Annotated in this window: 57 protein-coding genes and 2 tRNA genes (1 of these 59 only partly in view); 24 read left to right on the forward strand and 35 right to left on the reverse strand. The window is 63.8% G+C overall.

Annotated features, from left to right (window positions below):
* Nucleotides 1–98 precede the first annotated feature (98 nt).
* Nucleotides 99–491, forward strand: coding sequence for a RidA family protein (locus V6590_RS18225; RefSeq protein WP_335425124.1), 393 nt, complete (start codon nucleotides 99–101; stop codon nucleotides 489–491).
* 11 nt (nucleotides 492–502) lie between these two features.
* Here the strand turns inward: V6590_RS18225 and V6590_RS18230 are convergent, their stop codons facing one another.
* The 4 genes from V6590_RS18230 to iolD are packed head-to-tail and all read right to left on the reverse strand — an operon-like array spanning nucleotide 503 to nucleotide 5,039.
* Nucleotides 503–1,342, reverse strand: coding sequence for a class II fructose-bisphosphate aldolase (locus V6590_RS18230; RefSeq protein ID WP_335425125.1), 840 nt, complete (start codon nucleotides 1,340–1,342; stop codon nucleotides 503–505).
* Complete coding sequence (locus V6590_RS18235; protein WP_335425126.1) at nucleotides 1,339–2,178, reverse strand: 5-deoxy-glucuronate isomerase; 840 nt, start codon at nucleotides 2,176–2,178, stop codon at nucleotides 1,339–1,341. The genes V6590_RS18230 and V6590_RS18235 overlap by 4 nt, the downstream gene beginning before the upstream one ends.
* Before the next feature lie 12 nt (nucleotides 2,179–2,190).
* A complete protein-coding gene (iolC, locus tag V6590_RS18240; protein WP_335425127.1) occupies nucleotides 2,191–3,168 on the reverse strand; it encodes a 5-dehydro-2-deoxygluconokinase in 978 nt (325 codons plus the stop codon).
* Complete coding sequence (gene iolD, locus V6590_RS18245; protein WP_335425128.1) at nucleotides 3,168–5,039, reverse strand: 3D-(3,5/4)-trihydroxycyclohexane-1,2-dione acylhydrolase (decyclizing); 1,872 nt, start codon at nucleotides 5,037–5,039, stop codon at nucleotides 3,168–3,170. The genes iolC and iolD overlap by 1 nt, the downstream gene beginning before the upstream one ends.
* A 105-nt stretch (nucleotides 5,040–5,144) precedes the next feature.
* Between iolD and V6590_RS18250 the strand changes: the two genes are divergently transcribed.
* From V6590_RS18250 to V6590_RS18260, 3 genes are read left to right on the forward strand one after another with little or no spacing between them, the layout of a single operon-like run.
* A complete protein-coding gene (locus V6590_RS18250) occupies nucleotides 5,145–6,260 on the forward strand; it encodes a Gfo/Idh/MocA family protein (RefSeq protein ID WP_335425129.1) in 1,116 nt (371 codons plus the stop codon).
* Between the two features lie 7 nt (nucleotides 6,261–6,267).
* A complete protein-coding gene (locus V6590_RS18255) occupies nucleotides 6,268–7,158 on the forward strand; it encodes a sugar phosphate isomerase/epimerase family protein (RefSeq protein WP_335425130.1) in 891 nt (296 codons plus the stop codon).
* 13 nt (nucleotides 7,159–7,171) lie between these two features.
* Complete coding sequence (locus tag V6590_RS18260; RefSeq protein ID WP_335425131.1) at nucleotides 7,172–8,314, forward strand: Gfo/Idh/MocA family protein; 1,143 nt, start codon at nucleotides 7,172–7,174, stop codon at nucleotides 8,312–8,314.
* A 414-nt stretch (nucleotides 8,315–8,728) separates the two neighbouring features.
* Here V6590_RS18260 and V6590_RS18265 read toward each other — a convergent pair.
* A tRNA-Ile gene (locus tag V6590_RS18265) sits at nucleotides 8,729–8,804 on the reverse strand.
* A 115-nt stretch (nucleotides 8,805–8,919) separates the two neighbouring features.
* Here V6590_RS18265 and trxA point away from each other — a divergent pair.
* From trxA to V6590_RS18280, 3 genes are read left to right on the forward strand one after another with little or no spacing between them, the layout of a single operon-like run.
* On the forward strand, nucleotides 8,920–9,831 hold the full coding sequence (gene trxA, locus V6590_RS18270) for a thioredoxin (protein WP_434063284.1): 912 nt from the start codon (nucleotides 8,920–8,922) through the stop codon (nucleotides 9,829–9,831).
* 27 nt (nucleotides 9,832–9,858) lie between these two features.
* Nucleotides 9,859–10,500, forward strand: coding sequence for an LON peptidase substrate-binding domain-containing protein (locus V6590_RS18275; protein ID WP_335425133.1), 642 nt, complete (start codon nucleotides 9,859–9,861; stop codon nucleotides 10,498–10,500).
* Entirely contained in the window at nucleotides 10,497–10,685 is a 189-nt protein-coding gene (locus tag V6590_RS18280) for a Trm112 family protein (RefSeq protein WP_335425134.1), read from the forward strand. The genes V6590_RS18275 and V6590_RS18280 overlap by 4 nt, the downstream gene beginning before the upstream one ends.
* Before the next feature lie 6 nt (nucleotides 10,686–10,691).
* Here the strand turns inward: V6590_RS18280 and V6590_RS18285 are convergent, their stop codons facing one another.
* The 3 genes from V6590_RS18285 to V6590_RS18295 all read right to left on the reverse strand — a co-directional run bounded on the left by V6590_RS18285 (nucleotide 10,692) and on the right by V6590_RS18295 (nucleotide 14,631).
* Nucleotides 10,692–12,374, reverse strand: coding sequence for an amidase (locus V6590_RS18285; protein WP_335425135.1), 1,683 nt, complete (start codon nucleotides 12,372–12,374; stop codon nucleotides 10,692–10,694).
* Complete coding sequence (locus V6590_RS18290) at nucleotides 12,371–13,405, reverse strand: agmatine deiminase family protein (RefSeq protein ID WP_335425136.1); 1,035 nt, start codon at nucleotides 13,403–13,405, stop codon at nucleotides 12,371–12,373. The genes V6590_RS18285 and V6590_RS18290 overlap by 4 nt, the downstream gene beginning before the upstream one ends.
* A 95-nt stretch (nucleotides 13,406–13,500) precedes the next feature.
* Entirely contained in the window at nucleotides 13,501–14,631 is a 1,131-nt protein-coding gene (locus V6590_RS18295; protein ID WP_335425137.1) for an S-(hydroxymethyl)glutathione dehydrogenase/class III alcohol dehydrogenase, read from the reverse strand.
* 73 nt (nucleotides 14,632–14,704) lie between these two features.
* On the opposite strand from V6590_RS18295, the gene V6590_RS18300 reads away from it, so the two are divergent.
* The 3 genes from V6590_RS18300 to V6590_RS18310 all read left to right on the forward strand — a co-directional run bounded on the left by V6590_RS18300 (nucleotide 14,705) and on the right by V6590_RS18310 (nucleotide 15,768).
* Nucleotides 14,705–15,070, forward strand: a complete 366-nt coding sequence (locus tag V6590_RS18300) for an I78 family peptidase inhibitor (protein WP_335425138.1) — start codon at nucleotides 14,705–14,707, stop codon at nucleotides 15,068–15,070.
* A 129-nt stretch (nucleotides 15,071–15,199) separates the two neighbouring features.
* Nucleotides 15,200–15,451: an I78 family peptidase inhibitor gene (locus V6590_RS18305; RefSeq protein WP_335425139.1), complete on the forward strand. Its 252-nt coding sequence runs from the start codon at nucleotides 15,200–15,202 to the stop codon at nucleotides 15,449–15,451.
* Nucleotides 15,452–15,465: 14 nt separating this feature from the next.
* Nucleotides 15,466–15,768, forward strand: a complete 303-nt coding sequence (locus tag V6590_RS18310) for an I78 family peptidase inhibitor (RefSeq protein ID WP_335425140.1) — start codon at nucleotides 15,466–15,468, stop codon at nucleotides 15,766–15,768.
* Nucleotides 15,769–15,839: 71 nt separating this feature from the next.
* Here V6590_RS18310 and V6590_RS18315 read toward each other — a convergent pair whose 3' ends face one another.
* On the reverse strand, nucleotides 15,840–16,274 hold the full coding sequence (locus tag V6590_RS18315; RefSeq protein WP_335425141.1) for a c-type cytochrome: 435 nt from the start codon (nucleotides 16,272–16,274) through the stop codon (nucleotides 15,840–15,842).
* A 112-nt stretch (nucleotides 16,275–16,386) separates the two neighbouring features.
* Nucleotides 16,387–16,806: a SufE family protein gene (locus V6590_RS18320; RefSeq protein ID WP_335425142.1), complete on the reverse strand. Its 420-nt coding sequence runs from the start codon at nucleotides 16,804–16,806 to the stop codon at nucleotides 16,387–16,389.
* A gap of 155 nt (nucleotides 16,807–16,961) precedes the next feature.
* On the opposite strand from V6590_RS18320, the gene V6590_RS18325 reads away from it, so the two are divergent.
* On the forward strand, nucleotides 16,962–17,417 hold the full coding sequence (locus tag V6590_RS18325; RefSeq protein WP_335425143.1) for a hypothetical protein: 456 nt from the start codon (nucleotides 16,962–16,964) through the stop codon (nucleotides 17,415–17,417).
* A gap of 6 nt (nucleotides 17,418–17,423) precedes the next feature.
* Here V6590_RS18325 and V6590_RS18330 read toward each other — a convergent pair whose 3' ends face one another.
* The 7 genes from V6590_RS18330 to pheT all read right to left on the reverse strand — a co-directional run bounded on the left by V6590_RS18330 (nucleotide 17,424) and on the right by pheT (nucleotide 26,610).
* Nucleotides 17,424–18,077, reverse strand: coding sequence for a DUF1523 family protein (locus tag V6590_RS18330; RefSeq protein ID WP_335425144.1), 654 nt, complete (start codon nucleotides 18,075–18,077; stop codon nucleotides 17,424–17,426).
* 15 nt (nucleotides 18,078–18,092) lie between these two features.
* Nucleotides 18,093–18,359, reverse strand: a complete 267-nt coding sequence (locus V6590_RS18335) for a hypothetical protein (protein WP_335425145.1) — start codon at nucleotides 18,357–18,359, stop codon at nucleotides 18,093–18,095.
* Nucleotides 18,356–19,720, reverse strand: a complete 1,365-nt coding sequence (locus tag V6590_RS18340; RefSeq protein ID WP_335425146.1) for a DUF6638 family protein — start codon at nucleotides 19,718–19,720, stop codon at nucleotides 18,356–18,358. The genes V6590_RS18335 and V6590_RS18340 overlap by 4 nt, the downstream gene beginning before the upstream one ends.
* A gap of 106 nt (nucleotides 19,721–19,826) precedes the next feature.
* A complete protein-coding gene (locus tag V6590_RS18345) occupies nucleotides 19,827–21,752 on the reverse strand; it encodes an AAA family ATPase (RefSeq protein ID WP_335425147.1) in 1,926 nt (641 codons plus the stop codon).
* 3 nt (nucleotides 21,753–21,755) lie between these two features.
* A complete protein-coding gene (locus V6590_RS18350; protein ID WP_335425148.1) occupies nucleotides 21,756–22,886 on the reverse strand; it encodes a hypothetical protein in 1,131 nt (376 codons plus the stop codon).
* A complete protein-coding gene (locus tag V6590_RS18355) occupies nucleotides 22,887–23,960 on the reverse strand; it encodes a coiled-coil domain-containing protein (RefSeq protein ID WP_335425149.1) in 1,074 nt (357 codons plus the stop codon).
* Nucleotides 23,961–24,192: 232 nt separating this feature from the next.
* A complete protein-coding gene (gene pheT / locus V6590_RS18360; RefSeq protein ID WP_335425150.1) occupies nucleotides 24,193–26,610 on the reverse strand; it encodes a phenylalanine--tRNA ligase subunit beta in 2,418 nt (805 codons plus the stop codon).
* A gap of 169 nt (nucleotides 26,611–26,779) precedes the next feature.
* Here pheT and V6590_RS18365 point away from each other — a divergent pair, with 169 nt between their 5' ends.
* Together V6590_RS18365 and V6590_RS18370 are read left to right on the forward strand one after the other, a co-directional pair.
* Nucleotides 26,780–26,902 carry a hypothetical protein gene (locus tag V6590_RS18365; protein WP_335425151.1) on the forward strand — a complete coding sequence of 41 codons (123 nt, stop codon included), beginning with the start codon at nucleotides 26,780–26,782 and terminating at the stop codon, nucleotides 26,900–26,902.
* A 27-nt stretch (nucleotides 26,903–26,929) separates the two neighbouring features.
* Nucleotides 26,930–27,955 carry an acyltransferase family protein gene (locus V6590_RS18370; RefSeq protein ID WP_335425152.1) on the forward strand — a complete coding sequence of 342 codons (1,026 nt, stop codon included), beginning with the start codon at nucleotides 26,930–26,932 and terminating at the stop codon, nucleotides 27,953–27,955.
* Between the two features lie 309 nt (nucleotides 27,956–28,264).
* Here the strand turns inward: V6590_RS18370 and V6590_RS18375 are convergent, their stop codons facing one another.
* The 3 genes from V6590_RS18375 to mobA are packed head-to-tail and all read right to left on the reverse strand — an operon-like array spanning nucleotide 28,265 to nucleotide 30,260.
* Entirely contained in the window at nucleotides 28,265–28,861 is a 597-nt protein-coding gene (locus V6590_RS18375; RefSeq protein ID WP_335425153.1) for a GNAT family N-acetyltransferase, read from the reverse strand.
* A complete protein-coding gene (locus V6590_RS18380) occupies nucleotides 28,858–29,691 on the reverse strand; it encodes a molybdopterin guanine dinucleotide synthesis (protein WP_335425154.1) in 834 nt (277 codons plus the stop codon). The genes V6590_RS18375 and V6590_RS18380 overlap by 4 nt, the downstream gene beginning before the upstream one ends.
* Nucleotides 29,688–30,260, reverse strand: a complete 573-nt coding sequence (gene mobA / locus V6590_RS18385) for a molybdenum cofactor guanylyltransferase MobA (RefSeq protein ID WP_335425155.1) — start codon at nucleotides 30,258–30,260, stop codon at nucleotides 29,688–29,690. Before mobA ends, V6590_RS18380 begins: the two co-directional genes overlap by 4 nt.
* A gap of 73 nt (nucleotides 30,261–30,333) precedes the next feature.
* Between mobA and V6590_RS18390 the strand changes: the two genes are divergently transcribed.
* The gene (locus V6590_RS18390) at nucleotides 30,334–31,047 is read left to right on the forward strand and encodes an AzlC family ABC transporter permease (protein WP_335425156.1); all 714 of its coding nucleotides are present in this window, start codon (nucleotides 30,334–30,336) and stop codon (nucleotides 31,045–31,047) included.
* Nucleotides 31,034–31,375: an AzlD domain-containing protein gene (locus tag V6590_RS18395; RefSeq protein ID WP_335425157.1), complete on the forward strand. Its 342-nt coding sequence runs from the start codon at nucleotides 31,034–31,036 to the stop codon at nucleotides 31,373–31,375. The genes V6590_RS18390 and V6590_RS18395 overlap by 14 nt, the downstream gene beginning before the upstream one ends.
* A gap of 34 nt (nucleotides 31,376–31,409) precedes the next feature.
* Here V6590_RS18395 and V6590_RS18400 read toward each other — a convergent pair whose 3' ends face one another.
* Genes V6590_RS18400 through V6590_RS18420 form a run of 5 tightly spaced genes read right to left on the reverse strand, consistent with a single transcriptional unit; the run spans nucleotide 31,410 to nucleotide 35,507 of the window.
* A complete protein-coding gene (locus V6590_RS18400; RefSeq protein ID WP_335425158.1) occupies nucleotides 31,410–32,060 on the reverse strand; it encodes a hypothetical protein in 651 nt (216 codons plus the stop codon).
* Between the two features lie 35 nt (nucleotides 32,061–32,095).
* The gene (locus V6590_RS18405; protein ID WP_335425159.1) at nucleotides 32,096–32,230 is read right to left on the reverse strand and encodes an aa3-type cytochrome c oxidase subunit IV; all 135 of its coding nucleotides are present in this window, start codon (nucleotides 32,228–32,230) and stop codon (nucleotides 32,096–32,098) included.
* Nucleotides 32,231–32,278: 48 nt separating this feature from the next.
* Nucleotides 32,279–32,791 carry a DUF6173 family protein gene (locus V6590_RS18410; RefSeq protein ID WP_335425160.1) on the reverse strand — a complete coding sequence of 171 codons (513 nt, stop codon included), beginning with the start codon at nucleotides 32,789–32,791 and terminating at the stop codon, nucleotides 32,279–32,281.
* Nucleotides 32,788–33,810 carry an MBL fold metallo-hydrolase gene (locus tag V6590_RS18415; RefSeq protein ID WP_335425161.1) on the reverse strand — a complete coding sequence of 341 codons (1,023 nt, stop codon included), beginning with the start codon at nucleotides 33,808–33,810 and terminating at the stop codon, nucleotides 32,788–32,790. Before V6590_RS18415 ends, V6590_RS18410 begins: the two co-directional genes overlap by 4 nt.
* Nucleotides 33,807–35,507, reverse strand: coding sequence for an acyl-CoA dehydrogenase (locus V6590_RS18420; RefSeq protein WP_335425162.1), 1,701 nt, complete (start codon nucleotides 35,505–35,507; stop codon nucleotides 33,807–33,809). The genes V6590_RS18415 and V6590_RS18420 overlap by 4 nt, the downstream gene beginning before the upstream one ends.
* Nucleotides 35,508–35,621: 114 nt before the next feature.
* Between V6590_RS18420 and V6590_RS18425 the strand changes: the two genes are divergently transcribed.
* On the forward strand, nucleotides 35,622–36,572 hold the full coding sequence (locus V6590_RS18425) for an L-threonylcarbamoyladenylate synthase (protein WP_335425163.1): 951 nt from the start codon (nucleotides 35,622–35,624) through the stop codon (nucleotides 36,570–36,572).
* 60 nt (nucleotides 36,573–36,632) lie between these two features.
* On the opposite strand, the gene yidD is transcribed toward V6590_RS18425, so the two are convergent.
* From yidD to rpmH, 3 genes are all read right to left on the reverse strand, one after another.
* A complete protein-coding gene (gene yidD / locus V6590_RS18430; RefSeq protein WP_335425164.1) occupies nucleotides 36,633–36,878 on the reverse strand; it encodes a membrane protein insertion efficiency factor YidD in 246 nt (81 codons plus the stop codon).
* Nucleotides 36,879–36,956: 78 nt separating this feature from the next.
* Complete coding sequence (gene rnpA, locus V6590_RS18435; RefSeq protein ID WP_335425165.1) at nucleotides 36,957–37,397, reverse strand: ribonuclease P protein component; 441 nt, start codon at nucleotides 37,395–37,397, stop codon at nucleotides 36,957–36,959.
* A gap of 38 nt (nucleotides 37,398–37,435) precedes the next feature.
* Nucleotides 37,436–37,570: a 50S ribosomal protein L34 gene (gene rpmH, locus V6590_RS18440; protein ID WP_149141565.1), complete on the reverse strand. Its 135-nt coding sequence runs from the start codon at nucleotides 37,568–37,570 to the stop codon at nucleotides 37,436–37,438.
* A gap of 320 nt (nucleotides 37,571–37,890) precedes the next feature.
* Between rpmH and V6590_RS18445 the strand changes: the two genes are divergently transcribed.
* Nucleotides 37,891–39,237, forward strand: coding sequence for a sensor histidine kinase (locus tag V6590_RS18445; protein WP_335425192.1), 1,347 nt, complete (start codon nucleotides 37,891–37,893; stop codon nucleotides 39,235–39,237).
* Here the strand turns inward: V6590_RS18445 and V6590_RS18450 are convergent.
* From V6590_RS18450 to dapF, 3 genes are read right to left on the reverse strand one after another with little or no spacing between them, the layout of a single operon-like run.
* On the reverse strand, nucleotides 39,234–41,108 hold the full coding sequence (locus V6590_RS18450; RefSeq protein WP_335425167.1) for a heavy metal translocating P-type ATPase: 1,875 nt from the start codon (nucleotides 41,106–41,108) through the stop codon (nucleotides 39,234–39,236). The two genes, V6590_RS18445 and V6590_RS18450, sit on opposite strands and share 4 nt — an antisense overlap.
* A gap of 25 nt (nucleotides 41,109–41,133) precedes the next feature.
* Nucleotides 41,134–42,387 (reverse strand): tRNA (N(6)-L-threonylcarbamoyladenosine(37)-C(2))-methylthiotransferase MtaB, encoded by a 1,254-nt coding sequence (gene mtaB / locus V6590_RS18455; RefSeq protein WP_335425168.1) that lies wholly within the window; start codon nucleotides 42,385–42,387, stop codon nucleotides 41,134–41,136.
* Nucleotides 42,384–43,220 carry a diaminopimelate epimerase gene (gene dapF / locus V6590_RS18460; protein ID WP_335425169.1) on the reverse strand — a complete coding sequence of 279 codons (837 nt, stop codon included), beginning with the start codon at nucleotides 43,218–43,220 and terminating at the stop codon, nucleotides 42,384–42,386. The genes mtaB and dapF overlap by 4 nt, the downstream gene beginning before the upstream one ends.
* Before the next feature lie 109 nt (nucleotides 43,221–43,329).
* Between dapF and V6590_RS18465 the strand changes: the two genes are divergently transcribed.
* Nucleotides 43,330–43,405: transfer RNA gene (locus tag V6590_RS18465), tRNA-Lys, on the forward strand.
* Between the two features lie 121 nt (nucleotides 43,406–43,526).
* Here V6590_RS18465 and dnaJ read toward each other — a convergent pair.
* From dnaJ to V6590_RS18485, 4 genes are all read right to left on the reverse strand, one after another.
* Entirely contained in the window at nucleotides 43,527–44,678 is a 1,152-nt protein-coding gene (gene dnaJ, locus V6590_RS18470; RefSeq protein WP_335425170.1) for a molecular chaperone DnaJ, read from the reverse strand.
* Nucleotides 44,679–44,749: 71 nt separating this feature from the next.
* The gene (dnaK, locus tag V6590_RS18475) at nucleotides 44,750–46,657 is read right to left on the reverse strand and encodes a molecular chaperone DnaK (protein WP_335425171.1); all 1,908 of its coding nucleotides are present in this window, start codon (nucleotides 46,655–46,657) and stop codon (nucleotides 44,750–44,752) included.
* Between the two features lie 184 nt (nucleotides 46,658–46,841).
* A complete protein-coding gene (locus tag V6590_RS18480; RefSeq protein ID WP_335425172.1) occupies nucleotides 46,842–47,450 on the reverse strand; it encodes an SH3 domain-containing protein in 609 nt (202 codons plus the stop codon).
* Nucleotides 47,447–48,220: an ABC transporter permease gene (locus V6590_RS18485; protein ID WP_335425173.1), complete on the reverse strand. Its 774-nt coding sequence runs from the start codon at nucleotides 48,218–48,220 to the stop codon at nucleotides 47,447–47,449. The genes V6590_RS18480 and V6590_RS18485 overlap by 4 nt, the downstream gene beginning before the upstream one ends.
* Before the next feature lie 184 nt (nucleotides 48,221–48,404).
* Between V6590_RS18485 and cysQ the strand changes: the two genes are divergently transcribed.
* The 6 genes from cysQ to V6590_RS18515 form a co-directional block, all read left to right on the forward strand.
* Complete coding sequence (gene cysQ / locus V6590_RS18490) at nucleotides 48,405–49,217, forward strand: 3'(2'),5'-bisphosphate nucleotidase CysQ (protein WP_335425174.1); 813 nt, start codon at nucleotides 48,405–48,407, stop codon at nucleotides 49,215–49,217.
* Entirely contained in the window at nucleotides 49,214–50,008 is a 795-nt protein-coding gene (locus V6590_RS18495) for a 3-deoxy-manno-octulosonate cytidylyltransferase (RefSeq protein WP_335425175.1), read from the forward strand. The genes cysQ and V6590_RS18495 overlap by 4 nt, the downstream gene beginning before the upstream one ends.
* Nucleotides 50,005–51,273 carry a glycosyltransferase family 2 protein gene (locus V6590_RS18500; RefSeq protein WP_335425176.1) on the forward strand — a complete coding sequence of 423 codons (1,269 nt, stop codon included), beginning with the start codon at nucleotides 50,005–50,007 and terminating at the stop codon, nucleotides 51,271–51,273. The genes V6590_RS18495 and V6590_RS18500 overlap by 4 nt, the downstream gene beginning before the upstream one ends.
* A 181-nt stretch (nucleotides 51,274–51,454) precedes the next feature.
* Complete coding sequence (gene galU / locus V6590_RS18505) at nucleotides 51,455–52,354, forward strand: UTP--glucose-1-phosphate uridylyltransferase GalU (protein ID WP_335425177.1); 900 nt, start codon at nucleotides 51,455–51,457, stop codon at nucleotides 52,352–52,354.
* A gap of 3 nt (nucleotides 52,355–52,357) precedes the next feature.
* Nucleotides 52,358–53,590, forward strand: a complete 1,233-nt coding sequence (locus V6590_RS18510) for a glycosyltransferase (RefSeq protein ID WP_335425178.1) — start codon at nucleotides 52,358–52,360, stop codon at nucleotides 53,588–53,590.
* A 41-nt stretch (nucleotides 53,591–53,631) separates the two neighbouring features.
* On the forward strand, nucleotides 53,632–54,213 hold the 5' portion of the coding sequence (locus tag V6590_RS18515) for a glycosyltransferase family 2 protein (protein WP_335425179.1). It continues 429 nt past the right edge of the window; 582 of the gene's 1,011 nt are visible here — the first part of the coding sequence; its start codon is at nucleotides 53,632–53,634; the stop codon falls past the right edge of the window.

Raw genomic sequence — 54,213 nt, forward strand, 5'->3', positions numbered from 1 at the left:
CTCAGCATCACAACAAAGGCCGCCTGACCATGACCTCAGGCCATCCAGTAATTTACACCAGATTGACGGACGTGACCCAATCACAACAGGACGCCGCAATGTCAAAACAGATCATTGGAGAGCCGCTTGTCATTCAGGGCCGCACCCTGAGCCTGAGCCGCGCTGTCCGGGCCGGGGACATGGTTTATCTGACAGGTCAGGTTCCGATGCGGGACGGGCAGGTGATGACCTGGGGCACGATCGAAGATCAGACCCGCGCGGTGCTGGACGAAATCACCGCAACGCTGGCTTTGGCCGGATGCAGCCGCGATGACGTGGTCAAGGCGATGGTCTGGCTGAAGGACCGCGCCGATTTTCCGGGTTTCAATGCAGTCTATGCCGAATACTTCCCGCAAGACCCGCCCGCCCGTTCTGCACTGATCAGCGACTTTCTGGTCGATGTGCGGGTCGAGGTGGAGGTGATCGCCTGGAGCCCGCAGCCGGGCATTTGACGGGTGCTTGCCTATCCGCGCCCCGCCGCACCAAGATTGCGCAGCACCCATTCGGCGCGATCCTGCAGCGCGGATTCGGTGGAACCCAGAATGGCGATCCGGTCAAAGAGGCGCGGGTCATTCGCCAGCGTTTCCCGCAAGGCTGCCCCAAAGCTCTGGCGCAATTCGGTGCCGATGTTGAACTTGCAGATCCGGCTGTTTGCAGCCAGCGAGGCACGCTGCGCCAAGGGTACCCCCGATCCACCATGAATGACCAGCGGCACCGCCGTAGCGGCCTCGATCGCGCGCAGCCGGTCCAGATCAAGCCCCGCACCTTCGTCGGTCTGCAGGTGCAGATTGCCGACCGATATGGCCAGCGCATCCACCGCGGTATCGGTCGCAAAACGGGCGGCCTCTGCCGGGTCGGTGCCTGCCGAAGCCGCGCCTCCGGCATAGCCGACAAAGCCGATTTCGCCTTCGCAGGAGGCCCCCGCCGCCCGGGCCAGCGCGACAACGGCGGCTGTGGCGTCAATATTGGCCTGAAGGGGCAGGGCCGATCCGTCGAACATCACCGAAGTGAACCCGGCATCCAGGGCTGCGCGGCACTCTTCCATCCTGTGGCCATGATCCAGATGCGCGACCACCGGCACATCGACACTGGCCGCAAGATGGCGGAACATCGCCCCCCAGACGGCCACAGGCATATGCGCCCGCGCGCCGGGACCAGCCTGCAGGATCACCGGGGCCTGCACAGCCTGCGCGGCAAGGGTGAAGGCGCGGGCATCCTCCCACCCCAGACAGACCAGCCCGGGAACGGCATAGCCATCGCGCAGGGCGGGTTGCAGAACCTGTGACAGGGTGGCCAGCGTCATTTGAACTTTGCCACCATGTCCATGATGCCGGGGATGGTGTGCAGTTGCGCCGCATGGGTGGGCTGGAAGTACTGTTTCAGGCTGCGCTGGCTTTGCCCGCCCAGAATGGTGAAGTAATACATCTCATAGCCTGGCAGCACGCAACAAGGGTGATAGCCCTTGTCGATCAGCACCGTGGAACGGTTCATGATGTGATAGGCCTCGCCCGGCTGGTTGTCCTCGCGCTGCAGCATCTGCAGGCCAGACCCGTAATCGGGGCGAAAGCGGAAGTTGTAGCATTCATCGTGTCGGGTTTCGTCGGGCAGGCGATCGGTGTCGTGCTTGTGGCTGGGAAACCCCGACCAGCCGCCCGCGCCGACGGTAAACAGTTCCGAAACCAGCAGCCGCCCGACCCGGTCATGATAGGCCGCGCCAAGGATATGCTTGATCTTGCGATGGGTTTTCGTGTCGTCGGACCCATATTGCACAAGGTCGATCTCGGACGTCCGTACGGCAAAGGGGCGCAGGGTTTCGGCAAATTGCGCGCCCGCGATGAACACCTCGGTTGCGGTTCGGGCCGTGATCCGCGCAGCGGCCCCGCTGGGCACATAGACCCCTTCCGGTTCGCCATCCCAGACATCCGTGCGGCGATGCCCGATATGGGCAAAGCTTTCGCCCATCGTTTCCACCGTAACCGTGCCGGTGGCGGGCACGACACAGGTTTCATAGCCGGGCACGCGATAGTCGAAATGCTGCCCCGCCTGCAGGGAAACGATGTTGAAATAGACCAAGGGCACAAGCGGATCGTTCGCATCGACGATGGGACGGTTCCGGTTGTCGTGGGGCGCGATATGCATGGTCTTGTGTCCTTATGGGGTCGGGCCGGGGTGGTGGGAAAGAAAGGTGTCCAGTTCGGCCCGGTCGGGCATGGCCGGGGCGCAGGCCACGCGGGCCACCACCATGGCGGCGGCGGCAGAGCCGCGCAGCACCGCCTTGCGCAGGGGCAGGCCATCGGCCAGCCCGGCGACGAAGGCACCCAGAAAGCTGTCTCCGGCGCCGGTGGGTTTCAGGGCCTGTGTCTGGTAGATGCCAGTCGCAAATTCGCCCTCTGCTGTGATGGTCACCGCACCTTTTTCGCCCATCTTGTACACCACGATCTGCGCGCCTTCCGCGATCAGGCTGCGGGCCTTGTCCAATCCACCGCCGCGATGGCCGGCCATGAAATCGAACTCGACATCATTGCCGATGATCACGTCGCACAGTGCTGCTGCGCGCGAATAGACATCGGCGGCGATGTCGGCAGAGGGCCAGGAATAGGGTCGGTAATCGACATCAAGGATCAGGGGCAGGCCAGCGGCGCGGGCCAGATCGAAGGCACGGAAGGTGGCACTGCGTGACGGTTCGGCCGCCAATACGGTGCCGGTGGTGATCAGCGCGGAAAACGTGGCATAGTCCACTGCCTCGACATCCGCGACGGTCATGGCGAAATCGGCGGCGTTGTTGCGGTAGATGACCGATTGGCAGTTGTCGATCCGGGTTTCCACGATTGCCAGGGAATTGCGGGGTTCGCCCGAAACGGTGCGGACATGGGCATGATCGATGCCATGGGCCTGCAAGCGCGACAGGCAGAACCGGCCCACTGCATCATCCGAAACGCAGGTGACCAACGATGCGCGGCAGCCCTGCCGGACAAGGGCCGCCGCGATATTGGCCGAAGACCCGCCAAGCGCCGTGGTGAAGCGCGTGGCCTCTTCGATCCGGGTGCCGGGGGGATCGGCGTAAAGATCCATCCCCGCCCGGCCGATCACCAGAAAGCTGCGGCCCCGCAGCGGTGCCAGCCCCGCCATCACAGGCCCCGCCGCTGCGCGGCCCGGCCAGCCTCGACCCCGGCGCGGCGGGCAAGAACGGTGTCGCTGTCGGATACTTCGGCTGTGCCGATTTCCCACCAGGCATGGCCTTGTGCCGTCCAGCCTTCATAGGGATCGACCTGCATCACGATGACGCTGGTTTTCGTGGCCGCCTTGGCTCGGCGGAAGGCATCGGCCAGCTCCGCGGGTGTGGCGACCGTTTCAGCAATGGCCCCCATCGCCCGGGCATGGGTCGCGAAATCCACCCGGAAGGGGTCGGGCACTGTCGGGCAATAGGCGATCAGATTGTTGAAGCTGGCCTGCCCGGTATTGTTCTGCAGCTTGTTGATGACGGCAAAGCCACCATTGTCCAGCACGACCACGATCAGCTTGTGCCCCGTCAGTACCGAGGAATAGATGTCGGAATTCATCAGCAGATAGCTGCCATCACCAACCATCACGATGGTATCGCGCTCGGGTTCGACGCCGGATTGGGCGATGCGGGCCCCCCAGCCCCCGGCGATTTCATAACCCATGCAGGAAAAGCCGAATTCCACATCCACGGTGCCGATGCCCTTGGTGCGCCAGTTCGCCGTCACCTCGGCGGGCAGGCCGCCTGCGGCCGTCACCACCCGGTCGCGCGGATCGCACAATGCGTTCACCACCCCGATGGCCTGCGCATAGGAATTGGGGCGGTTGCCGGGGGCGACATTCGCGGCGACATAGCTGTCCCATGTCTGCCGCTCTGCCTGGGCGCGGGCCAGCCAGCCCTGTGGGGCGCGATAATCCGTCAGGGCCGCATCCAGTGCCCGCAGCCCCAGCTTCGCATCGCCCACAACCGCCAGGGCCTGATGTTTGGCCGCGTCATGGCGCCCGGCATTCAGCGCGATCAGTCGCGCAGCAGGGGCAAAGACGGTCCAGGACCCGGTGGTGAAATCCTGCAGTCTGGTGCCGACTGCCAGAACCACATCGGCGGCCCCGGCGATGGCATTTGCGCTGTCCGATCCCGTAACCCCCAGCGGGCCGATGTTCAGCGGATGATCGGCCAGCAGATTGGCCCGCCCGGCGATGGTTTCCACTACCGGAATGCCATGCGCTTCGGCAAAGGCGGTCAGTTCGGCCACGGCGCCGGAATATTGCACGCCCCCCCCTGCAATGATGACAGGTGCCTTGGCCGCGCGCAGCAGGGCCGCCGCATCGGCGATTTCGGCGCTGTCGGGCGTCTGGCGGCGAATGCGATGGACCCGCCGGTCAAAGAAGGCGCGCGGATAGTCATACGCCCAGCCTTGAAGATCCTGCGGCAGGGCCAGAAAGGCCGGGCCGCAATCGGCGGGATCAAGCATCGTCGCAAGCGCCGCAGGCAGCGATTGCAGGATCTGTGCCGGATGGGTGATGCGGTCCCAATAGCGGCACACGGCCTTGAAGGCATCGGTCACACCCAGCCCCGGATTGCCGAAATGTTCCAGTTGTTGCAGCACGGGATCGGGCAGGCGGGTCAGGAAATTGTCACCGCACAGCATCAGCATCGGCAGGCGGTTGGCATGGGCCAGGGCCGCCGCAGTCAGCAGGTTGGCGGTGCCGGGGCCTGCGCTGGCCGTGCAGAACATGAAGCGGCGGCGCAAGTGGTATTTGGCATAGGCCGCAGCGGCAAAGCCCATGCTTTGTTCGTTCTGCCCGCGATACAGCGGCAGGTCATCGCGCAGCGGATAGAGCGCCTCGCCCAGACAGGGCACATTGCCATGGCCGAAAATGCCGAACCCGCCGCCGCAGATGCGGGTTTCGATCCCGTCAATGTCGATGAACTGGGCCGCCAGCCAGCGTGCGATGGCCTGTGCGACAGTCAGCCGGATGCTGCCCTTGGTCTCTGTCATTTTCTGTTCCCCGAAACCGCGTCCCGAACGGGACTTGCGCGGCATGTCGGGGCAGGATACAAGATTTGCAACCGGTTGCAATAGGGGCGGCGCAGGGGGGGGATGATGGCAGAAATCGGGATCGGGCTGATCGGCGGCGGCTATATGGGCAAGGCACATGCCGTGGCGCTGGCCGCAGTGGGTGCGGTTTTCGACACCCCGCTGCGGCCAAGGCTGGAAATGATCGCAGCCTCCAGCCCCGCCAGCGCCGAAACCTATCGCCGGGCCTATGGCTTTGCCCGCGCCACGGCCGATTGGCGCGCACTGGTGGCTGACCCGAAGGTGGAAGCGGTGGTCATCGCCTCGCCGCAATCCACCCATCGCGCGATTGCCGAGGCGGCCTTTGCCGCAGGCAAGCCGGTCTTCTGCGAAAAGCCGCTTGGCGCCTCGTTGGAGGATGCGCGGGCGATGGTGGCAGCGGCAGAGGCATCGGGGCTGCCCAACATGATCGGCTTCAATTATGTCCGCACGCCTGCGACCCAATTCGTGCGAAAATTGCTGGCCGATGGCGCGATCGGCAAGGTGACATGGATCCGCGCCGAACATACCGAGGATTTTCTGGCCGATCCGATGTTGCCCGCCACATGGCGCTGCACAGGTCGCGCCAACGGCTGCATGGGCGATCTGGCACCGCATCCGATCAATTGCCTGCTGGCGCTGATGGGGCCGGTGGCCGAGCTTTCTGCCCGCATCGAAACGATCCACAGCACGCGGCCCGGACCGAATGGCCCGGTTGCCGTGGACAATGACGATCAGGCGCAACTGATGCTGCGCTTTGCCAATGGGGTAATGGGGCATCTGTTCACCAGCCGGATCGCCACAGGCCGCAAGATGGGATATGCCTATGAAATTCATGGCGTTTCCGGGGCGATCCGCTTTGATCAGGAAGATCAGAACGCGGTATGGCTGTATCGGGCCGATGGCCCGTCAGCAACGCGCGGCTTTACCCGTATCCTGACCGGGCCGCAGCATCCCGACTATGCCGCCTTTTGTCAGGGTCCGGGCCATGGCACCGGCTATCAGGATCAGATCATCATCGAGGCGCGGGATTTTCTGCAGGCCATCGCGAAGGGCCGATCCGTCTGGCCAACGTTCCGCGATGGGCTGGCCGTCAGCCAGATCATCGACACCGCCTTCACGGCATCCGAAGACGGCCAGTGGCACGCCGTTCCGCAAGCATGAGGACCAAATGACCCTTCGTATCGGCAATGCCCCCTGTTCCTGGGGTGTGGAATTCGCAGATGATCCGCGCAACCCGTCCTGGCGGCAGGTGCTGGCCGATTGTGCCGCTGCCGGGTATCGCGGGATCGAGCTTGGCCCGGTCGGCTTCATGCCGGAAGACCCGGCGATTCTGGGCGATGCGCTGGCCGAAAATGGGCTGTCGCTGATCGGTGGGGTGGTGTTCCGCCCTTTCCATGATCCCGCCAAATGGGACGAAGTGCTGGATGCCGCCCGCCGCACTTGTGCCGCGCTGACCGCGCATGGCGCGGGCCATCTGGTGCTGATCGACAGCATCTCGCCCCGCCGCGCGCCGACGGCCGGGCGGGCCGAGGCGGCCGAGCAGATGGGCGCTGACGAATGGCGGGCCTTCCGCGACCGGATTGCCACCATCGCCCGGATGGGGGCCGAGGATTACGGTCTGACCGTGGGCATCCATGCCCATGCTGCCGGCTTCATCGATTTTGAACCGGAACTGGAACGGCTGCTGGACGAGGTGGATGACCGTATTCTGAAAATCTGCTTCGATACCGGACATCATGCCTATGCGGGCTTTGATCCCGTGGCCTTCATGCGGCGCCATATCGGGCGGATTTCCTACATGCATTTCAAGGATATCGACCCGCTGGTGAAGGCAGATGTGATCGCAAAGGGAACCGGGTTCTACGAGGCCTGCGGTCAGGGCATTTTCTGCAATCTGGGCAAGGGCTGCGTGGATTTTCCGGCGGTGCGGCAAATCCTGCTGGATGCGGGGTTCGAAGGCTGGTGCACGGTGGAACAGGATTGCGACCCCACGCTGGATGTCAGTCCGATCGACGATGCCCGCCGCAACCGCGACTATCTGTCTTCCATCGGGTTCTGAAAGGGGGCTTGGCATGGTAAAACTGAACTGGGGCATGATCGGCGGCGGCGCGGGCAGCCAGATCGGGCCGGCCCATCGGCTGGGCGCACTGGCTGACGGCCATTTCGCGATGGTCGCGGGCGCGCTGGATCACCGGCCCGAAGAAGGGCGCGCCTATGCGCGGGAATTAGGTATCGCGGCAGATCGGGCCTATGGCGACTGGCAGGAGATGCTGGAAGGCGAACGCAACCGCCCGGACCGGGTTGATCTGGTCACCGTGGCGACGCCAAATTCCACCCATTTCGAGATCACCCGGGCCTTTCTGGAGGCCGGTTTCCATGTGCTGTGCGAAAAGCCGATGACCATGACGGTGGAGGAAGGCGAAGAGATCGTGCGCATCGCCGCCCGCACTGGCCGGATCTGCGCCGTGAATTATTGCTATTCCGCCTATCCGATGGTGCGGCAGGCCCGGGCAATGGTGCGCAACGGCGATATCGGCAAGGTGCGGCTGGTGGTGACCAGCTTCAGCCATGGCCATCATGGCGATGCGACGGATGCCGAAAATCCGCGGGTGCGCTGGCGCTATGATCCGGCGATGGCAGGTGTGTCGGGCCAGTTTGCCGATTGCGGTATCCACGCGCTGCATATGGCCAGCTTCATCTGCGATGACGAGGTGGAGAAGCTGTCGGCCGATTTTGCATCGACCATTCCCAGCAGAGAGCTGGAGGATGACGCGATGGTCAATTTCCGCATGTCGCGGGGCACGGTGGGGCGGCTGTGGACATCGTCGGTCGCCATCGGGCGTCAGCATGGGTTCGACATTCAGGTCTTTGGTGAAACCGGCGGGTTCCGCTGGGCCTCCGAACAGCCGAACCAACTGATCTATACCCCGGTCGGCGGGCGCACCCAGATCATCGAAAAGGGTGAGGCCGGGCTATATGACGACGCGCGACGGCTGAGCCGGGTGGCGATTGCCCATCCCGAAGGGTTCCCGCTGGCGGTGGCGAATATCTATTGCGATCTGGCTGATGCCATCCGGGGCACCACGCGCGACGGCTTGCCCGGGGCGGCGGCAGGCCTGCGGTCAATGGCGGCGGTGCATGCCGCAGTCGCCTCGGCCAGGGCCGGTGGAAGCTGGACCGATGCAAGGCCGCCCATGTTCCGCCATGGGGCCTGACCGCATCACTGCGGGGCACCCGTCGCGAGATGTGCCTTTTGTGTGGGGCAGCCAGAGCGCCGTCTTTGCCTGCCTGCCACCCTTGCCGGTTGGCCTTGGTCAACGATCACAGTGATTTTTCGCGGGCGTCTGCCAAGCCCGCGAAGAAGCACCAGCCCTGCTGCGTCCCGTTTAATCGCGTGGCGCAATCTACGCAGTGGGCAGATAGCTGCCACCAAAAAGCCGGAACAGATCGCCCACCATCACCCCCCTTCAGTTCGCGCGCATGACGCGCCAAAGACAGGTAACATGCCAGGATCGCTGATTGACGATGATCCTCCTGCACCCTGTGCGCCGCAACCGTTCCAGTTCTGCTACGCTTGGGAATAAGCAGAGCAGCTTCTGCCATGAAGATCCCGCGCAGAGAAATGAAAGTGGTAGGCCCGGAGGGACTCGAACCCCCAACCAAGGCGTTATGAGCGCCCTGCTCTGACCATTGAGCTACAGGCCCGGCCTGACCCAAGGCTTTACCAGAAGTCGGGCAAGGGTCAACCCGGCTGCGCAAAGGGTCTTGGCCTTTGTGGCCCGGCAGACCATATAGGGGCAAAGCCAATGCTCCGATGGAGATGACGATGTTCGGAATGGATGCCAATGCCACCGCGCCGAAGGGCGATCTCATCAAGGATACGACGGAGGCCAGTTTCATGGCCGATGTCATTGAGGCCAGCCGCGATGTGCCGGTGATCGTGGATTTCTGGGCGCCGTGGTGCGGGCCGTGCAAGACGCTTGGCCCGGCGCTGGAAGCGGCGGTCACGGCGGCCAAGGGCCGGGTGAAGATGGTCAAGATCAATGTGGACCAGAACCAGATGATCGCCGGTCAGCTGCGGATCCAGTCGATCCCGACGGTCTATGCTTTCTGGCAAGGCCAGCCGGTCGATGGATTTCAGGGCGCGCTGCCTGCGTCGGAACTGACCAAGTTCATTGACCGTGTTGCGGCCATCGCCGGGGATGGCGGACTGGCCGAGGCGCTCGACATGGCCGAACAATCGCTGGCCGAAGGCGATGTGATCGGCGCGACCGAGATCTTTGCGGCGATTCTGGGCGAAGAGCCGGAGAACCCCGCAGCCTTTGGCGGACTGGTGCGGGCGCATATCACCGCTGGAAATCTGGATCAGGCCGAGGCCTTTCTGGGCGGTGTGCCTGCCAAGATCGCCACAGCGAAAGAGGTGGAGGCCGCACGGGCGCAGCTGGAACTGGCCCGTCAGGCCGCCAATGCGGGACCCGAGGCCGAATTGCGCGCCGCCGTGGCTGCCAATCCCGACAATCATCAGGCCCGCTTTGATCTGGCGGTTGCCCTGAATGCGGCCGGCAAGGTGGACGAGGCGGTGGATGAACTGCTGGACCTGTTCCGCCGTGATCGTGAATGGAATGATGGCGCGGCCCGTGCCCAGCTGTTCACGATTTTCGATGCGCTTAAGCCGCAAGACCCGATTGTTCTGCGCGGGCGGCGCAAATTGTCGTCGATGATCTTTGCCTGATCGCGGCTTCGCCCTAGGTACAGACGCATGACACGTCTTGCCGACCTTCCCGAAGTGATTGCGGTATTCCCGCTGACCGGCGCGCTGCTGCTGCCGCGCGCTCGTTTGCCGCTGCATATCTTTGAACCCCGCTATCTGGCGATGATCAATGATTGCCTGAAAACCGATCACCGCATGATCGGCATGATCCAGCCACGCGCCGTGCCAGGCGGCGAGGCGCGGCTGCAGGCCATTGGCTGTGCTGGTCGGCTGACAGGGTTTTCCGAAACCGAAGATGGCCGCTACATGATCACCCTGTCGGGCGTGTCGCGTTTCCGGGTGAAGGATGACGTTCAGGGGTTTTCGCCCTATCGTCGCTGTCAGGTGGATTGGCAACCCTTCGCCCGCGATCTTGGTCCGGCGGAAGGCGATGGCGGGTTTGATCGGTCGGGGTTTCTGGCGCTGCTGGGGCGCTATTTTCAGGCCAATGGCCTGTCAACCGACTGGGGCAATCTGCGCGAGGCCGAGGAAGAGCTGCTGATCAACTCGCTGTCGATGCTTTGCCCGTTTGATGCCAATGACAAACAGGCCCTGCTGGAAGCGCCGTCGCTGGCCACGCGGCGCGAAACGCTGGTGGTGTTGATGGAGATTGCCCTGCGGGGCGGAACCGAAGGGGAAAAGCCGCAATGACGGATCAGGTCATCGTTGATCGCCGCATGCTCGAGGCGCTGGTCTGTCCGGTCACCCAGGCGGTGCTGACCTGGGATGGCGAGCGCCAGGAACTGGTCTCGCGGGCGGCAAATCTGGCCTTCCCGGTGCGGGACGGCATTCCGATCATGCTGGTTTCCGAGGCCAGATCGCTTGAACAGCCCTGATCCGGTTCAGGGACAGCGCGGTGGCGGCTGGCGATAGTGGCCTGTTCCTTCGAACGCCATGGCCAGTTGCAGCAGCGCCAGATCGTCCCAGCCGCGCCCGGCGAAAGTCAGTCCGGCGGGCATCCCGGTATCGGCCATGATCCCCATCGGCACGGTCACAGTGGGGATGCCCAGATGCCGGATCGCCAGATTGCCATTGGCGACCCAGACCCCGTTGCGCCAGGCCTGATCGGCAGAAGCAGGATTGATATCCGCATCAGTCGGGCCGATATCCGCCACGGCCGGAAAGACCACCGCATCCAGCCCCAACCTATCCATCCAGGCCTCCAGATCGGTCTGGCGTGTGGCCTCCAGCCCGCGGAAGCCGTCGGCCAGATGCGGGATGCTGCGGAAATCACGCACCGGATGCGCGGCGGCATGGGCGGGGTAATGCGCGATGTCATCATCAAAACCGGTATAGCGGTCGGGCAGGGCGCCGGGAGGGCGCGGAAAGATGCGGGCCCCATCCACCAGTGCCAGCCGGTCGAGCCCAGGCTGGCCATTGGCGGCCAGAAAATCATCCCAAGCCCAGACGGACAGATCGACAATCTCGCGCTTCAGATAGTCTGGGCTGACCAGGCCACGGGTGGCGATGGTGGGGCAGCCGGGGCGGTCGCCTTCGTAATTCGAAATCACCGGGAAATCGGTCAGCACCACTTCGGCCCCGGCAGCCTCCATCGCGGCGCGTGCGGCCTGCCACAGGGCGATGATGCTGGCCCGGGTTTCGATCCGCTGGCCGGTCGGGCCGCCGATGCCGGGATGCGGGGCGGTGCCCGCTTGGGGGTCGGCATTCAGATACATGGCAGGGGCAGCGATGCGCTTGCTCTTCAGGCTGGCCCCGTGGGCAAGGGCCGGATAGCTGGCAGGCCGGTGGTCTGACGCACGCGGGATCGCCACCCAATCCTGCAGGCGCCACAGATCGCCGCGTGGATCGGGGTCATCGGCCACAATCACATCCAGCACTTCCAGTAGGTCCGCCATGTTGCGGGTATGGGGCACCACCACATCCATGGTGGGCACCAGCGGCCAGTTGCCCCGAACAGAAATTACCCCCCGCGACGGCGTATAGGCGCAAAGCCCGTTATTGGCTGCGGGGGCCCGGCCTGATGACCATGTCTCTTCACCCAGACCGAAGGCTGCGAAACTGGCGGCAGTCGCGCTGCCTGACCCGTTGGAAGACCCCGAGGCGAAGGCCGCCGTCAGCCAATCGGCGCTGTAGGGGCTTTCTGCCCGGCCATACAGCCCGCGCTGCATGCCGCCATTGGCCATCGGGGGCATGTTGGTCAGGCCCAGAAGGACAGCCCCCGTCGCGCGCAACCGAGCGATGGTAAAGGCGTCATCAGTGGCTACCAGATCGGCAAAGGCGGGGGAGCCTGCGGTGGCCGACAGGCCCCGCACCTTGAAACTGGCCTTGGCAGTATACGGGATGCCATCCAGCGGACCCAGCACCGCCCCTGCGGCCCGGCGGGCGTCAGAGGCGCGCGCTTCCTCCAGCGCATCGGGGTTCAGCACCGGCACGGCGTTCAGACAGGGCCCGGCGCGATCATAGGCTGCGATCCGGGCCAGACAGTCCTGTGCCAGTGCCAGCGCGGTGATGCGCCCGTCCTGCAAGGCAGCGCGCAGATCGGCAATGCGGCTTTCGACGATCATCCCCGCCCCCCGGCTGCCGGTTGCTGTTGGGTGATGCAATGGACGCCGCCGCCACGCGCAAAGAGTTCGCGGGCATCAACCGTGACCACCCGCCGCCCGGGATAGGCCTCGGCCAGAATGTCGCGCGCCCGCGCATCGGCACGATCTTCGCCAAAGCCGCAGGCGATCACTCCGTCATTTACCACCAGATGGTTGATATAGCTCCAGTCCACCGGGCCATGGGCATCGGTCAGCGTGGCGGGGGCAGGCAGATCGATCAGCCGGAACGCCCGCCCCTGCGCATCGGTGGCCGCTGCCAGCAGGGCGCGGATTTCGCGCATCGTGGCATGGTCGGGGTGGGCCGGATCGGGTTGTTCATGCACAAGAATCGTGCCGGGGCTGGCAAAACAGGCGACGATATCGACATGGCCGCGCGTCCCGAAGGTTTCGTAGTCGCGGGCCAGACCGCGTGGCAGCCAGATCGTCTTGGTGCTGCCCAGGGTTCGGGCCATTTCGGCCTCGACCCGGGCCTTGTCGGCATGGGGGTTGCGGTCAGGGTCCAGCTGGACAGTTTCGGTCAGCAGGATCGTGCCCTTGCCATCGACATGCAATCCGCCCCCTTCGTTCACCAGCAGCGAGGGGATGAGTTCAGCCCCGGCAAGCCCGGCGATAAAGGTTGCCAGCCCGCGATCATGGCGGATATTCACCCAATCGCCGCCGCCCCAGCCGTTGAAGATCCAGTCCACCGCGCCCAGCCTGCCCTGCGCATCCAGAACGAAGGTGGGGCCGCTGTCGCGCAGCCAGAATTCATCCAGTTCGCGCACGACAATATCGATGCCGCTGCCCAACATGCGCCGGGCGCGGGCTTCCTCGGTCGGATCGACAATCATTGTGACGGGTTCAAACTCTGCGACCGCATGGGCGACGGCTGTCCATGCGGCATAGCCTGCCTCACGCGCGGTGCTGCTATCGCCCAGCGTTGCGCCTTCGCGGGGAAACCCCATCCAGATGCGTTCCTGGCGGGCGGTTTCGGCGGGCATTGTCCATGTCATGGTGGCCTCGGCTACTGCGGCGGTTGCGCCGCAGTCAAGGCCGCCCTGCGGCGCAGGTCAAGCCGAACCTGCAGGCAGGCCCGGCTTGCGCAGGATCAATACACCACGACGGCGCGGATGGATTTGCCCTGATGCATCAGGTCGAAGCCTTCGTTGATGCGCTCCAGCGGCAGGGTGTGGGTGATCATGCTGTCGATCTCCACCTTGCCATCCATGTACCAATCCACGATTTTCGGCACATCGGTCCGGCCGCGCGCGCCGCCGAAAGCGGTGCCTTTCCAGACGCGGCCTGTGACCAGCTGGAAGGGGCGGGTGCTGATCTCGGCCCCCGCCGGGGCCACCCCGATCACCACCGAAACGCCCCAGCCGCGATGGGTGCATTCCAGCGCGTCGCGCATCACCTTCACATTGCCGGTGCAATCGAAGCTGTAATCCGCGCCGCCGATCTGGTCGGCCTCGGTCTTGGTCAGGTTCACGATGGCCTGCACCACCGAACCTTCGATTTCAGTCGGGTTGATGAAATGGGTCATGCCGAACTTTTCGCCCCATTCCTTTTTGGCGTTGTTCAGATCGACGCCGATGATCATGTCGGCACCGGCCATTTTCAGGCCCTGAATGACGTTCAGGCCAATGCCGCCCAGACCAAAGACCACTGCCTTGGCACCGATCTCCACCTTGGCCGTATTGATCACTGCGCCGATGCCGGTGGTGACGCCGCAGCCGATATAGCAGATCTTGTCGAAGGGCGCGTCCTCGCGCACTTTCGCCAGCGCAATTTCCGGCACGACGGTGTGGTTGGCGAAGGTGGAGCAGCCCATATAGTGATGGATCGGCGTGCCATCCAGCATGGAAAAGCGCGTGGTGCCATCGGGCAGCAGGCCCTGGCCCTGGGTGGCGCGGATCGCGGTGCAAAGGTTGGTCTTCTGGCTGAGGCACGACGGGCATTGGCGGCATTCCGGGGTGTAAAGCGGAATGACGTGATCGCCGGGTTTCAATGTGGTGACACCGGGGCCGCATTCGATCACGACGCCCGCGCCCTCATGACCCAGGATCGCCGGGAACAGGCCTTCGGGGTCGGCACCCGACAGGGTGAATTCATCGGTGTGGCAAATGCCGGTGGCCTTGATCTCCACCAGAACCTCGCCCCATTTCGGGCCTTCGAGGTTCACCTCCATGATCTCAAGCGGTTTTCCGGGGGCAACAGCTACGGCGGCACGGGTGCGCATTTGGGTCTCCCTCTGTCAATTTGCGCCAAGCTGTGCGAAAGAACACTCAATTGCAACGCGGGAAACGCCACATATGAGTCGACTTGCGAAATCCTCCGGACTTTTTCTTTTGCTCGCGCTGGCTGCCTGCGCCTCTGCGCCCGAACCGCAGCCCGTTGCGCCGGTCAATCCGGCGGCCCCTGTCGGGATCGACCCGTTGACAGGTCAGAAGATCGACCTGACGCCGGGGCTGAATGACCGGGAACCGGATACCTGCAAGGCTGCCGACTATGCCTATCTGCGGGGGCAGAACCAGTCTGCGGTTGCCACTGCGGGCATTACCAAGCCAACGCGGCTGATCCCGCTGGGCAGTATCGTAAGCCAGGAGGAATACAACTCCTTCCGCATCAATTTCCATCTCGATGGTATGGGCAATATCGTGGCGCTGAGCTGCGGTTGAATGGCGCTAGATCGCCGGTTTAGGCCCGCAAGAGGCCCTGCCCCTTGTCGGGGGCGGGGCCTTCGCGCGTTCTGGGCCGGAAGCGGGCAATCAGGGGGGCATCAGGTGCGGCGGCGATGGAACAGGGCGATGCCGGGCTTGGTTCTGGGCCTGCTGGCGGCCTGCCAGGCGCAGGCCCCGGTGGCGTCGTCAGATGAGTGTGGCGCATCGCGGTTGCGGGGGTGGATTGGCCAGCCGGTCGGCACGTTGGATGAACAATATCTGCCCCAGACAGTGCGCCTGATCCGGCCTGACCAACCGGTGACCGAAGATTTCAGTGCAACCCGGCTGAATGTGACAGCGGATGATCGCGACCGCATCACCGGGTTTTGGTGCGGCTGACAATGGAGGTTCCGATGACCCGACTTGCCCCCCTTCTGTGCCTGTTGATGCCCCTTGCGGCCTGTGTCGGGGAAAGCACCGCACCGCCACCGGGCGTGGCGATCCAGCCATTGCATCCCGATGCCATGACCTGTGGCGACAAGGCGTTGCAGCCGCAGCTTCTGGGCAAACCCGAAAGCGCACTGGCCGACGTGAAGCTGCCCGCAAATCACCGGATCATCCACCCCGATACGGCGGTGACGCTGGATCTGCAGGGCGACCGGCTGAATGTTCAGATCAACAAGGCGGGGATCATCGACGGGGTTTACTGCGGCTAAGGCCCCGAGCAAAAAAGGCCCGCCGTCCATCGGCGGGCCTTGGTGGCGGGTACTGCGTATTGGCGCAAGCCTCAGATGCGATAGGCGGTATGGCAGGCCTTGCAAGCCCCGCCAACCCCGGCCATTCCGGCCTTGACGCCATCCAGAGATGTGGCGTCCAGCGCCTGTGCCGCCGAATTCAGCGCACCGGCCTTGGCCACGAAATCATCCCAGTTGGTCCAGATTTCCGGCTTTGCTTCGGTCGCCGGATCGGTGGCCTGCGGTTCGAACTTGGCTGCAATCTCTGCTGAGGCGGCGACCAAGGCAGCCTTGGCCGCTTCGGCGGCAGCGGCGTCAAAGGGGGCCTTGTCGCCCGCCATCTCGCCCAGAATCTTGGTATTGGCGCCCACGGTCTTCATCAGGTCTTGCCGGGCCTTGACGGTGGGGTCGGCAGCCTCGCCTTCGGCAAAGGCCATGGTGGCTGCAAAGGCAGAAGCAACGATCATCAGGCGGGAAAAGGTCTTCATCATCTGGCTCCCTGTGGCTGGAATGATCCGACTATAGGGGCAGGATGGAACACCGAGATACGGGCTAAGGTCTGAAACCCGCGGTTTCACGCGAAAGTGAGTAGCCCGAAGGTCAGCCCTCGGCCGCCACCTTACGGATGCGTTCCACCATGGCACGCACCCCGTTCGACCGCTGCGATGACAGATGTTCGTTCAATCCCAGCCGGGCCAGTTCTGCCACGGCATCGACACGGCCCACCTGTTCCAGCGTCAGCCCGTCATACAATGCGTGCAGCACGGCGATCAGGCCCCGCACGATCATGGCATCCGAGGTGCCCTGAAACCCGAAACGCGCGTCGGGGCCCGATCCATCGACCATGGGCCGCAGCCAGACCTGACTGGCGCATCCGTCCACCTTGAAGGCGGGCACCTGAAAGGCCGGATCAAGATCGGGAAACGCCTTGCCCAGATCGATGACATGGCGATAACGGTCTTCCCAATCCTCGAGAAATTCGAAGGTTTCGACGATTTCTTCAAAGGCGGGGCTGGCCATCGCTGTCTCCTTCCCGGCGGAATGGGCTACAGCTAGGCGCTTGGTGCGAAAAGGTCCAGAGGGGCGCTTTTCAAATGCGCCTGCATCGGCTAGCCAAGGAGGGCGATGCACGACAGCCGCGCGCAAAATCTGCGGGGCCAATAAGGGTGATGGGCATGAAGAAACCGCTGCTGGCCGCCTTGGGCATGGTGATGTTCGTATCCGCCTGCGGAACGATCCGGGACTCGCGGCTTAACCCGTTCAACTGGTTTGGCGGGCCCACGGAAACGGTGGTGGTGGCCGAAGATGCCGATCCGCTGGACCCGCGTCCGCTGGTGGCGCAGATCACCGATCTGAAGATCGAGCCGATCCCCGATGGCGCACTGGTTCGTGCAACCGGCCTGCCGCCGACGCAGGCCTGGTGGGACGCCGAACTGGTGGAAGGCGAGATCAGCGCCGAAGGTGTTCTGACCTATGAATTCCGCCTGCGCGCGCCGCTGCAGCCGACGGCTGTCGGCACGCCGCGCGCGCGCCAGATCGTCGTGGCCGCGCCGATCAGCCATTCCAAGCTGGCCGGAGTGCGGGCGATTACGGTGCAGGGCGCCAGCAACGCCCTGACCAGCCGACGCTGAGACCGCCTATTTGCGCCCGAACAGGCGCGACCAGAACCCGCGTGCCTTTTCGCGCGCGGCATCTGCCTGCTGATCCATCGCCTCAAGCGTATTGTTCAGGTCATCCACCGCCGGTTCGATCATGCGTTCCTTGAACTGCGCCCACATGCGCCACAGCATCAGCCACAGCCCGCCCAGCATCAGCAGGACCACGATATTGACCCAAGGGATCAGCCGCACATCTGGCCCTTCGACCGCGCGCAGCTTCACCGCATTGGGGTAGATCGAGAAGATCGGCATGCGCCAGCCGTAATGGGTGACAGCCACCCATTGCGGGGCGCTCGCCGGGCTGACAAGGTTTGATGCTTCGGCCTGCAGGTTGGAGCTGTCATATTTGAAATAGGGAGGCCAGATCCAGCCGGTATCCTCGTTGCGATAGACCATCACATCGCCATCGGGAAAGACGGCCTCGATAAAGCGGATATCGCGGCGTTCGACACTTGCCGTGGTCGAACCGCTGTCGGGCGAGGCATAGAAGATGGAATTCGCGCCCACTTCGGTCAGCCGGTTATAGGTTCCGGTGATGCGCACGACATCGCGATGCGGCAGGGTGTAATGCAGGAAAGCCCCCACCACCACGAGCAGGATCAGCCGGATGGCCCATTTCAACTTTGTCCACATGACCAGCACTCCCTGTCAGTCGTAATTCACGAAATAGACGGTTGCGGCAATCGCCGCCATGGGCAGGATATAGACCAGCCACAAAAGTTTCAGATGCAGGCTGCGCCCGTAATCCTTCATCTGGCTGTCCACCCAGGCATCGCGATCTCCGGTCATGCCTTCGGCATCGAAGCGTTTCTCCAGTGCCTCGCGGCGGGTTGACCGGAAATAGACCCGCAGCAGCCAGTAGAACAGCGTCAGTATGACAAGGCCAAATGCCCAAGCCCGCAGAATGGCGATCATCGTCTTACCGCTCCCCATGGTCCAACAGCGCGGATCAGCCCCGGCGCCGGTTTCGGTCCGTCGCGCATTTCCGGCCGGGCAGCATCATCCATGCCGGGTTCGGCGCCGAACAGCGCGGCACGCGCCCCTTGCCGGTCCACCAGATATTCCCGTTCCAGAAAATCCGCCACATATTGCCGCTTGCGATCAGACCAGCGGCGATAGCTGGCATAAAACAGCTCCTTGTGGGTGATATAAAGCTGCCGCACATCCAGCGGTGCCAGTTCGGCCAGCAGCATGTTCACCAGATCGCGGTCTTTTCCGGGGGCTGCGCGGAAAGCATAGAAAAAGGCCGGATGGTCTGCCGACAGGCGCGGCCAGTCGCCTGCCCCTTCGACCCAGGCCAGCATGGCAGCCAGCCCCTTGAATTCATCCGGCAGGGCCGCGCCGATCCGATGCGCGATCTTGCGCAGATCAGGCCGGGTGGCCTGCCCGAGATCAAGGTTCAGCGCATCCGCCGCATCGACAAGAATGAAATCCATCTTCTGCCGCAGGATCGCCGCCGAATCTGCGCCACGCGCCCGCACGATGGGTTCGATCAGCCCGTTGCGATCCAGCCAGTCGGCAATCGCCGTGCGGTCTGTCAGGTCCATCACCGGCGCGACGGGCACGGAACCAAGGCTGGCCTTCGGCAGGGCAGACACCACACCCGGAAAGCGCACATCGCGGAAAATGTAGATGCCGCCGAAATGCGAGGTCCAGAAATTCGGCTGCTCAAAGCTCATGGCGGGCAACGCGATCGGCACGCGCGTCACATCGCCGGTCTTTCGGGCCAGTTCGATCATGTCGGCAATCAGCAGATCGTCGCGCCAGCCATCGGGTTCGCGGCGGAACCGGTCGATCAGCCCGGCCAGCTTTTCCGCATCGCGCACATGCGACCCGATCGTATCGGCGCGCACGGTGACGCGGCGGATATCGAACAGTGCGGCGGGTGTGGGGGCGTCGTAGATCGTGTTTTCCAATTCGCCCGCCACGGCATCGCGGGCCGTCAGGGCGAACAACTGGGCCTCGTTCCTTTCGATGAACTGCTGAAGGATCCCGCGCGAGGTGGAGAATTTGATGTTCAAGAGCGGCGCCGTCTTTTGGGCCGTGGTCAGCAGGATGAACTGGCGGTTGCAGCCATTGGGGTTCAGGTAAAGATCATCGCCCAATTCATCGCCGATTTCGGGGGAATAGCCGGAAATGTCAATGTGAAAATCGGATAGCTGCGTATCCTTGCCCGTCAGATGCTTCATCGCGCGCCGATAGCGTTCCACCAGCGCGGGCGAGGAGACCTCTACCAGATTGCCGAACATCAGGCCCTTGGCGATAAGGCGTTTCATCGGGTGGCCTCATGGCCGCCCGATGCGTCAGGCAAGGACACCCAGCATACCCCAGCGTCGCTCCGATGATGAAGGGTGTTAGCGGTCTTCGCGAGCGTCTCCCCCGTCATCCCCGACCCTCCAGATACCTGCGCTTGGCTTCCTCGGCGCGGCCCATGTCGCGTATCATTCCGGCAATCGCCACCTCGTCGGATTTGTCGGCATAGCGGAATTCGCTATCGGCATAGCGGTTGATTTCCTGCAGCACCATCTCCACCGTGATCGGGGTCATCAGGTTGCGGATCATGTCCAGCTTGCGGTCATAGGGCTGGAACAGGAACAGTTCGGGATTGGCCATCCAGTCGTCGGGCAATTCGAAATCCATGGCCCGCACCTTCACCGCATCGGTGATGTTCTTCACCGCCCGGCCGGTGAACCGGTCATCCGCCTTCTGGATCGCCTTCAGATAGCTGCCCAATTTGGCGATGGTGTCGAGCGGGCCGATCTCGGCGGCCAGACGGTCGAATACCCGGATCAGCCCGTCTTCCTGCGGGCGGGAATGGCGATCAAAGCTGGCGGCCACGGCGCGCTTGATTTCCTGCGCGGCAAACAGATCATGATCCCCCAGCGGGATGGAGTGGTTCTTGCCCAGAAGCAGGCTGAGGATATCGATGTAATCCTCGCGGCTTTGCGGGCCATCGACCAGAAACCGCGCACCCGCCCGTTGGCGCAGCGCATCATCGACATTTTCGGGATAGTTGGAAAACATGCCAAAGGTGCAATTGCCGCGCACCACGGTATTGGCCCCGGCAAAGGCCTCCATGAACACCGCCGTCACCTCTTGCTGGCCCGCGCTGGATTGCCGGTCACCGCGTTTGCCGGCGATCTGGTCGATATCGTCGATGGTGCCAAAAGCGATCACCGCCGGGTCGATGATATTGGTGATGAAGGCCTTGGCGTTCTGGCCCGACTTGCCCTGATAGCTGTCGATCTGGTCGATGCTGAAATTCTGATAGCGGAAAGGATAGCCCGCCGCGGCGCAGTAATCGTTCAACAGCCCCGCCATCATCTGGATCAGCGTGGTCTTGCCGGTGCCGGGTTTGCCATCGCCCATGAAGGTGAAGATGAAGCCGCCCAGTTCCGCAAAGGGGTTCAGCTTGCGGGTGAAATCATAGGCCATCAGCATCTTGGCCAGCCGCATCGCTTGATACTTGGCGATGTGGTTGCCGATCACCTCGGTCGGCTTCTTGAATTGCATGGTCAGCGTGCTGCCCTTGGCGACCCGGGCGGGCGTAAAGCCTGCCAGGGTCAATCCGTCCGCCTCTATCCGCCAGCTGCCTGCGGCAAAGGCCGCGGTGGCGGGCGTGGTGTCGGCGCGGGCCGCGATGCGGGTCATCAGTGCCTCGGCAAAGGCGGCAAGGGTCGCGATCAGGCGCGGGTCATCGGTGGCATGGGCGGCGATATCCTGATCCAGTTCCCACAGCACGCCCTGCAGCGCCAGGGGGGCGTTGTCGGTCAGGATCTCCTCGACCGTGCCGATTTCCACCGTCACCTCGCCCTGATGGGGCGCCAGAACAAAGGCCAGCGTGTTGGCAAAGACATGCAGAACCACAAGCGATTCCGCGGCCAGAAGGGCAGAGAATTCGGCCCGGCGCGGGTCTGGCAGGCGGGCCTCCAGATTGGCGCGCTTCAGCTCGGTCAACGGCGTGGCCTGGGCAAAGGTTTCCCCCATCGCCAGCGCCACGGCCAGTGCCCGCCGCAAGGCGCCAAGCGCGGTGGCCTGCTGCGGGGTCACCAGCCCATCACCCAGGGCTTCGATCCGCTCCATCAGCCGCACACCGCCGGGCCGGGCCGTGGGGCGCGCGGCCATCCCCGGCACGGTCGATCGGAACCTTGGCCGGGCCGGGATGCCGGGCGCGGTTTCGCCCTGTGCAGTGGCCAAGGGGGTGGCAATGCGGGGGGCATGATCAAAACCTGCCAGCAGCGCCAGCGCCGCCGCATAATGGCTGCGGATGCTGTCCTCGGTCAGTTCCATCGTGTCGCGCGTGGTCATCGCTCACCTCACCGGCAAAAGGCGCCCGCCCGCGCCGACAACGAATTTCCGAAGATCGGCAAAGCCGGGCGGGTTCAGCTCTGCCATCGCCTGATAGGGGCGCTCGGGCAGCACGATCATGCGTTCGATGCGGCTGGTGCCGGTATCGGCCCCGATCATCGGGTGCAGCTGCCAGATCTGCCGCGCCACGGTGGAAAACCAGCCGTCCTTGACCGGTTCCTCACGCTCTGCGACCAGATCTTCGACCGTCCAGACCAGAGCCCAATCTTCGCCCGGTGGGGCCATGGCACTTTCCAGCACCTGCGCGATTGGCCCGGATTGCCGGGTGAAACTGTGCGAATGCATCGGCCCCAGCGTGATGCGGCGCAGCCGCTTGGGGTGCAGATCGGGGAAATCGATGTCAAACCCCTGCGCAATGGTCAGCAGCTTCAGTCCCGATACGGCCTGTGCCATCAGATGCGCGCGCACCTCGGGCCAGCGCCGGTCGTCGCTGGGCAGCGGGCGCTTGCCGCCATCTTCCACATCCATCAGATAGACGACCGGCAGATTGCTTTGCGTATCATAGACCGCCCAATGCAGCAGAAATTGCCGCCGGTCGCCCTTGTCGGCCACCCATTGCCCATCGACATCGTTGCGCGCCAGAAACTGCCCGCCCGCCAGCAAGGATTCGTAGTACAGCCGTTGTGACAGCGCGAATTGCAGCTTGGTCGGCACAGACAGATCACCGACGATCTGGCGGATCATGCGATCCTTCAACTCGGGCTCCGAGGCCATGCCCGCCAGATGCTTGTCGGCCTGCGCGGCATCGACGGCCATGACCATCAGTTCCTGTGCGACCGGAAAGCCGCTTTCGTGTCGGTCAAAGCTGGGCGCTCCGGGCAGCGTGCCATCGACCCGGCCGGTCATAAGATATTTGTGCGACAGGGCGCGGAAACTGGCCGCCAGTTTTTGCACATAACCTGCCAGCACCCGCGCCTCCAGCCGGGTCAGCCGTCCTTCGGATTCCAGTTCGGCGGCGACGCGGGCCAGATGCGGCAGGATCCTGTCGAACTTGGCAAAGTAGCGCCGGGCCAGCAGGCTTTCCGACAGGGTCGCATGATCGCTGACCAGCGCCTCTTTTACCGCGTCTGACACTTAGGCCCCGTACTGGTTCTTGTCATGCTTTTCGACAATCGCCGCAAAGCGCCGGGCAAAGCGTTCATCGGCCTTGGCCTTGGCTTCCAGAATCTGGCGGGCAAAGACCATATGGCCTTCATGGGCCTCCAGCATATCGGCCATTTTCTGGTTGGTGGCGGCCCCGATGGCGGCCATGGCGGCCTGCGCTTCCTGATCGGTTTTTACCCCGATTTCGTTGATCCGATGCGCCACATCCTGCTGCTGCGCGGTTTTCAGGCTGGAGGTCAGCGCATCATACAGGACCACGCGCTGCTTGGTATCGGTCTGCAGCTTGTTGATCAGCACCATCTGGGTTGCGGCCTGATTTTGCAGGCTGTCCACCCAGGTCTTGCCCTTTTCGATATAGCGTTCGAGGGTCTGGCTTTTGGCCAGCTTCACCTGTTCATCCTGTACCAGCGCGTTGTAGCGGGTGTTCAGCGTGGCCAGATCGGTTTCCAGCTTGGTGCGGGCGGCGGCGTCCTGTTCCACCGAAATGCGGTTTTCCAGATCGATGATCTGCGGGTCCATCCCGGCGATTTCCTTGCGCACGGCTTCCAGTGCGGCGACAGTGCCTTCGCGTTCGTCCAGCGTGGAGACAAGGTTCGCCTCGACTTTGGTCTTTTGCGCATTCAGCAGATCAAGCTGGCCCTGCAGCAGTTTCACGATCACATCCGATTTGGCGATCAGATCCTGCAGCTTGTCATCGATCGAGGCACCGCGCAGCCGTTCCTGCCGCATCGATTCCGATTTGGCCGAGGAAAAGAAGCCGATCACGCTTTCCATCGTGGTTTTTGACCGGAGTTCATTGAAATCTTCGGTAAAGCCCGCCGTTACATCATCCAGCCCCATGATGAGTTCCGCGATATTGGCGTTCATCACATCGGCATGGTTGCGCACATCTTCCAGCGTGGCATTTTCCACGTCGATGGCTGCCTCGCCCTGATCAAGCTTGTCGCGCGCCGCATCGATCCGGCTGGTGATCGCCGTGATCTTTTCCTGCGCCGCCGCTATCTGTTTCTGGCTTTCGGCAATCTGGCTGTCAAAGTCCGACATCGGGCCCTCCGGCAAAGTAATTCAGTTTTACATCTATGGGGTCACAGGCCTGTGACCAAGATCCCGCACGCGAAAATTGTGCGGTTCAGGCAACAACCTGCGACAGCGGACCATGAAATGCAACCGGCTTGCACAAAGGCGCACGCGCCCCGTTGGGGCGCGTGAACGTCGATTTTCGATGTGGCCCTTTCGGGGCAAAGGCGCAGACAGACCGGGGCATCCGGCCCCGATGTCATTTGCGCAGGGTGCCACCCGATGCCTTGGTGACCTTTTCGATGATCTTGGCGCTGACGGCCTCGATATCCTTGTCGGTCAGGGTGCTGTCTTGCGGCTGCAGTCGCACGGTCAGGGCAATGGATTTCTTGCCCGGACCCATCTGCGCCTCGGCCTTTTCGCCGGTGAACTGGTCGAACACACGCACACTGTCGATCAGGGCCTTGTCTGCGCCCTGCGCGGCATTGACGAGCGTCAGCGCCTCAACCCCGGTATCGACGACAAAGGCGAAATCGCGCTCCACAGCCTGAAGGTCAGACAGGGCCAGCGCCGGGCGCGTGGGGGTCTTCACCTTGGGCCAGGGGATATTGGTGAATTGCAGGGTAAAGGCCATGGCCGGCCCCTTGATGTCAAAAGCCTGCAGCAGGCGCGGGTGCAATTCACCGAAGGTGGCCATGGCATTGGGGCCAAGACCGATCACGCCCGCGCGGCCCGGATGCCACCAGCCCGGTAGCTTGCGGCTGATCTGTACCTTGGCAGGCGCACCAAGCGCTGCCAGAACCGCTTCGGCATCGGCCTTCACGTCAAAGACATCGACCGGACGGCGCGAACCATAGGGATCGCGGGCAGCAGAATTGCCGATCAGCAGGGCCGAGGCGACAGTCACCTGTTCGCCGGGCTCGCCGCCTGCAAAGACAGGACCGACCTCGAACAGGGCCAGATCCATGAAACCCCGCGCCTGATTGCGGGCCGCCGCGCGCAGCAGGCCGGGCAGCAGATCAGGCCGCAGATGCGACATTTCCGAAGAAATCGGGTTCTCCACCCGAACGGCTTCGGTCCCGCCGCCAAAGGCTTCGGCGGCGGCGCGGTCGATGAAGCTGTAGGTTACGCATTCATTGTAGCCAAGCGCCGCAATCTGGTGCCGGGCGGTCTTTTCGCGCACTTGCAGCGGGGTCAGGATCGGCTTGGGCACGCCGGGCAGGGCGCGCGCCAGCGGCTTGCCCACCAGATTGGACAGCGAGGCGATGCGCGCGACCTCTTCCACCAGATCGGCCTCGCCCTGCACATCGGGGCGCCAGCTGGGCACCTGCGCCTGATCGCCGGACAGGGTGAAGCCAAGGGCCGTCAGCGTTGCGCGCTGATCCGCCTCGGGGATTTCCATGCCGACCAGCCGTTCCACCCGGCCGGGATCAAAGCGATAGCTGCGGGCGGTATCCGGCACCGCGCCATCGACCACAATCTCGGAGGCCTCGCCGCCGCAAAGATCAAGGATCATCTGGGTGGCCAGTTCCAACCCTGGCAGGGTGAACGCCGGATCGACACCGCGTTCAAAGCGGTAGCGGGCATCGGAATGGATGCGCAGCGCCCGGCCGGTGGTCGCGATGGTGACCGGATCCCAATAGGCGCTTTCCAGAAAGACATCGGTCGTGGCTTCGGTGCAGCCCGACAATTCGCCCCCCATGATGCCCGCAAGGCTTTCGGGCTGGGCGTCATCGGAAATCAGCATCATGCCGGGTTTCAGCGTATAGGTCTTGCCATCCAGCGCCAGCAGCTGTTCGCCACCTTTGGCCGCATGGATGCGCAGATCGCCCTTTACCTTGGCGGCATCGAACACATGCAGCGGACGGTTCAGGCCGAAGGTGAAATAGTTGGTGATATCGACCAGCGCCGAAATCGGGCGCAGCCCGATGGCCTTCAGCCGCGCCTGCATCCAGGCGGGCGAGGGGCCGTTCTTCACACCGCGAATGGTGCGGCCTGCAAAGAGCGGGCAGCCCTTGGCCTTCAGCCCGTCTTCGATCCGCACTCCGATGGGCGAGGCGAAGCTGCCCTTGATGGCAGGGATTTCCAGCGCCTTCATCGTGCCAAGGCCGCGCGCGGCCAGATCGCGGGCAATGCCCCGCACGCCAAGCGCATCGGGGCGGTTGGCGGTGATCTTCACATAGATCATCGGATCGTTCATGCCGCGATAGTCAATGAATCGCACGCCCACCGGCGCATCTTCGGGCAGGTCGATGATGCCGTTGTGATCGTCCGACAGTTCCAACTCGCGTTCCGAACACAGCATGCCGTTGCTGTCCACGCCGCGAATATTGCCGGGCTTGAGGTCAACCCCGGTGCCGGGCACATGGGTGCCGGTGGGGGCGAACACGCCGACAAGGCCAGTGCGCGCATTCGGCGCACCGCACACCACCTGCACCTCCTCCATCGCGCCCTCGGGCCCGTTGGGCCAGGTGGCCACGCGGCAGACGCGCAGGCGATCGGCATTGGGGTGCTGCACCGCCTCGATCACGCGGCAAATGCGGAAGGCACCCAGCTTCACCTCCGGGTTCTCGACCTCTTCGACCTCATGGCCCAGATCGGTCAGCGCGGTCAGGATCTCGTCCAGCGTGGCACTGGTTTCCAGGTGATCCTTCAGCCAGGACAGGGTGAATTTCATGGCACGCCTCTTGGAATATCGCGCCATGGCCTTAGCGCATCGGCGGGCGAAGGGGAAGGGCGGGCTGTGGGCGGTTTCCGGGCTGGAAACGTGTTGTTCCTGTGCCTTCGGGTAAGTTGTTAACCAATCGGCCGGAATTGTGGTGTAAACGGGGCGCATGAGTGATTGGATGACTATTCCCCCTGATCGTCCACAACCGCGGCCCGTGCGGCTGGCGGTGTTGATCGGTCTGACGGCGCTGCTATTTCTGGGCGGCGGTATGGAGTTCGGTTTCAATTTCTGGTTTGACTGATCCCGGCGCTTCCTGACAGGGTCGGGCATGACATCGCAGATCGTTTCCCATACCGCATTGCGGGGTCTTGCGGCACTGGCGGTGTGTTGGGGGCATTACACCAATGTCTTTGCCCGCGATGTTGCTGGCCTGGATTTCTATCTGCCCCATACCCATCTGGGCGTTGACCTGTTCTTTCTCCTCAGCGGTTTCGTGATGGTCCATGTGTATGGAGCATGGTTCGCACCGGGCGTCAGCCCATCGGGCTGGGCGCGCTACATGGTCCGGCGCCTGTTGCGGCTCTATCCGCTGCATCTGGCCACCTTGCTGGCTGTGATCCTGTTGATGCGGCTGGAGGTCCCCGGCGACCAATTGGGCATACTGCTGCAGAACCTGACGCTGACCCATGCTTGGGGATTCAGTGACCAGTTCCTGTTCAATGCGCCATCCTGGTCCATCTCGGCGGAGTTTGCGGCCTATCTTCTGTTTCCGCTGCTGGCTTTCTGTCTGACTGCGGCATGGGCGCGCGTGATGTTGCTGGGAATGGCGGGCGCGGCCGCCGCGTGGCTTTGGCAACTGGGGGCGGGCAGTCTCGATCTGGATGCGATCGGTCGGGCGCATGTGCTGGGCCGGGTGGCTCTTGGTTTTACGCTGGGCATGCTGCTGGGCTGGGCTGTGCAGACGGGGTATGGCCCGGGCACGAGGGCCGGGCGATGGCAGATGCTGGCCCTTGCCGGGCTGGTGGGAGTTTTTGCCCTTGGCTTGCCCGAAATCATGGCGATCGGGCCTTTCGCAGTGTTGATCTGGGCCACTGCGGAGGATCATGGCTGGTTGGCCAAGACGCTGGCCAATCCTGTTCTGCGCGGGGTGGGCACAGTGTCTTATGGCATCTACATGCTGCAATGGCCGGTGATGATGGCCCTGTTCTATCTGCAACCGAAACTCGCCCCTTACCTGAGCGGTATTGCCATGGATCTGGCGCTGGTGGGGGTGTTCCTTGCGCTGTTGTTCGGTCTGGCGGCAGCGTCCTGGCATTGGCTGGAACGGCCCATGTTGCGCATGGCGCGTAACTAACTCATTGATTCAGCGCCTGCCTTATGATTGGCGCAACAGACGTTGATGTGATGCCATTCACGTTGCAGTATCGTGACTCTAGCCATAGCGATAGCGGCTTTTGTCCTTTGCTAGCGTTGCAGGCGCAGCAGCACAGTGCAACGTTGTTCTCTGTAACGAGGCTTAAATCGTTAACAATGTGCTCCCAAGAAGGAGAACTTTTACGATTTTCCCGAAATGAAGTGAAGGGCCGCCTACAATACACGCAAGTTTGATCACGGATTCGCACCAAAGCTTCTAGCGACGCCGGGATTTTCCAGCGGTTGGCCATCATCTGTCTCCTTTGTTTATAGCGCGCACCATCGCTATAGCCTCAGAAAAACCGAAGGCGTGTTGCAGAAAACCAAGTTTTTCGCGTCGCAGTACCTGAAACCCCAGCCGTTCATACAGGGCACGGGCACGCAGATTGGTGTCGATCACCTCCAGCCGCACCATTTCATATCCGCGGGATTGCGCCTCGGAGCACAACGCCGTGACCAACGCCGCGCCGATGCCCCGGCCGCGGCAATCGGGGGCCACGCAGATGCCGTCGATCAGGAAGTGATGATTGTCCACCTCGCGCATCAGCGCCATCATCAGCGCCATGCGCCAACCGGCCCCGATCCAGCCATAACAGGCGGCAAGGTCGCGCAGGCTGCCATCGGCCAGCGCACCGCTTGGGGATTTGAACCCGGCCAGCCCGACCAGCTTGCCATTCTCCTCGGCGTGAATGGCGTGATGAGGGTCGATCACCCGGGCCAGATAGGCCTCGGCCCGGGCATCGGGGCCCAGAACCCTGCCCAGCTTGCCGCCAAAGGCCTGCCAATACAGCGCGGCGGCAGCGGCGCGATGATGGCCGGGCAGGCCGCGATGCAGCGATACGGTCATGCGGCAGCCCTCTGCAGCAGGGCCGCATGCCCCGCGCCGATGATCCATCCTTCGGACTGTGCCGCAGCGGGCAGGTCTGTCATCAGCCCCTGCAATCTGCCTGTGTCCTGCAACCGCCACAGCGCGCGCGCCAGTAGACGCACCTGCGCCTGATCCTTGATGCCGCCCGCAGCCGTCACCAAAGGGGCAAGCAGCGACGGATAGATTTCGGCCAGCACCAATCGGGCGGGGCGCGGGTCAAACGGCCAGACGGCCACATCCGCGGCCCGCGTCAGCGGGGCCAGCCGCGCCAGCCCGGTGATCGCCTGCGATCCGACCGAGCCGGTCGTGAACAGCTTCCACACGGGTTGCGCCGAGGGCACCAGTGCTTCGACCGCCCGCCGTTCGGCCAGACCGCTGCCCGGATAATCGGCAATCTTGCGCGCCGGCAGATCGGGCAGATCAAGCCCGGAGGGGCGGCCCCAGAACAGGGGGGCGCCCAGCTTTCGGTTCATCTCGGCGGCCAGCTGAAAGCGGGTGTTGCGGTTGTCCGGCCCATCCTGCAACCGCGCTGCCAGCCAGTGCCAGACCGCCAGAGGGTCGCTGCTGCCAGTCAGCCGTGCGGCAAAGCCCGCCGGATACCCCATCGGAAAATCAAACCCGACCAGCCAATTTCCCTGCGCGGTCAGCTTCTGCAGATGATCCATCGCAGCGGCGCGGGTGCGGTGATAGCTCTGGCTTTCGCCCGCCGCTGTGCAGACCCCGATCCAGATGGCATCGGCCGAAGGCCGCGCGGGCGAGGGCACATTGGAGGCCGACCAATCCAACACGGCGACGGATCGCGCAGTCATGCCAGCAACGCCTCGGCGCTGATCAGATCGTCGGGGGTATTCAGGTTGCGGAAGGGATCACCCTGGGCATCCGGAAACCGCGCCTCTGCCGCAGCTTGGGCCGCGCAGAAATCCATGACCCGGGCATGGCCTGCCGCCAGATAGGCCTGCAATTCGGGCAGAATCGCGCGCGGCCAGAGCGCACAGGTCGGATGCAACCGTCCGCCCGAAGCCGCCACGGCCAGCCCGCCATCACTGGCCAGCCACAGGCGCGGCACCAGATCGCCGGGCAGAAAGGGGGTATCGACCGAGACAGAGACCACGGCATCCGCGCCTTCGGCCCATTGCAGCGCTGCCAGCACCCCGGCCAATGGTCCTGCGCCGATCCGGTCGGCCAGGACCGGCAGCCCGGTAAAGGCGAACCGCACCGGTTCGCCATTGGCCGATAGTGCCAACCGCTCCACCTGAGGTTCGAACCGGTCCTGCACATGGGTCACCAGCGGGTGCCCGGCCAGCGTCAGCAGCGCCTTGTCGGCCCCGCCCATCCGCCGCCCCGATCCCCCTGCAAGGATCACCCCGAAAATCCGCATCGCCCCCCCGTTGCATCTGCCTGTCTCGCCCCGTAAGCCTTGCACATCCCATCCCGCTACCGGAAGCCCCCAGATGTCTGCCGATCCGTCTGCCGCCTATCGGCGCGGCTTTCTTGCCTCGTTGCCTTTCATCGCGATGATCGCGCCCTTCGGCCTGTTGTTCGGGGTCGTCGCCACTGGGCAAGGCCTGTCCATGTTCGAAACCATGGCCTTTACGGTCATGGTGATTGCCGGGGCCGCGCAATTCGTTGCCCTGCAACTGATGCAGGAAGGTGCGCCGGTTCTGGTCACCATTCTGACTGCGGCGGCCGTCAATTTGCGGATGGCAATGTATTCGGTGTCGATCACCCCCTACCTTGGGGCAGCGAGCCTCTGGCAGCGGATGGCTATTGCCTATTGCCTTGTGGACCAAAGCTATGTGGTCGGGGTGGCGGAGTTTGCCCGCCAGCCCGGCTGGACCCTGAGGGAACGCATCGCCTTTTACTGGGGGGTCGTGTCGCCCATCGTGCCGGTCTGGTATGCCTCCACCTGGGGGGGGGCGGCCTTCGGCAAGGCGATCCCCAAGGATGTTCCGCTGGATTTCATTGTGCCGATCACCTTTCTGGCGATGATCGCGCCGCTCTTGCTGACCCGGGCGCAGATTGCGGCGGCGGCCGTGTCGGTGCTGGTGGCGCTTGTGCTGTGGTGGATGCCCTATTCCACCGGGCTTCTGGTGGCGGGCATTGCGGCCATGCTGACCGGCGCGCTGGTCGAAATGTGGGAGGAGCGTCGCCATGCTGCCAACTGATCTGCTGGGTGATCGCGGCGCGCTTTGGGCGGTGATTCTGGGCCTTGGCCTTGTCACCTTTCTTCTGCGCTTTTCGTTTCTGGGGGTGATCGGGAATCGTCCGCTGCCGCCATTCGTGCTGCGCCTGCTGCGCTATACACCGATGGCCGTGATCCCCGGGTTGGTGGCCCCGGCAACTCTATGGCCTGCCGCCACAGGGGGCGAAACCGATCCGGCCCGGCTGATTGCCGCGATGGTCACCATCGCTGTGGGCATCGCCACGCGCAACACGCTGGCCGCCATGGGTGCGGGGGCCGTGGCGCTGGCCGGGTTGCTCTGGCTGCTCTAGAAACCGAAAGGGCGCCAATCGGGCGCCCTGCAGGTCATTCCACCAGACCGGCGGCCTTGGCCGCCTCATATTCCTCGATCCGCGGATCGCCTTCCTGCACCATCAGGATCCCGTGATTGTCATCGGCATCGTCATCGGTGATCGTGCGGCTGGTGACACCCGGCAATGTGCCGAAGGCATCCATGAACTTTTTCGGGAAATAGGTGCGCGGCAGGCCTTCAAAGCCCGGCACGCCGGCCAGAATGGCCGAGATCGAGTTGGTACAATTGGCCTTGGGCACCGCCCCATAGGCCATGGCCCGCTGCATCACCAGTTCGGCGATCTGCGGCGATACGACCTTCGTCTGTTCGACCACATAGAAGGTCTCGCGCGCATGATAATCGATGTAGAAATTCACCATCTTGTCGTCGATGCCGAAATGCACATCGTTGCGTTCCGCCAGGCGCGGCAGCTTCCAGCTGCCTGCCGGATCGAACATGATCCGCTGCGATCCGTTGATCATCAGTCCCGAATGGGCCCCAGACCCGTTGCGGGTGCTGATCACGGTAAACAGCGTGATGGCCGGGGGGCCATCATGCACATAACGGGCGCTGGCCACCGCGCTGTCTGGCGCCCAGGTGGGTTCGGCTGCGCCGCAAGCGGCAAGCGCGCCCAGAAGCGCGAGACCAAGCAGATGACGACGCATGGGGTTTCCTTCGCGCTCGGGCGGTTCCGACGGGATCAGGCGTTGGCAAGTGCGAGGAAGATCAGCACACCGATGGAGAGGCCTGCCCCCCAGGTCACCATGCGCACGAAACCGGCAAAGGTCTTTTCCTGTTCGCGGATGTCCATGCTGCCATGCTTGTGTTCGGCCATGATCGTCTCCTGGGGCTCTTTGATCGCGTTTTCTGCCAGATAGCTGATTCAGGCCGGGCTGTCAGCCCCTTCCTGCAGCGGGTGGGGGCCTTCGTCCCAGTCTTTTGCCAGACGAAAGCCGATCCGCCGCGCAGGGCTTTCCTGCGTCTGATGGGGCACAGCGCGCAGCACCATGTTCAACTGGCTGACATGCTGGACCAGCTGCATCCGTGTGCCATCCTCATCCCGACCATAAAAGGTGATGAGATCAGGGTCGAAATAGCCCAGCCCCTCGATCCGCAGCACCCCGGCATCGCTGCCGGCAAAGCCCATTGCCACCTCGTGCGTGGCATCAAGCTGGCTTTCAAAATTGCGGATATAGAGGATCAGCCGTTCATAGGCCCATTGCGCCTCGCTTTTTTCCGCGGCCGGCTGACGCGACAGGGCGGCGGGCAGGGGTTGCTGTTCGGCAGTCGGGGCCGCATCGGGATCGGCATGGCTGACGCCTGCACAGGGCAGGGCACCACAGGGCAACACGGCGGCCTCCATGGCTTCGGCCGAAGTCTTGATCTCATCCGTCATGCGCGTTCCCAAAGCCAGACACCTTCCGGGGTCAGGACACGCCGGGCCAGGCCGCGATGCAAGAGGTAATTCAGATGGGCCACCGCCTCGACCATGGCGAGGCCATATTCGCCTGGGCCGATCTGGCGCTTGAACAGGGCAGGGAAGCAGTCGCAGGCGGGTTGCGGTGTTGCGATGTGATCCAGCAGCCGGGTTATGGCGGAATGGTGGTTTTCCTCCATCTGGCGCAGGCGCAGGGGCAGGCCGGTGAAGGGCAGCTTGTGGCCCGGCAGCACGAAATGGCGGTCTTCGGCCAGTGCGGCAAAACGCTGGCAAGAGGTGATCCAGTCGCCCAGCGGATCGGCCATCGGTTCGGTCGGGTACACCCCGATATTGGCCGAGATGCCGGGCAAAAGCTGGTCGCCGCCGATCACCAGATCATCGTCAAGGCTCCAGAACGTGGCGTGTTCGGGGGCGTGACCATCGCCCATATGCACCCGCCAGCGCCGCCCGCCCATGGTCAGCACGTCGCCTTCGGTCAGGCGGGTGAAGCCCAGGGGCAGTGGATACACCACATCGGCAAAGTTGAAGGGTCGCTCGCTGGCGCGCTTGGCAAGCAACTCGGGGTCCATGCCTGCGCCGCGCCAGAACGCCATTTGTTCAGGCGTGGCCGTGGCCTGCACATCCAGTGTCAGCATCCGGCCATAAAGCCAGGCGGTGCGTGTGGTCAGCAGTTCTGACCCTTGCGCCTGAAACCACCCGGCAAGTCCGATGTGATCAGGGTGATGATGCGTGACCACCACCCGCCGCACCGGGCGGCCCGCCAAGGGGCCTGCCAGCGCCGCCTGCCAGATCGTGCGGGTCTTGCCAGAGTTCATCCCGGTGTCGATCACCGTCCAGCCATCGCCGTCATCAAGGGCGAAGACATTGATGTGATCCAGCGCCATGGGCAAAGGCAGGCGCAGCCACAGCACACCCTGCGCCAGTTCGACCGCCGCGCCGGGGGCGGGCGGTTCGAAAGGGGTGCGGATCGTCGTCACGAGGCGAGCAGTTCGGGCGTCAGGTCATACAGCCCCGCCGCGCCTTCGCGCATCTGGGCGAGCAGCCCGATATGTTCCGGCAGCAACCGCTTGATCGCGACAGCGGCCAGTGGCAGGCGGGCCGGATCAGCCAGCGCGGCCTTGAGATGGTAATGCCCGCCAAGCACCCGCGCGAAGGCCCGCAGATAGCTGGTGGCCCCGGCGAACCGGTCGTTCAGGTCTTGCGCCAAAAGCCATTCGGTGGCCTCGCGCAGCGCCTCGGCGGCGTTCCATACCGCGCCGGCCAGATCGGGCTGGCTGGTGCGGGCTTCGGCGGCGTGATCCTGAACCTCTTGCAGCAGACGGAAGGCCGCCGCGCCGCCATCCATCATCTTGCGTGCCACAAGGTCCATCGCCTGAATCCCGTTGGTGCCTTCATAGATCGGCAGGATGCGGGCATCACGCAGATATTGCGCGGCGCCGGTTTCCTCGACAAAGCCCATGCCGCCATGCACCTGCACCCCTGCGCTGGCCACTTCATTGCCGACATCGGTGCCAAAGGCCTTGGCGATCGGGGTCAGCAGGGCGGCGCGCGCCTCCCATTCGGCACTGCCCGTGGCGCGCGCCATATCCAGCGCAACGGCGCAGGCCAGACCAATGGCGCGCGCGGTGAACAGGTCCGCCTTCATCGAGGCCAGCATGCGGCGCACATCGGCATGGTCGATGATGCCGGTATTGCCCAGCGGCGTCTTGCCCTGCTTGCGATCCTGCGCATAGGCCAAGGCGTGCTGATAGGCGGCTTCGGCCACCGCGACGCCCTGCATGCCTACGCCAAGACGCGCATTGTTCATCATGGTGAACATGGCGGCCATCCCGCCATGCGGCGCCCCCACCAGCCAGCCCTGTGCGCCATCAAACTGCATCACGCAGGTCGGGCTGCCATGGATGCCCAACTTGTGTTCGATGCTGACGACCTTCAGGCTGTTGGCCTGCCCCGGATTGCCGTTTTCATCGGGCAGGAATTTCGGCACCATGAACAGGCTGATGCCCTTGGTGCCCGGCGCGCCATCGGGCAGGCGGGCCAGAACCAGATGGCAGACATTTTCGACCAGATCGCTGTCGCCCCAGGTGATGAAGATCTTCTGGCCGGTCACCGCATAGCTGCCATCGCCATTCGGTTCGGCCTTCGACCGCAGCGCGCCGACATCCGATCCGGCATGGGGTTCGGTCAGGTTCATCGTGCCCGACCATTCGCCCGAGATCAGCTTGGGCAGATACAGCGCCTTCAACGCGTCGCTGGCGTGATGTTCCAGCGCCTCAATCTGGCCCTGGCTCAGCAGCGGTTTCAGTTGCAGTGCAAGGCAGCCTGCGGCGATCATCTCGTTGACCGCGGTGGACACGGTGAAGGGCAGACCCATCCCGCCATATTCGGGCGAGGAGGCGACGCCCACCCAGCCGCCATCGCGGATCGCGGCATAGGCGCGATCAAAGCCCGGTGCCGCGCGCACCTTGCCATTTTCCAACCGGCTGTGATGCTGATCGCTGCCCCGGTTCAGCGGCGCGATTTCGGTTTCCACCAGCTTGCCCGCTTCCAGCAGGATGGCCTCTACTGTGTCGGGGGTGGCATCGGCGAAAAGCTCGGTGCCGGCGACCTGATCGAAGCCCACGATGCGGTCGAGGACAAAGCGGATTTCGGACACAGGGGCGCGATAGGGCATCTTCTCTCCTTCGCCGCGCTTGGCAAGGGGGCCGCGCGGGTCTATCTGGGATCAATCTTTGTCCAGCAGATTAACGCAAGGTCAAAGCGCCTCAACCTCAACGCTGCGTCACGAATGCCCGAAACCCTGCACCTTGCCGCCACGTCCGATGGCATTGCCAAGGCCGCCTACCTGCTGCGGGCGGGGGGCTTGGTCGCCATGCCGACGGAAACGGTCTATGGGTTGGCTGCAGATGCCTGCGATGACCGGGCGGTGGCGCGGATTTATGCGGCGAAGAATCGGCCCAGTTTCAACCCCTTGATCGTGCATCTTCCAGATATGGCGCAGGTGGCGCGCTTTGCTCTTGTGCCGCCGGGGGCGGAGGCTTTGGCTGCCGCCTTCTGGCCCGGGCCGCTGACCATGGTGCTGCCCCTGCGCGAAGAGTGCGGCCTGTCGCCCCTGGTGACGGCCGGGCTGACCACGGTGGCGATCCGCCTGCCTGCGCATCCGGTGGCGCGTGCCTTGCTGCGCGCCTTTGGCGGGCCGGTGGCGGCACCTTCGGCCAATCCGTCGGGGCGGGTGTCGCCCACGCGGGCCGCGCATGTACTTGCGGGCCTGTCGGGCCGGATCGAGGCGGTGCTGGATGGCGGTGCCTGCGCCGTAGGGGTGGAAAGCACGATCATCGCCATGGATGGACCTGCCGCGCTCTTGCGCCCCGGTGGTGTGTCGGTCGAGGCGATCGAGGCGGTTCTGGGCGCGCAACTCGCGCTGCCGGGCGATCCGGCCACGCCCAAGGCTCCGGGGCAATTGGCCTCGCATTACGCGCCCGAGGCCGGGGTGCGACTGAACGCCGAGACGAAGCAGCCGGGCGAGGTTCTGGTGGGCTTCGGCACAGTGAAGGGCGACCTGACCCTGTCAGACAGCGGCGATCTGCTGGAGGCTGCGGCAAATCTGTTCCACCTGCTGCGCGAGGCGGATGCCTTGGCAGGACCGGGCGGGGCCATTGCCTTTGCCCCTGTGCCGGAAACCGGGCTTGGCCGGGCGATCAACGACCGGCTGCGCCGCGCGGCGGCACCACGATCCTGAAACGGGGGCCTTTCTCGGGGGCATCGAACCCCCGCGAAAGGCGCTGCCGCGGAAGGGGTGTCAGCCTTCCGATTTCTCGTGGTCGGTGCCTGGAACCGGATCATATCCCGATCCGCCCCAGGGGTGGCAGCGGCAGATGCGATGACCTGCCAGCCAACTGCCCCGGATCGCGCCATGGCGTTCCAAGGCCTCCAGCGCATAGGCCGAACAGGTGGGTTGAAAGCGGCAGCCATGGCCGACCCATGGCGAAAAGAGCAGCCGGTAGGCATGGACGGGCAGCGCGATCAGCCGGGCGAGCGGGCTCATGCGCGCCCCTGCTGGCATGGCGCGGTGGTCGGATGGGGAACGGAGCAGGAAACCAAAGCCATTGGCAAGACCCGGGGCTCAGTCCGCTGACGGCGGTTTTTGCGGGCGCGGCGCATGAACCTGCCGCAACGCGTTTGTCAGATCGTCCTTCAGCAAGGCGAAATCGCGGCTGATCGTTGCCCCGGGGCGGCCGACCAGCACATAATCCCAGCCGGGCTGCGCCAGACCCGGCAAAACGGCGCGGACAATTTCGCGCAACCGCCGCTTGGCACGGTTGCGGGCCACGGCGTTGCCGATCTTCTTGGAACAGGTGAAGCCGACACGGATTGCCGGAGTGTCATCATGCCTGTTGCGGGCCTGCAGCAGAAAGCCGCCTGTGCCCTGCCTGCGAGCCTGGGCTGCACGCAGGAAATCGGCGCGTTTGGCCAGAATGGCATAACCTGGGCATGACGAAACCGCCGCGAGACCTTCGGATTTATCCGCAGCGCGGATGGCATCCTCGGTCGGCGGCGGTGTCATGTCGGTCGCTCCGATTGCCCCGAAGGGCATGCAGGCGATCAGGCCGAAAGCTTCTTGCGGCCCACGCGGCGGCGGGCAGCCAGAACCAGACGGCCACCTTTGGTCGCCATACGGGCGCGGAACCCGTGGCGACGCTTGCGAACCAGGTTCGACGGTTGGTAAGTGCGCTTCATCGCGGCTCTCCATCAGACGTGCAGCCCGAAACCCACGGATTCGAAGGCCGCTGCAACTTGAAGCCCTGCCTTTACGGGGGGCTTTGGGGCAAGTCAATTCCGGTCGGGCGGATTTCCGCAAGAAATTGCCGGATTGTCGGGCTGCCAAGGGCATTGCCGCCGGGAAAGACTGTTTTTCGCCGCAGGGCTTTGATAGGCAGGGTGAAACTGCGCCAAAGCCGTGCGCAGGGCTGAGAGGGCAGGCGGACGTGCAGAAGCTGGCGCAGCGCATCCTGAACACGCTTTCCGGGCGCTTCCTGCTGCTGACCGTGGCGTTTGTGATGCTGGCCGAAGTGCTGATCTTCGTGCCCTCCATCGCGCGTTTCCGATATGACTATCTGCAGATGCGGCTGGAAAAGGCGCAGATCGCGTCGCTGGCGCTGGAGGCGGGGGGCATGGTTACCCCCGAGCTGGAGCGCGAATTGCTGGCCAATGCTGGTGTGTTCAACGTGGTGTTGCGGCGCGACGAGGTGCGCCAGCTGGTGCTGTCCTCCGAACTGCCGATGCCGGTGGCAGCGACCTATGATCTGCGCATGGCCAGCTCTTTCGATCTGATCCGCAATGCGCTGGCGGTGCTTGTCGATCCGCGCGAACAGGTGATGCGGGTGATCGGCCAACCGGTGCAGCAGGCAGGGCTGCTGATCGAAATCACCGTGCTGCAAGGCCCGCTCCGGCGCGAGATGCTGGATTACGGGCTGCGCATCCTGCTGTTGTCGGCATTGATTTCGGCCATCACGGCGGCGCTGCTGTTTCTGGCGGTCCGGCGGCTGATGGTGCTGCCGATCCGCCGGGTGGTGCGGCATATGCAGGCCTACGCAATGGCCCCCGAAGATGCGCGGCTCGTCATCACCCCCACGGCGCGGGTGGTGGAGTTGCGCGATGCCGAATCCGCATTGGCGCAGATGCAGACCGATCTGATCGGGGCGCTGCGGCAAAAGGCGCGGCTGGCCCAACTGGGCGGAGCGGTTGCCAAGATCAGCCACGACCTGCGTAATATCCTGACCTCGGCCCAGCTTTTTGCGGATCGGATCGAACAAAGCGCCGATCCGGTTGTGGCGCGTGCGGCGCCCAAGCTGGTGAATTCGATCAGCCGGGCAGTGTCGTTGTGCGAATCGACCCTTGCCTTTGGCAAGGCCGAGGAACATCCGCCGCGGTTGACCCGGCTGTCGCTGCGTCCGCTGGTCGAGGATGTGGCCGAAGGCGAAGGTCTGTCTTCTGACAGCGATCCGGCCTGCCTGATCGACGTGCCGCCGGGACTGATGATCCGTGCCGATGCCGAACAGGTGCAGCGGGTGCTGGCCAATCTGGTGCGCAATGCCCGCCAGGCGATCGAGGCAACCGGCCAGTCCGGTGGCACCATCGAACTCGCGGCGGGCGAAGACGAGCGGGATTGGTGGATCAAGGTGGGCGATACGGGCCCCGGTCTGCCGCCCAAGGCGCGCGACCATCTGTTCACCGCCTTTCAGGGCGGCGCGCGCAAGGGCGGCTCGGGCCTTGGGCTTGCCATTGCGGCGGAACTGGTGCGCGGCCATGGTGGCCGGATCGAATTGTTGCGCAGCGATGCCGAAGGGACCGAATTCCTGATCCATCTGCCGAAATCCGGCCCGGTGGATGACGAGACGGCCTAAGCCCTGCGGCAGATCGGATCGGCCAGCAGCCGCAGCCCGTTCAGCACCACCAGCACCGTGCCGCCCTCATGCCCCAGCACGGCCAAAGGCAGCGGCAGATCAAAGAACAGCCCGCCGATCACCAGCACCACCATCGCGCCAATGGCAAAGATCAGGTTCTGCCGGATGATCCGTGCCGTCCGCTGTGCCAGCGCATGGGCCTTGGCCAACTGTCCCATCTCATTCGACAAAAGCGCCACATCGGCAGCCTGCAAGGCCACCTCCGATCCGGCCACCCCCATGGCAATACCCACATCGGCCCGCGCCAGCGCGGCGGCGTCATTCACGCCATCGCCCACAAAGGCCACCTTGGCCTTGCCTGCCAGCGTGGCGACCAGCGCCACCTTATCTTCGGGCAAAAGGTCGGCGTGGATTTCGGGGCCGCTCAGCCCCAATTCGGTGCCGATTCGTTCGGCCACCGGGCGGCGGTCGCCGGTCATCAGCGCCAAAGCCATGCCGCGCGCCTTCAGCGCCGCCAGCGCCGCGCGCGAGCTTTCGCGCGGACGGTCGGCCACGGTCACGGCGCCCAGAACCTGCGCGCCGCGCCCCAGCCAGATCAGCGTCTCCGCTCCGTCTTGCGCCGCCAGATGGGGCAGGGGGGCGCCCATCCGCGCCGCCATGCGCGGATTACCCGCCCAGATCATGCCCACGCTATCGCGCCCGGTGATCCCCTCACTCGGATGGGCCTGCACCTCGGTCACCGACTCGGCCGCCAACCCCTGCTCGGACAACGCGCGGCGGATGGCCTCGGCAATGGGATGTTCTGATTGCGCCTCCAGCCCGCCCAGTTTGCGCAGGAAGGCCGCCTCATCCTCGGCATGAATCCCCGTCACCTCGGCCTTGCCGGTGGTCAGCGTGCCGGTCTTGTCAAAGGCGAAGGCGCGCACCTCGGCCAGCGTTTCCAGCGCCGCGCCGCCCTTGAACAGCACACCCCCGCGCGCTGCCGCCGACAGCGCCGAAAGGATCGCCGCAGGAACCGAGATCACCACAGCGCAAGGGCTTGCCGCCACCAGCACCGTCGCCGCCTTGTAAAGCGCCTCTTGCGGCGCATGACCCAGCAGCCAGAATCCGGCATAGGCCAAGCCCGCCCCGAGCAGCACCAGCACGGTGTAGCGCTGGCCAAACCATTCCGAAAAGCGTTCCGAGGGCGCGCGGGCCGCCTGCGCCTCGGTCACCAACGCCACCATGCGCGCCACGGTGCTCTCAGAGGCGCTCCGCGTCACCCGCACCTCCAGCACGCCATTCAGGTTCACCACAGCTTCAAAGACCGGCTCGCCAGGGCCGCGATGCACCGGCATTGATTCGCCGGTGAGGGTGGACAGGTCCATCGAGGCCTCGCCGCTCTCGATCACCCCATCCACTGGCACTCGCCCGCCGGGCCGCACGATCACCAGATCGCCGGGTCTCAGCTGGGCCGAGGGCACCTCGGTCACGCCATCTGCGGTTTTCAGCAGCGCCGTATCGGGGCGCAGCGCCATCAGCGCCTCCACAGCGCGGCGGGCGCGGCCCATGGCGCGATGTTCCAGCGCCTCGGACAGGGCGAACAGCGTCAGCAGCACCGCCCCTTCCAGCGCTGAACCCACCAGCGCCGCCGCCAGCGCGGCGAGGGCCATCAGCAGGTCGATATCCAGCCGGTGATGCTGCCAAAGCTCGCGCAGCGCGCCGATCAGCGTGGGCAGCCCTCCGGCGAGATAGACTGTTATCAGCCCGACAGGCCCCCAGGGGCCGGGAATCAGAAAGGCATCCAGCAGCGCCGCCGCCATCCCGGCCAGGGTGAAGCCGGTCAACAGCGTTTCAAAATGCGCTTCGGGCTGGCTGTGGTCATGTGCCATGGCGGGCCTCGCTTTCGCGAGAAGCTTAGGCGGTCAGTCGCCCTTCGGCAAAGCCCGTGATCCGTGCCGTGACAATCTGCCCCTCGGGCATATTCCGATCAAAGGCCACTTCGGTGAATTGTTCCGTGCGGCCCAAACGCGGTCCTTCCATCAGGATCTGGTGGGTGACACCGATCTGTGCACCCAGATGCTGGGCCAGGGCCGCATCCCCCACGGCGCGCAGCCGGGCGGCGCGTTCCTTGATGATCGGGCCTTTCACCTGCGGCATCCGCGCGGCGGGCGTGCCTTTGCGCGGGCTGAAGGGGAAGACATGCAGGAAGGTGAGGCCGCAATCTTCCACCAGCTTCACCGAATTGGCGAACATCTCCTCGGTTTCCGTCGGGAACCCGGCGATGATATCGGCGCCAAAGACGATCTCAGGCCGCAAGCGGCGCGCATCCTCGCAAAAGCGAATCGCATCGTCGCGCAGGTGGCGGCGCTTCATCCGTTTCAAGATCATGTCATCACCCGCCTGCAATGACAGGTGCAGATGCGGCATCAGGCGCGGCTCGGTCGCGATGGCCTGCATCAGCGCCTCATCCGCCTCGATACTGTCGATGCTGGAGATGCGCAGGCGCGGCAGATCGGGCACGAGCTTCAGGATGCGCATCACCAGATCGCCCAGGCGCGGCTCGGCCGGCAGATCGGCGCCCCAGGAGGTCAGATCAACGCCGGTCAGCACCACCTCGTTGAAGCCCTTGTCCACCAGGCGCTTGATCTGCTCCACCACCACACCTGCGGGCACCGAGCGCGAATTGCCCCGGCCAAAGGGGATGATGCAGAAGGTGCAGCGATGGTCGCAGCCATTTTGCACCTGCACATATGCGCGGTGGCGGCCAAAGCCATCAATCAGATGGCCCGCCGTTTCCTTGACCGACATGATGTCATCGACCTGCACCTTTTCGGTGGTGCCGATCAGATCAGGCACCCGCAGCCCGGCCCAGGTTTCGGCCTGCATCTTTTCGGTATTGCCGACCACCTTGGTCACTTCGGGCATGGCGGCAAAGGTTTCGGGTTCGGTTTGCGCGGCGCAGCCGGTCACGATCACCGGGGCGCCGGGGTTTTCGCGCGCCAAACGGCGAATCTCCTGCTTGGCCTTGCGCACAGCCTCTGCCGTCACGGCGCAGGTGTTCACCACAACGGCATTGGAAACCCCTGCCGCCGCCGCCAATTCCTTCATCGCCTCGGTTTCATAGGCGTTCAGACGACAGCCGAGGGTGGAGAAGACCGGCGCGCTCACAGCAGCCCATCCAGAAAGGCGGGTGAGAGCATGCCATCAAACACCCGCGCCACCGGCCCGGCCATCCAGACGCCATCTTCGCGCCAGTCGATTTCCAGCACGCCACCATCAAGGTCGAGCGTCACGCGCCGCCCGGTCAGCCCGCGCAGATGCGCCGCCACCGCCGTGGCACAGGCACCCGAGCCGCAGGCCAGTGTGATGCCCGCCCCGCGCTCCCACACCCGCATGCGCAGGCGGTCCGGGCCGGTCAGGCTCGCGAATTCCACATTGGTGCGCTGCGGGAACAGCGGGTCGGTTTCGATCCGCCGGCCGTCTTGTGCCACATCCACCGCTTCGGCATCGGGGACGAAGAACACGCAATGCGGATTGCCCATGCCCACGGCCACCGGATCGCCCGGCAGCGGCAGGTGATCGGTATCCACGGCATGAGAGAGCGGCAGTTCGGTCCAGTCGCGCTGCGGCTGGCCCATATTCACGCTCACCCGGCCATCGGCCAGCCGCACTGCCCGCAAGTCGCCGCGCGGCGTGACAAGATGCACCGCCTCGCGGCCCAACTGCCCCATCATGTAATCCGACACGCAGCGCGTGGCATTGCCGCAAGCTCCCGCCCGGCTGCCATCGCTGTTCCAGAAATCCAGTGCAAAATCAGCGGTCTCGCTATCACGAATCTCGGCCAGCTGATCAAAGCCCACGCCGCGATTGCGGTCGCCAAGCGCACGCGCCAGCGCAGGGGTTGTCACCGCCCCACGCCCGCGCGAGTCGATGATCACAAAATCGTTGCCTGCCCCGTGCATCTTCATGAACGGCAGGCCTGTGGGGAATTGGCTATCCATGCCGGGCTTTTACCCTCTGCGGGAAGATTCTGCCAGAGAGGTGCGAATTTGTGTTTTTTCGCTCTTGACCCCCCCGCGGTGCTTCCGTAGATACCCGCTCACAGACGGCGGGCCGGTAGCTCAGTTGGTAGAGCAACTGACTTTTAATCAGTGGGTCACAGGTTCGAATCCTGTCCGGCTCACCACTGTCTTCCAAAGACCCGGGCTTAAATGCCCGGGTTTTTTGGTTTTTCGGGCGTTTTTTGTTTCGGACGCGGACGGCACTTCGCACCGGTGCAGCAAAAAGGGCGCCCGCAGGCGCCCTGTTCAGTTCTTCATGCCATCCCAGAAGCTTTTTACCTTGGAAAAGAAGGAATTGGCCTCGGGGTTGTTCTCTTCGCTCAGCTTTTCGAACTCACGCAGCAGTTCTTTCTGACGTGCGGTCAGATTGACCGGGGTTTCCACGACCAGTTCGATCAGCAGGTCGCCCACGCCGCCCCCACGCAAGGCAGGCATGCCTTTGCCACGCAGACGCATCTGCTTGCCGGTCTGGCTGCCCGGTGGCACCTTCACCCGCGACCGACCGCCGTCAATGGTTGGCACCTCGACCTCGCCGCCCATGGCTGCAGTGGTCATGGGTACGGGCACCCGGAAGAACAGATGCAGCCCGTCGCGCTGAAAGATCGGGTGGTCGCGCACTTCGATGAAGATATAGAGATCGCCGGTCGGCCCTCCGCGCAGGCCCGCCTCGCCCTCACCGGCCAGCCGGATGCGGGTTCCGGTTTCCACGCCTGCCGGGATATTGACCGACAGCGCACGGTCCTTTTCCACCCGGCCTGCACCGCCGCAGATCTTGCAGGGGTTCTTCACCATCTGCCCGGTGCCGTTGCAGGTGGGGCAGGTGCGTTCGACGGTGAAGAAACCTTGCTGCGCGCGCACCTTGCCCATGCCCGAACAGGTGGGGCAGGTGACAGGTTCCGCGCCGCCCTCGGCCCCGGTGCCGTGACAGCCGTCGCAGGCAACCGATGCGGGCACGTTGATGGTTTTCTGGACGCCCTTGAACGCCTCTTCCAGTGTCACACGCAGATTGTAGCGCAGGTCCGACCCGCGCTGCGCCCGGGACCGTGCGCCCGCCCCGCGCCCGCCCCCCATGAAATCGCCGAACAGATCCTCGAACACGTCCGAAAAGGCGGATGCGAAATCGCCATTGCCGCTGAAGCCGCCGCGCTGGCCGCCACCGCCGCCCATGCCACCTTCAAAGGCCGCATGGCCATAGCGGTCATAAGCCGCCTTCTTTTCGGGATCCTTCAGCACATCATAGGCTTCGTTCACTTCCTTGAACTGCGCCTCGGCCTGCGGATTGTCGGCGTTGCGGTCGGGGTGCAGCTCTTTCGCCTTCTGGCGATAGGCTTTCTTCAGCTCCTCGGCGGAAGCCCCGCGAGATGCGCCGAGCACCTCGTAATAGTCGCGTTTTGCCATGGCCCAACCCTTTCATGGAACCGGGAAGGGCGGCCCGTTGCCGGACCGCCCTCTTGCCGTTTCCAGCGGTCTTACTTCCGCTTGCCTTCGCCGAGATCTTCGAAATCGGCATCGACGATGTTGTCATCTGCCGCGCGGGGGCCATCATCCTCGGCGCCATCGGCATCGGCTGCCTGCGCCTTGTAGATCGCCTCGCCCAGCTTCATCGCCGCTTCGGTCAGGTTCTGGATGCCACCCTTGATCTTGCCGGCATCTTCGGACTTGAGCGTTTCTTCCAGCGCGCCCATCGCCAGTTCGATCACCTCGACGGTGGACGGGTCCACCTTGTCGGAATGTTCGGCCAGCGACTTCTTGGTCGAATGCAGCAGGCTTTCGCCCTGATTGCGGGCCTCGACCAGTTCCTTGCGCTTCTTGTCGGCCTCGGCATTGGCCTCAGCGTCGCGTACCATCTTTTCGATCTCGTCATCGGACAGACCGCCCGAAGCCTGGATCGTGATGTTCTGCGACCGACCGGTGCCCTTGTCCTTGGCCGAAACCGACACGATGCCGTTGGCGTCGATGTCGAAGGTCACCTCGATCTGGGGCATGCCGCGCGGAGCGGGCGGAATGTCTTCCAGATTGAACTGGCCCAGCATCTTGTTGTCGGCGGCCATTTCGCGCTCGCCTTGGAACACGCGGATCGTCACGGCGTTCTGGTTGTCCTCGGCGGTGGAGAAGACCTGCGATTTCTTGGTCGGGATGGTGGTGTTCCGGTCGATCAGACGGGTGAACACGCCGCCCAGCGTTTCAATCCCCAGCGAAAGCGGGGTCACGTCGAGCAGAACCACGTCCTTCACGTCGCCCTGCAACACGCCCGCCTGAATGGCTGCACCAAGCGCCACAACTTCATCAGGGTTCACGCCCTTGTGGGGTTCCTTGCCGAAGAACTTGGTCACTTCCTCGATCACGCGGGGCATACGGGTCATACCGCCGACCAGAACGACCTCGTCAATGTCACCGATGGACAGACCGGCATCCTTCAGCGCGGCCTGGCAGGGCTTCATGGACCGCTTGATCAGGTCATCCACCAGGCTTTCCAGCTTGGCGCGGGTAAGCTTCATGACCATGTGCAAAGGCGTGCCCGAGTTGCGGTCCATGCTGATGAACGGCTGGTTGATCTCGGTCTGCTGGCTGGAGGACAGTTCGATCTTGGCCTTTTCGGCGGCTTCCTTCAGGCGCTGCAGGGCCATCTTGTCCTGCGTCAGGTCAACGCCATGCTCTTTCTTGAACTCCTCGGCGAGGTAATTCACGATGCGCATGTCGAAATCTTCGCCACCGAGGAAAGTGTCGCCGTTGGTCGATTTCACTTCGAACAGACCATCGTCGATTTCCAGGATGGTGATGTCGAAGGTGCCGCCGCCAAGGTCATAGACGGCGATGGTCTTGGTGTCTTTCTTGTCAAGCCCGTAGGCCAGCGCGGCAGCGGTCGGTTCGTTGATGATGCGCAGCACCTCAAGCCCGGCGATCTTGCCCGCGTCCTTGGTTGCCTGACGCTGCGCGTCGTTGAAATAGGCAGGCACGGTGATCACGGCCTGGGTGACGGTCTCGCCCAGATAGGCCTCGGCGGTTTCCTTCATCTTCTGCAGGATCATGGCCGAAACCTGGCTTGGCGAATATTTCTCGCCACGCACTTCCACCCAGGCATCGCCATTGCCGCCATTCACCACGGCGTAAGGCAGATTCTTCTTGTCCTTCGCGATATGGGCATCATCTGCCCGGCGCCCGATCAGGCGCTTGACCGCGAAAATGGTATTGGCGGGGTTGGTGACAGCCTGACGCTTGGCGGCCTGACCGACAAGGCGTTCGGTTTCGGTGAAACCGACGATCGACGGCGTGGTGCGCGCGCCTTCCGAATTTTCGATGACGCGGGGCTGCGATCCATCCATGATGGCAACGCAGGAGTTGGTGGTCCCGAGGTCAATCCCGATGACTTTGGCCATGATAAGTTACCTCTTCCTTCGGCGATGTTGTGGGGGCAGAGCCATTGCGGCCTCTGTCCCCGATCCCAGTGAACGGTCGGTGCGGCCCGCACCTTTCCGCTTCCCGGCGTATATAGGCAGGCCCCGCAGGCCCTGCAAGCATGACGGGTTCGTGAAACCTGCCGGGAAGTGGTGAAAATTGCGTTCAGGGCTGTAATGAACAGCAGCCGGTCAGCGCAGATTCCGCGCTGTTGCCCGCAAGGCCGGGGCGCAGCCGCCCGGTCACGGCAATGCCAAAGCGGCGGTCGCTCATCCCGTCGCTGCAGGCGCGGGCTTCCATCATCAGATCGCCCCCGGCGACCGCATCGCCAAAGCTGACGGTCGCGCGGCCCGCCTCTCCCTGCCGTGTACCCAAAGGCAGCCGATGCTCGGGCAGGCCGGGTTCTTCACGGCGCAGGGTGTCTTGCGCGGGCATCAGTGTGAGCGACCAGAAGGGTTCGGTGCCAAAGCAGCGCAGCGTGCCGGTCAGGCGGAACCAGTCATCCCCCGGGCGGCGGGTCAGATACTTCAGATAGGCCCAGCCCGCGCCTTCGCCGGTGTTGACCAAACCCCAATTGCCCTGCCGCCCCACAACCTCGACCATATGGGCATTTGCGGGCAGGGTGCCGACAATCGGCGCCCGCGCATTGGGTTCAGCCCGGATGTTCAGCACATCGTTTGCAGCGACGCCATTCACATCATACGACCCCGGCAAGGTTTCGGCAGCAGCAGAGCCTGCCAGTCCCAGCAGGGCAAACAGAGCGGACCGGATCATTGCTTTGCGGTCCAACTGGCCGAAATATGTTTGCGGGTGAAATGTTCGCCCATCAGGCCCAGCACGATGAAGGCCCCGGTAATGACAATCGGATAGGTCAGGTTGGTGTAATGCGGGTGGTAGTTCAGAAAGATGTAGCCACGGCCCTGATCGATGATGTGGAACAACGGGTTCCAGAAGAACCAGGCCAGAATATGCCCCGGCATCATGTTGGCCACGAACATCTTGCCCGAGGCGATCATGTTCGCGCGCATGTAGATCTGCACCACCAGACCGAAGAAATCCGGGGCCCAGGGCTTCACCGCCATGATGAGCATGCCGATGCCCACCCCGGAGGCCCAGGACAGGATGACAATACCCAAGGCCCCGATCGGTTCATGGATGGTGATCGGGGTAAAGGCGACGTGGTACACATACAGGACCACCGACAAAGACAGCATCTGCAGGTAAAGCGCGCTGAGCGCTGCCGAGGCGATGGCGACGATGGTGTTCATCGGGGCATGTTTCATCATGGCCGAAGTCGGGCCTTCGGCCCCGGACACGGCGCCGACCGTCTTGGTATGGGTCATGAACATGAACACGCCGGACATGACATACAGCACGAAATCGCCCCGGATTGCCGACCGTGCGCCGCCCATGATCGTCATCATGGTGTAGAACACCACGATCAGCAGAACGGTCTGCACGATATTCAGCAGCAGCCCCATCACGGCATTGCCATGCCGCTTGCGCACATTGCGCACGGCGGCATGAAAAATCAGCTCCAGCATATTCAGTGCGGAGCCGGCGGCCGTCGTTGGTCTCGCGGGCTGAAACATCCTGCCGAACCTCGTTATCTGGCGGCATTGCCATATTGCGCGGGAAATCTTGCCGTTCCCTTAGCGAGCGATGATAAGGAGAAAACGATTTGCAAGCAACTGTGCGGCCAAGGGTCGCCGGACCCGGAGCCGTTTCATGGATTTCACCCGCCTTGTCCCCGTCATCCGCCGCCTCGCGCTCGAGGCAGGCGACCGGATCATGGAGGTCTACAACAGCCCCGATTTCGAGGTGAAATCCAAGGGGGATGCAAGCCCGGTGACCGAGGCGGACGAAGCTGCCGACGCGCTGATTTCGGCCGGTCTGCGGGCCGAATTTCCCGATGTCACACTGATCACCGAAGAACAGGCGGCCAGCCATGCGCTGACTGCGCAGACCTTCCTGATTGTCGATCCGCTGGATGGCACCAAGGAATTCATCCAGCGGCGTGGCGATTTCACCGTGAACATCGCCTATGTTGAAAATGGCGTGCCGGTGCATGGGGTGGTTTATGCCCCGGCGCAGGGGCGGCTGTTCTATACTCTGCCCGAGGGCGGTGCGGTGGAGGAAACCGGTGCGCTCCACAAGGATCACCCCGGAGAGCTGCGCCGGATCGGGGTTTCCAGCCCCGATAATGCCGCGCTGATGGTGGTGGCCTCGAAATCGCACCGCGATGCGGCAACGGATGACTATATCAACAAATACAATGTGAAGGACATGCGATCCGCCGGGTCTTCGCTGAAGTTCTGCCTTGTGGCGACGGGTGAGGCCGACCTTTACCCGCGCCTTGGCCGCACCATGGAATGGGACACGGCGGCGGGCGATGCGGTGCTGCGCGGCGCGGGCGGCCATGTGGTGCGCTTTGACGATCACACACCGCTGGCCTATGGCAAACAGGGCTGGGACAACCCGTTCTTCATCGCCTATGCTCCCGGCGTGGACCTGAAAACCGGCGTGGACCTGAAAAAATGAGCGTGCTGATCGCCATTCCCGCCCGCTATGCCTCCACCCGCTATCCGGGCAAGCCGCTTGTCACGCTGAACGGGCCAGATGGGGCAAAGACTCTGATCCAGCGCAGCTGGGAAGCGGCGCGCGCTGTCAAAGGCGTGGATCGCGTGGTGGTGGCCACCGATGATGACCGGATCAAGACCCATGCCGAAGGCTTTGGCGCCGAGGTGGTGATGACCTCGCCGAGCTGTCAGAACGGCACCGAACGCTGCGCCGAAGTGGCGGGTAAGCTGCCCGGCTTTGAAATGGTGGTGAACCTGCAGGGCGATGCGCCGTTGACGCCCGCGTGGTTCGTCGAAGACCTGATCGCCGGGCTGCGCGCTGACAGCCAGGCCGATATTGCCACGCCCGTGCTGCGCTGTGATGGCCGCGCGGTCAGCGGCTTTCTGGCCGACCGCCGCGCCGGCCGCGTGGGTGGCACCACGGCGGTGTTCGGTGCGGGCGGGCGGGCGCTCTATTTCTCAAAAGAGGTCATCCCCTATACCGGGAAGACCTATGCCGATGATGACCCGACCCCGGTCTTCCATCATGTCGGCGTCTATGCCTATCGCCCCCGCGCGCTGCGCGCCTATCCCAGCTGGCCGATCGGTCCGCTGGAGGTGTTGGAGGGGCTGGAGCAACTGCGCTTTCTCGAACAGGGGCGCAATGTGCTTTGTGTGGAAGTGGATGCCAAGGGCCGCCAGTTCTGGGAGCTGAATAACCCCGAAGATGTGCCCCGGATCGAGGCGATGATGGCTGAGATGGGCGCCCGGTGAACGATTTACCCACGATCAGCGTGATCGTGGTCAGTTGGCAGCGGCATGACGATCTGCGCCGCTGCCTGATGTCGTTGCAGCAGCAGGATCACCCGGCGCTGGAGCTTGTCGTCGTGGCCGACGCAAGCGGTGTTGATCTGGCAAGCCGGATCCTGTCTGCCACCGGCGGGCAAGCCCGGTTGATCCCAAATCCGGGCGGCAATATCTCGGTCGCACGCAATCTGGGCCTGATGCAAGCCGCAGGGGAGGTGGTCGGGTTCATTGATGATGACGCCGCCGCAGAACCGACCTGGGCCAGACGTCTGGCGGCCGCCTTCCATGATCCCGCAGTGGCGGCCGCGACCGGCTTCACCCGGGGTCGCAACGGGATATCGCTGCAATGGCGGGCGGCTGGCGTCGATGCGACAGGGCATGACCACCCGCTGGAGGTGCCCGATCAGGGTGGCATTTGGAACGGCAGATCCGGGTATGCCATCAAACCTGTGGGCACAAATTGCGCCTTCCGCCGCGCTATGCTGCTGCAGGCGGGGGGCTTTGATCCTGCCTATCGCTTCTATCTCGACGATGCTGATGTCGGTATGCGCTTGGCTGCATATGGGGCCACGGCTGTGGTGCCCCTGGCGCAAGTGCAGCATGGCTTTGCCGCCAGCACCCGCCGCCGTGCTGATCGCGTGCCGCTGGACCTGACCGACATCGGTGCCTCGACCATGGTCTTTCTGCGCCGCCATGCTGTGCCCGATTTATGGCCCACCGCGCTGGCGCGGCTGAGGGCTGAGCAGCGGCAAAGGGTGCTTCGGCATATGGTGGCGGGGCGTATTCTGCCCGGCGATGTGTCCCGCCTGCTTGCCTCGCTCGAGGCTGGAATCACCGAAGCGACCAAGCGCAATCTGCCCCGGATCACCCCGTTACAACCCGAAGTTCTGCGCTTTCAGCCTCTTGCAGGCATAGGACCGCGCCCGGCGCGGCTGATTTCCGGGCGCATTTGGCAAGGCCACAAGCTGGCAGCGCAGGCGCGACGCGCATTGGCGGAAGGGGAACTGCCCACGGTGATTCGTCTCAGTCCGACCAGCCTGCGCCACCACGCTGGATTCACCGAGGGCGGATGGTGGGAACAGCGCGGCGGCTTGTTCGGGGCGTCGGACCGGCGCGATCCCCCCTTCCGGTTCTGGCGCTTTGCCAGGCGCGTCGCCCGCGAGGCGGCACATTGGGCAAAACTGCGCCCATTGGTCCCCGACGAACCGCAAGACCCTGATCCAAACCCTTGAGCCGCACGACCGGTCACAGTATGTGGCTGCGACATCCGTGCAATTCTTTCGAAAGATCGAACGGTGCGGCGTGTTTTTTGAACTTTTCCGTGCCTTTTCCGGCTAAACTTCTGCAATCCGGGACGTGCGAACCGACCCTAAGCCGTGTTCGGCGCCAGTGAACAGAGAATCGAGCGAGATCATGAAGACCAAGAAGGTGAGCAAGGCAGTTTTCCCTGTTGCGGGATTGGGCACACGGTTTCTGCCTGCGACCAAGTCGATCCCGAAAGAGATCATGACCCTGGTTGACCGGCCGCTGATCCAGTATGCGATCGACGAGGCGCGCGCCGCCGGGATCAAGGAATTCATCTTCGTGACGTCGCGCGGTAAATCAGCGCTGGAAGATTACTTCGATCACGCGCCGGAACTGGAAAGCGAACTGCGCAAGAAGGGCAAAACCGATCTGCTGGAAGTCCTGAAGGATACCAACATGGATTCGGGTGCCATCGCCTATGTGCGGCAGAACCGTCCGATGGGGTTGGGCCATGCCGTCTGGTGTGCCCGTCGTCTGATCGGCAACGAGCCCTTCGCGGTGCTGCTGCCCGATGACGTGATTGCCGCTGAAAAGCCCTGCCTGCAGCAGATGGTCGAAGCCTACGAACAGACCGGCGGCAATATGGTCGCCGCGATGGAGGTTCCGCCCGCCAAGGCCTCCAGCTATGGCGTGCTCGACATTGCCGAGGATATGGGCTCCATCATCAAGGCCAAGGGCATGGTTGAAAAGCCCAAGGCCGAAGAGGCCCCGTCGAACCTTGCCGTGATCGGTCGCTACATCCTGTCGCCCAAGGTGCTGACCAACCTGAACCGCATGAAGCAGGGCGCGGGTGGTGAAATCCAGCTGACCGACGCGATTGCCGAAGAAATCGGTGGCGACGGTGGCGGGGTCTATGGCTATCGCTTCCGCGGCCAGCGCTATGATTGCGGATCGAAAGCTGGCTTCCTGCAGGCGACGGTCGCCTTCGGTCTGTCGCGCCCCGACCTGCGTGATGAATTCGCCTCGTACCTCAATGATACGGTCGCGCTTCAGAAGGCGGCGCAGTAACCCATGCCACAGCCCGCGCGGCTGCTTGATCTGACGCGGCTTGTGTCGCGTCTGGGCAAGGGGCCGTTGACCGGGGTGGATCGGGTTGAGCTCGCCTGGGCGGAGCATTTGCTGCAGGGGGATGCCATGGGCATTCCCCTGTTTGCTTTGGTGCGGTTGCGCGCGGGATTTGCCTTGCTTGGATCGGGCGGCGTTGCGGCCATCGTTGCGCAAGCACAGGGGCGGTCCGCCTTGCCCGAAGCCGATCTGTTGGCCCGCCTGATGCGGCGGGACGATCCCGCACGCGCGCGGGCGGAAACGCTGCTGCGTGGGCATGCCATCGCGCGCTGCCTGCCTTTCGGGCTGGCGTCCATGCTGGCGCGGTATCTGCCGCCTGGGACAGCCTATTTCAACATGGGCCATGCCAATCTTGCGCCGCGCGTTTTTGCCGCGCAGCGCGGGCCGCGCCTTGTGCTGCTGCATGATACGATCCCGATTGATTTCCCGGAATTCACGCGCCCCGATATTCCGGCGGTCTTTGCCCGCAAACTGGCGGCCATCTCTGCCGGGGCAGATCTGGTGATCCACAGCACCGCTGCAGCCCGGGCTGCGTCGGAGCGCCACCTGATGCAGGCCGGACGGGTGCCACCGGGGATCGTTGCGCCATTGGGGGTGGTTGTTGCCGCGCCTGGTGCGTTTCATCTTCCTGGGCTTGATCCATCGCGGCCGTGGTTTGTGACGATCGGAACGATCGAGCCGCGCAAGAACCATGCGCTCTTGCTGGATGTCTGGCAGGGGCTGGCGGCCCGCCTGCCCGCTGATGCCATGCCGCAATTGGTGATCGCGGGGAGCCGCGGCTGGTCGAACGCGGCGGTCTTTGCCCGGCTCGATACCCGGCCCCCCCATGTGATCGAAGCCCCTGGCCTGGGCGATTCTGCGCTGTCTGGTCTGCAGGCCGGGTCGCAGGGGTTGTTGTTTCCCAGCTTTGCCGAAGGCTATGGCCTGCCCCCGGCGGAAGCCGCTGCACTGGGCGTGCCTGTATTCGCGTCACCCCTGGCTGCGGTGCGTGAGGTTCTGGGTGACTATCCGGTTTACCTTGACAATACGGACAGTTATTCTTGGATGGAAACAATTGAACGGGCGGTCACGGCGGGACGACCCACAGACAGGCAGTGTTTCGCTGTGCGCGGGGGGCGCCGGCCTTGGGTGCCGCCAACATGGGACAGTCACTTCAACACTGTCTTAAAGGCGGTCTGATAGGTCTGGACGGGAACGTCCGGCCAAAACGGGTGGAGTAATTGGGGATCCTGTCAACATATCGGCTGCGTCTGGCGCGCAAGCGGTGGCGGTTTCGCGCGTTTCGCAAACGGCGCGAATTGAAGCCTGTTGTCAGCCGGGTGGCCGATATCCGCAAGCATGATCTTCTGTTGTTCTGTACGCTCAGAAATGAACGTACGAGACTGCCGTATTTTCTGCGCTACTACCGTGATCTTGGCATCAACCATTTCTTTTTTGTGGACAATGGCTCGGATGACGGATCGCGCGAATATCTGGCGCAACAGGGCGATGTGTCGCTGTGGATCACGAATGCCAGCTACAAGCGCTCGCGCTTTGGCATTGACTGGATCAATTGGCTCTTGATGCGCTACGGCCATGGCCATTGGACCATGGTGGTCGATGCCGATGAATTCTTTGTCTTTCCCTTCTGTGATACCCGACCTCTGCGCGCCTTGACCGATTGGCTGGAGGCCAGCTCGATCCGATCCTTCTCGGCCATGTTGCTCGACATGTATCCCAAGGGGCCGATCTATCAGACCCCTTATCGCGAAGGGCAAGACCCGTTCGAAATCGCCAGCTGGTTCGACAGTGGCAATTACACG

The organism is Gemmobacter denitrificans, from assembly GCF_036964905.1.
Lineage (GTDB): Bacteria > Pseudomonadota > Alphaproteobacteria > Rhodobacterales > Rhodobacteraceae > Gemmobacter > Gemmobacter denitrificans.

What these genes read in the sequence shown, in the direction of transcription:
- V6590_RS18380 (WP_335425154.1), bottom strand. Translation starts at nt 29,691, where the DNA reads ATGACTGCGCGATCCGTCGCCGTGTTGGATTGGTCGGCCTCCAATGTG.
- V6590_RS18225 (WP_335425124.1), top strand. Translation starts at nt 99, where the DNA reads ATGTCAAAACAGATCATTGGAGAGCCGCTTGTCATTCAGGGCCGCACC.
- yidD (WP_335425164.1), bottom strand. Translation starts at nt 36,878, where the DNA reads ATGAGCCCGCTCGCCCGGCTGATCGCGCTGCCCGTCCATGCCTACCGG.
- V6590_RS18375 (WP_335425153.1), bottom strand. Translation starts at nt 28,861, where the DNA reads ATGACCGTATCGCTGCATCGCGGCCTGCCCGGCCATCATCGCGCCGCT.
- V6590_RS18335 (WP_335425145.1), bottom strand. Translation starts at nt 18,359, where the DNA reads ATGATCGCCATTCTGCGGGCTTGGGCATTTGGCCTTGTCATACTGACG.
- cysQ (WP_335425174.1), top strand. Translation starts at nt 48,405, where the DNA reads ATGGATTTCACCCGCCTTGTCCCCGTCATCCGCCGCCTCGCGCTCGAG.
- V6590_RS18315 (WP_335425141.1), bottom strand. Translation starts at nt 16,274, where the DNA reads ATGAAGACCTTTTCCCGCCTGATGATCGTTGCTTCTGCCTTTGCAGCC.
- V6590_RS18450 (WP_335425167.1), bottom strand. Translation starts at nt 41,108, where the DNA reads ATGGCACATGACCACAGCCAGCCCGAAGCGCATTTTGAAACGCTGTTG.
- V6590_RS18405 (WP_335425159.1), bottom strand. Translation starts at nt 32,230, where the DNA reads ATGGCCGAACACAAGCATGGCAGCATGGACATCCGCGAACAGGAAAAG.
- V6590_RS18410 (WP_335425160.1), bottom strand. Translation starts at nt 32,791, where the DNA reads ATGACGGATGAGATCAAGACTTCGGCCGAAGCCATGGAGGCCGCCGTG.
- V6590_RS18300 (WP_335425138.1), top strand. Translation starts at nt 14,705, where the DNA reads ATGAGTCGACTTGCGAAATCCTCCGGACTTTTTCTTTTGCTCGCGCTG.
- galU (WP_335425177.1), top strand. Translation starts at nt 51,455, where the DNA reads ATGAAGACCAAGAAGGTGAGCAAGGCAGTTTTCCCTGTTGCGGGATTG.
- V6590_RS18325 (WP_335425143.1), top strand. Translation starts at nt 16,962, where the DNA reads ATGAAGAAACCGCTGCTGGCCGCCTTGGGCATGGTGATGTTCGTATCC.
- dnaK (WP_335425171.1), bottom strand. Translation starts at nt 46,657, where the DNA reads ATGGCCAAAGTCATCGGGATTGACCTCGGGACCACCAACTCCTGCGTT.
- V6590_RS18395 (WP_335425157.1), top strand. Translation starts at nt 31,034, where the DNA reads ATGCTGCCAACTGATCTGCTGGGTGATCGCGGCGCGCTTTGGGCGGTG.
- pheT (WP_335425150.1), bottom strand. Translation starts at nt 26,610, where the DNA reads ATGAAATTCACCCTGTCCTGGCTGAAGGATCACCTGGAAACCAGTGCC.
- V6590_RS18485 (WP_335425173.1), bottom strand. Translation starts at nt 48,220, where the DNA reads ATGCTGGAGCTGATTTTTCATGCCGCCGTGCGCAATGTGCGCAAGCGG.
- V6590_RS18425 (WP_335425163.1), top strand. Translation starts at nt 35,622, where the DNA reads ATGCCCGAAACCCTGCACCTTGCCGCCACGTCCGATGGCATTGCCAAG.
- V6590_RS18400 (WP_335425158.1), bottom strand. Translation starts at nt 32,060, where the DNA reads ATGCGTCGTCATCTGCTTGGTCTCGCGCTTCTGGGCGCGCTTGCCGCT.
- V6590_RS18320 (WP_335425142.1), bottom strand. Translation starts at nt 16,806, where the DNA reads ATGGCCAGCCCCGCCTTTGAAGAAATCGTCGAAACCTTCGAATTTCTC.
- V6590_RS18250 (WP_335425129.1), top strand. Translation starts at nt 5,145, where the DNA reads ATGGCAGAAATCGGGATCGGGCTGATCGGCGGCGGCTATATGGGCAAG.
- mobA (WP_335425155.1), bottom strand. Translation starts at nt 30,260, where the DNA reads ATGCGGATTTTCGGGGTGATCCTTGCAGGGGGATCGGGGCGGCGGATG.
- V6590_RS18340 (WP_335425146.1), bottom strand. Translation starts at nt 19,720, where the DNA reads ATGAAACGCCTTATCGCCAAGGGCCTGATGTTCGGCAATCTGGTAGAG.
- V6590_RS18330 (WP_335425144.1), bottom strand. Translation starts at nt 18,077, where the DNA reads ATGTGGACAAAGTTGAAATGGGCCATCCGGCTGATCCTGCTCGTGGTG.
- V6590_RS18230 (WP_335425125.1), bottom strand. Translation starts at nt 1,342, where the DNA reads ATGACGCTGGCCACCCTGTCACAGGTTCTGCAACCCGCCCTGCGCGAT.
- V6590_RS18370 (WP_335425152.1), top strand. Translation starts at nt 26,930, where the DNA reads ATGACATCGCAGATCGTTTCCCATACCGCATTGCGGGGTCTTGCGGCA.
- V6590_RS18495 (WP_335425175.1), top strand. Translation starts at nt 49,214, where the DNA reads ATGAGCGTGCTGATCGCCATTCCCGCCCGCTATGCCTCCACCCGCTAT.
- V6590_RS18305 (WP_335425139.1), top strand. Translation starts at nt 15,200, where the DNA reads ATGCCGGGCTTGGTTCTGGGCCTGCTGGCGGCCTGCCAGGCGCAGGCC.
- V6590_RS18310 (WP_335425140.1), top strand. Translation starts at nt 15,466, where the DNA reads ATGACCCGACTTGCCCCCCTTCTGTGCCTGTTGATGCCCCTTGCGGCC.
- V6590_RS18280 (WP_335425134.1), top strand. Translation starts at nt 10,497, where the DNA reads ATGACGGATCAGGTCATCGTTGATCGCCGCATGCTCGAGGCGCTGGTC.
- V6590_RS18390 (WP_335425156.1), top strand. Translation starts at nt 30,334, where the DNA reads ATGTCTGCCGATCCGTCTGCCGCCTATCGGCGCGGCTTTCTTGCCTCG.
- V6590_RS18365 (WP_335425151.1), top strand. Translation starts at nt 26,780, where the DNA reads ATGACTATTCCCCCTGATCGTCCACAACCGCGGCCCGTGCGGCTGGCG.
- iolD (WP_335425128.1), bottom strand. Translation starts at nt 5,039, where the DNA reads ATGACAGAGACCAAGGGCAGCATCCGGCTGACTGTCGCACAGGCCATC.
- V6590_RS18420 (WP_335425162.1), bottom strand. Translation starts at nt 35,507, where the DNA reads ATGCCCTATCGCGCCCCTGTGTCCGAAATCCGCTTTGTCCTCGACCGC.
- V6590_RS18355 (WP_335425149.1), bottom strand. Translation starts at nt 23,960, where the DNA reads ATGTCGGACTTTGACAGCCAGATTGCCGAAAGCCAGAAACAGATAGCG.
- rpmH (WP_149141565.1), bottom strand. Translation starts at nt 37,570, where the DNA reads ATGAAGCGCACTTACCAACCGTCGAACCTGGTTCGCAAGCGTCGCCAC.
- iolC (WP_335425127.1), bottom strand. Translation starts at nt 3,168, where the DNA reads ATGGCGGGGCTGGCACCGCTGCGGGGCCGCAGCTTTCTGGTGATCGGC.
- trxA (WP_434063284.1), top strand. Translation starts at nt 8,920, where the DNA reads ATGACGATGTTCGGAATGGATGCCAATGCCACCGCGCCGAAGGGCGAT.
- V6590_RS18295 (WP_335425137.1), bottom strand. Translation starts at nt 14,631, where the DNA reads ATGCGCACCCGTGCCGCCGTAGCTGTTGCCCCCGGAAAACCGCTTGAG.
- V6590_RS18260 (WP_335425131.1), top strand. Translation starts at nt 7,172, where the DNA reads ATGGTAAAACTGAACTGGGGCATGATCGGCGGCGGCGCGGGCAGCCAG.
- V6590_RS18235 (WP_335425126.1), bottom strand. Translation starts at nt 2,178, where the DNA reads ATGCATATCGCGCCCCACGACAACCGGAACCGTCCCATCGTCGATGCG.
- dapF (WP_335425169.1), bottom strand. Translation starts at nt 43,220, where the DNA reads ATGGATAGCCAATTCCCCACAGGCCTGCCGTTCATGAAGATGCACGGG.
- rnpA (WP_335425165.1), bottom strand. Translation starts at nt 37,397, where the DNA reads ATGACACCGCCGCCGACCGAGGATGCCATCCGCGCTGCGGATAAATCC.
- V6590_RS18345 (WP_335425147.1), bottom strand. Translation starts at nt 21,752, where the DNA reads ATGACCACGCGCGACACGATGGAACTGACCGAGGACAGCATCCGCAGC.
- V6590_RS18255 (WP_335425130.1), top strand. Translation starts at nt 6,268, where the DNA reads ATGACCCTTCGTATCGGCAATGCCCCCTGTTCCTGGGGTGTGGAATTC.
- V6590_RS18275 (WP_335425133.1), top strand. Translation starts at nt 9,859, where the DNA reads ATGACACGTCTTGCCGACCTTCCCGAAGTGATTGCGGTATTCCCGCTG.
- V6590_RS18510 (WP_335425178.1), top strand. Translation starts at nt 52,358, where the DNA reads ATGCCACAGCCCGCGCGGCTGCTTGATCTGACGCGGCTTGTGTCGCGT.
- V6590_RS18285 (WP_335425135.1), bottom strand. Translation starts at nt 12,374, where the DNA reads ATGATCGTCGAAAGCCGCATTGCCGATCTGCGCGCTGCCTTGCAGGAC.
- V6590_RS18290 (WP_335425136.1), bottom strand. Translation starts at nt 13,405, where the DNA reads ATGACATGGACAATGCCCGCCGAAACCGCCCGCCAGGAACGCATCTGG.
- V6590_RS18480 (WP_335425172.1), bottom strand. Translation starts at nt 47,450, where the DNA reads ATGATCCGGTCCGCTCTGTTTGCCCTGCTGGGACTGGCAGGCTCTGCT.
- dnaJ (WP_335425170.1), bottom strand. Translation starts at nt 44,678, where the DNA reads ATGGCAAAACGCGACTATTACGAGGTGCTCGGCGCATCTCGCGGGGCT.
- V6590_RS18445 (WP_335425192.1), top strand. Translation starts at nt 37,891, where the DNA reads ATGCTGGCCGAAGTGCTGATCTTCGTGCCCTCCATCGCGCGTTTCCGA.